We start from the raw sequence: 46,808 nt of genomic DNA on the forward strand, positions 1-46,808 counted from the left end.
CCGGCCCCAAGGTGCTGGACTTCGGCATCGCCCGCGCCGTGGAGGGAACCGCCCTCACCCGCACGGGCGGTCTGATGGGTACCCCGGGATGGATCGCGCCCGAGCAGTACGCTGGCCAGGAGGCCACCGGCCGGTCCGACATGTTCGCCTGGGCGGGTCTGGTCGCCTTCGCCGCCACCGGCCGGGACCCCTTCGGCAGGGGATCCGTCGACGCGGTGTCGTACCGGACCCGCAACGAGGAACCGGACCTGGACGGGGTGCCACCCGAACTCCTGGACACGGTGCGGCGGGCCTTCGACAAGGACCCGGGGCGTAGGCCCGGAGCGATCGAGGTGCTCACCGAGCTCACCTCCGGCTGGAACGCCACGCAGGTGCAGCCGGTGCGGGACGTCCCGGCCACCGAGCTCGTTCCCGGCCTGCTCGCCACCGAGTGGCGCGGAGTGAGCGCGCCCGCGCCCCGGCGGGTGCGCCGTCGCGGCCGGACGCCGCTGTTCGCGGCGCTCGCCGTCGTCCTGGTCGCGGCGCTGGTCGGAACCTGGTTGGTCGTGCGCACCGGTGAGGAGCGGGAGGCCGCGAGCGGGGGCGGCGTCACGGAGAACGGCACCACCACAGGGGAGGGCACGGGGACCGGGGAGGAGGACGGCGGGCGGCCCACCGTCCAGACCGACCCCGAGAACGTGGAGGCGGTGGTGGCCGAGGCCATCGATCTGGCACTCGGCGCGTCGAGCCACCTCGGCTACTCCATGGACGGTTCCAGCGAGCGCGGGCCGGAGAACCCGGTTCTCTACTCCTACACGGAGGACCCCGAGCCACGGTACCGGCAGGTCAGCCACGCCGGACCGGCCATCTACACGCTCCTGGAGATCGGGGAGGGGCCGGACGACGTCCTGGCGCGCACGGACTCGAACCTGGGCACCGAGCCTGTCGAAGGAGACTTCTACCGGCCCGAAGACCGAGAGGAGGAGCCGAGAGCGGATTGGGTGACCCAGGTGGAATCCCTCGAACAGATCTTCGGTGAGGAGAGCCAGATCTCTTACCAGGGAGAGTCAGCACCTCCCGCCAACGACTACGCCGACTACGTCATCGGGGACTTTGACCTGAGCGGGCGCACGGGCCACCACTACACCGGTACCTACGTCGGTGACTCCGACCGGAGTGCGAACCCGGAGGAGGGGGCCGAGATCACCTTCGACCTGTGGATCGGCGACGACGGTTACCCGCAGCACTTCCAGACCTACCAGGGTTGGGAGGGAGAAGGTGTCAGCGGTACCTACCTGGACGGCCACTCCACGGTCGTCGGCTTTCTCCAGTTCAACGGGCCGGTGGAGATCCCGGTCCCGGACGAGTCGGAGATCGCCGCGTCCGAGGAGGCGGCGCGCCCGGACATGGGAACCTCCTGAGTCGAGCCCGCCGCTCCCCGGTGCCGCGCGCACTCGCGCACGGCACCGGGGGCACGGCTTCCCTGGCTTCACCCGAACGGGGAGACCGCCGCCCGCTCGCCGGCCCCGCTATCCCTCGCCGCGCAGGTTGTCCTTCAGGAACTCCACCTGGAGCAGCATCAGGTTCTCCGCGACCGTCGGGTCCGAGGGCGAGTGCGTCACCCCCGACAGCGGCAGCACCGTGTGCGGGCGCCCCGCCGCCATCAGCGCCGACGACATCCGCTGCGTGTGCGCGAACGCCACGTTGTCGTCCGCCAGGCCGTGGACCATCATCAGCGGGCGCTCCAGCTTCGCCGCCTCGTCCAGCAGCGAACTGCGCTCGTAGGCGCCGGGCTCGCCCTCCGGGGTGCCCAGGTAGCGCTCGGTGTAGTGGGTGTCGTACAGCTCCCAGTCGATGACCGGCGCGCCCGCCACCGCCGCGTGGAACACGTCGGGACGGCGCAGTACCGCCAGCGCCGCCAGGTACCCGCCGAACGACCAGCCGTGGATGCCCACGCGGGACACGTCCAGGAACCCGAACCGCTCCGCCGCGTCCGCCAGTGCCGCCACCTGGTCCTCCAGCACCGGCGCGGCCAGGTCCAGGTGGACGCTCTGCTCCCACTCCACACCGATCCCCGGCGTGCCCCGGCCGTCCGCGATGAGCACCGCGAACCCCTGTTCGGCGTACCACTGCGCGGTCAGGTACGCGCCGCGCGCGTTCAGCACCCTTTGGGCGTGCGGACCGCCGTAGGGCGCCATCAGCACCGGCAGCGGGCGCTGTTCCTCCCGGTACCAGGACGGCAGCACCAGGGCGGTCGGGATCCTCCGCTCACCCGCGCGCCAGGTCCGCACGCGCGGCTCCGGCAGGTCCGGGGCCTCCGCGAGGCTCTCGATCTCCGAGCAGGACCGGCGCGTCTCGGTGCTGGCACCGCGCAGCACCATCGTGCGCACGCCCGGGAAGTCCATCGACCGGTGCTGCACCACCAGGGTGTCGCCGCGCAGCCGCCCCGAACGCACACCGCTGTGCGCTCCCGAGTCGGGTGACCTGCTGCACCCGTGCCCGGGTACCTCCACCGGCGCGGACAGGCCCGTGTCCAGCTCGACCAGCCACAGCGACACGTCGCCGGGGCTCCCCGCGGGCGAACCCGAGTACAGGATCCGGTTGCCGTCCACGTCCACCACGCCGCGCACGTACACGTCGGCGGGGCTGACCGCGTTCCCGCCGACGTACACCCGGCGCTCGCCCCCGGCCTCGCGGCCGATCCACACCAGATCGCCCGCGCCCGTGTGGGCGGGCACGCCCGGCATCAGTTCGACCCACACGCCGTCGGTCTCCTCGCGCACCTCCGCGACCAGGCCGGTCGCGGGGTCGCCGCTGAACAGGGTCAGCGTGCGCTGGTCGCGGCTCTGCGCGGTGAACACCACGGTCGGCGTGCCGTCGGGCCCGGTCGTCCACCCGACCGTGGCCAGGTAGGGCAGGGCCGCGCGGTCCCACTCCACCCAGACGGGAGCGGGCCGCTCGGCCCCGCGCGCGCCGACCGGGAACACGGCCAGGCGCACGTCCGCGTTCACGCCGCCCGCGGGCGGGTAGCGCAGGCCGGTGGGCTCCTGGCCGGGGTTGCCGGGGTCGGACACGTACCAGGTGTTCACCTCGGACTCGTCCACGCGCGTGACGGCGAGCGAGGAACCGTCCGGGGCCCACCAGAAGCCCCGGTAGCGCCCCATCTCCTCGGCGGCCACCAGTTCGGCCAGACCCCAGGTGACGTTCGGGCCGTCCGGTTCGGCCACCAGCCGGTCGCCGTGGTCGGGTTCGGCTGCGGCGATGTCGATGACGCGCACGGCTCCGCCGCTGACGTAGGCGATCCGGTCGCCCGCCGGGCTGATGCGCGGGTCCACGACCGGGGTGACGGCGGGCAGTTCGCGGGGCGTGGTGTCGTCGCCGACCAGGTCGACGTAGAACAGCCGGCCGGACAGGGTGAACACGGCGCGGGTGAACGCGTCGTCCACCGAGTACGACACGATCCCGCCGCCGCTCTCACGCAGCCGTTCGCGGCGGGCCCGCTCCTCCGGGGGGAGGTTCTCGTCGTCGGCGCCCAGGGACCGGGGGTCGGCGAACACCTCGGACGTTCCCGATCCCTCCGCGTCGTGCACCCACAGACACGTGGCCGTGTCCACTCCGTCGCGTCCCCGGAGGAAGGCGACGCGCCGTCCGTCCGGCGAGATCTGGAACGCGCGTGGAACACCGATCGTGAAGCGCTGGGTACGGGCCTGTTGGCGAGGAAAACTCATGGGGACGATTGTGTCCCATGCCGCACGTGTCCGGGTGGCCCCTCCCCGGTGGCCGGCCGTCCCCGACACGGGGGGAGGCCGCCGGCCGCGGGACGAAACGGCCCGAGGGCGAAGTACGCGATGCGCGGGTGGGACGCGGACGCGACCGGTATCGTTCGCTACGTGATGGACAGGCGACTGATGATGGTGCACGCGCACCCGGACGACGAGAGCATCGTCACCGGTGCCACGCTGGCGAAGTACGCGGCGGAGGGGGCCGAGGTCACCCTCGTGACCTGCACGCTGGGGGAGGAGGGTGAGGTCATCCCGGAGGACCTCGCGCACCTGGCCTCCGACCGCGAGGGAACCCTCGGCGAGTACCGGATCGGCGAACTCGACAAGGCCTGCCTCGCCCTCGGCGTGCGCGACCACCGCTTCCTGGGTGGTCCGGGCCACTACCGGGACTCGGGGATGATGGGCGCGTCCACCAACGACCACCCGAAGGCGTTCTGGGGCGCGGACGTGGAGGAGGCCGCCGCGCTCCTGGCGGAGACCATCCGCGAGGTCCGCCCGCAGGTGCTGGTCAGCTACGACGAGCACGGCGGCTACGGGCACCCCGACCACATCCAGGCCCACCGGGTCGCCCGCAGGGCCGTCATGCGGGCCGCCGAGCGGGCGGTGCCCGGCACGCCCTGGCAGGTCCGCAAGCTCTACGCGATCGCCCAGCCGGTCTCACGCATCGAGGAGTCCATCGCCCGGCTCAACGAGGAGGCGGGCCCCTTCACGCCGCCCTCACAGGTGTCCGACATCGCCCGGGGGACCCCCGACACGGCGGTGACCACCCGCGTGGACGCCACCGACCACTGGGCGGCCAAGGCACTGGCGATGCGCTCCCACGCCACCCAGATCACGGTGGAGGGCGAGCGGTTCGCGCTGTCCAACGGGATCGCGCAGGAGATCGACGCCGTCGAGTACTTCACCCTGCTGATGGGTCCGACGCCGCGCACCCACCACGGCGAGTACGAGACCGACCTGTTCGCGGGGCTGCCTGCGTTCCCGTCCGGTCGGAAGTGACTTCCGGGGGCGGCCCCGGCGGCGGTGCCGGCCCCGGACGGTCGCGGCCGGGCCGCCGGGGGCCTGCCGCGTTCGGCGCCAACGGGTGGGGACGAGCGTCTACCCTCGACTCCTGTGAGCACCACACCTGAGACCGCCCCGCCCGCGAAGGGCGAGGGCACCCCGGAGTTCCTGTCCCCGGTACTGACGGGCGCCACCTTCGTGGTCCTGCTGCTGTTCGGTGCCCTGGTGGGGGTGGTCTCCACCACCGGTGCGGGCTGGCTGACCCTGTACTGGGAGGCGGGTGCGGCGTCCAAGGGCGTGACCGTGCTCGTACTGCTGGTCTTCCTGACGCTGCTCTACGCCGCCTGTCGCCTGTGCGCGTGGGGCAGTCGCCGCGCCTCCGGGGCGGTGGCCTTCACGGTCGGCTACCTGGTCATGGTCATCGCGATGGTCGGCTACATGCCCGGCGGGGACCTCGTGCTCACCAACCACATCATGCACAACGCGTACCTCTTCGGGGCGATGTTGGTGCTGGTGTTCGCGGTGATCCGCAGCGGCGTGTTCTCCTTCGTGGGGCCCGGACCGGTCGGCGCCGGGCCGGGGAACGCCCAGGGAGTCGGCACCGAGCCCGGCGGCGGGCGTTACCAGCGGGTGCGCCCCTCCCCGCAGGCGCGCCCCTGGCGGCAGGGCTGATCCCACCCGTCGCCCGCTGCCGCTCGCCGTGGGCGCCTCCCGTGGTCGCGGTCCGGGGTCAGGCCGCCCAGAACTGGAGGAGCAGCTCGCCGTAGAAGACGATCCCGCGGAACACCGGGTTGGGCAGCAGGACGTCGAACAGGGAGTAGACCGACCTCACGAGTACGTCGTTGAGTCCGGGGAACCACAGGATCGCGAACACGGCGACCGAGCCGAACAGCGCGTTGATCCGGGCCACGGACACCCACCTGCGGCGCGTCCATGCGGCCAGCACCTCGAAGCCGTCCAGCCCCGGGACCGGCAGCAGGTTGATCAGGGCGGCCGTGAGGTTCGCGAAGCAGAGGAAGGCCATCGCGGCGATCGCCCAGTTGGTGGTGTCCTTGCCCGGAGGCACCAGGATCGACACCGCGGCGGCGAGCGCGGCGGCCAGCAGGAGGCTGGCCAGCGGCCCGGCGAGCGCCACCATGGCGCGGCGGCCCCGGGACGGGATGCGGTCCCAGTCCACGTAGGTGGGCGGGCCGGTCATGCCGAAGGGGCCGAGGCACAGGTAGATCGAGGGCAGGACCAGACCGGCGAAGGCCTGCCGGTAGGCGAACGGGTTGAACCGCAGATAGGCGCTGCCGCGCAGGGACCGGTCACCGGCCAGGTAGGCGGTGAGCGCGTGCGCGAACTCGTGGACGGCCAGGGAGGCGATCCACCCGAGCAGGATGAGCAGCGGCGGGATCAGCGGGGTGACGCTGGTGCCCGCGGCGACCCAGTCCAGTTCGACGGCGGTCCACGACAGCCAGCCCGCGAACCCCGTCAGGCCCAGCAGCAGGACGAACACCGGGCTGGGCAGGAAGTCCGCCCAGCTCTCGGTGCGCGTGGAGGCCGGGTCCTGCTCGGAAGTCCCCTCCGCGTCCGTTTCCTCCGTCGCGGCCTCGCTGACGTCCCCGGAGCCCTCGTCGGCCTCGGCGGTCCCGGTGCCCTCGCCCTCCTCCGGAGCCTTCTCGGGGCCCGCGCCAGTCGCGGTCGCCTCGGGGCCCTCGCCGGCCTCGGCGGTCCCGGTGGTTTCCGTGTCCTCGGAACCCCCACCCAGGTTCGGGCGGTTGAGGGCGTCCTCCGGCATCTGCTCCCACGGGTCGGCGACTGCCCCGCCGGATTCGGGCACGTCGGTCGTCTCCGCCTTGCGCGGCGGCTGGGGCGCGGGCATGGTGCTCCTGCTGGTCTCGGGTGGTTCGCGCTCCAGGTTAGGCCCTGGTCGGCACCTTCTCGCAGCGGGTGGCCGATGAGGGGAAACGCTCCGGGAAGGCGCCAGAGCACCTGTGCGGAGCCCAGGTGACAGGATCTGACCAGGCACGCACCCAGGAACCTCAGACCACGGCCCGGGGCGCCACCGCCGACTGGTGCAGGCTGGCGATCGCGAACGCCCGGCCCGGGGCGGTCAGCTCCCGGCGTCCGGCACCGTCCTCGCCGGTGAGCAGCCCCAACGTCTCCAGCAACCAGCTCACCGCCATCACCAGCGCACGCACCTGGTCCGACGCGGCCTCGGCCGTGCGCCGGTGCGAGGCCGCGTGCCGTCCCGAGGCCACGGGCGGTTCCACCGGCACCCACCCCGACTCGGTCAGCGCCCTCTCGGCCGCCTCCACGTCCGTCTCGCCGCGCCGCGCGTGCGAACCGGTGCCCTGCGGGGTGCGCGTCAGCAACATGCCCAGCAGCGTCTCCGCCGCCGCCTGCTCCAGGCCGCCGGTGCGGCACAGGGTCTCGGTGGCCGCCTGCCACAGCGCCCCGGGGTCCTCCCGCAGCTGCCGGCCGCGCCGGGTCAGGACCAGACGGCGGCCCGACCGGCGCACCGCCCGCATTCCCCGCAGCGCCTGGTGCAGGGCGATCAGCTGGGTGGCGTCGGTCTCACTGCGCGGCGGCTCGGGTGTGGTCCGCCATCCGAAGTCCACGCACATCTGCCGCACCACGCTCGGTGAGATGTAACCGATCTGGGTGAGCGCGATCCCCTCCGCCGCCAGGTCCAGGAGCCGTTGCAGCGGGGCCATCGCCGCCTCCGCTCCGCGCGGCACGTCGGCGCCCGCGATGATCTGTCCCACCAGCGGCCACAGGCGTTGGCGGTGCGGCTGCGCCGACGAGCTCAACCAGGCCCGCACGCGCTCCTCGCGTATCCGGTCCAGATGGCTCAGCCCGCGGTTGTCCGGCTGGGTGAGGAACGACCGGGCGAAACGCTCCTGCGCGGGCCGCCACCCGCGCTTGCCCGGCCGCACGTCGCCCAGGGTGATCGCCAGCTCCAGCGCCGACGCTGTCTCGTGCCGGGCCCGGATCTCGGCGTTGCCGACCGCCGTCCCCCAGGTCAGCTCGGGCAGGTCCGGCGGTTCCGTACCCGACTCCCACATGAGCCGCTCGTACATCGCCAGTCCCGCGGAGTGGTCCTCGCCGTAGACGGTGAGCAGGGTCGCGGTCTCCGGAGCCGAGCAGATCTGCGAATACCGGTGCAGCTGGAGGAGGGCGAAGAGGGAGCTGAGGGAGCGGACCGCGAACAGCCGGTCCTCGGCGGAGTCGTAGCGGGCCGGTAGTTCGAACCAACAGAACCGCTGGACGGCGTGCTGGTTGAGTCTCTCGATCTCCTGCTCCGGCGCCAGCGTGTCCAACGCGGCACGGGCCATCTCGGCCGCCCGCTCGTCCCGGCGGGCCAACTCGGCGAGGGCGGACGCTACTGCTTCGCGCATGACGGGCGCTCACCACCTCCCCGCGTACCAAGCGCCCGTTCCGCGTGGATGTGACGCCGGGGGGCGCGATGCTTCGTTCTCGGTCCCTCGGCGGGCTGGTCTGGACCCACTCCGGGATGTGCGTCTTCTACCCCGCACAGGGCGAAGAATGCCTCTGTTCAGGCGCGACATGCGCGCCGGGCGCCGACCGCCGGACGGACGGCGCCTCGCTCTCGTGGACCCCGGGGTTCAGGGCGTCCGCGGCGGCTGCCCGCCGCGGCGTCGGGGGGGTACGGGGGGAACGACACGGCTCGCGGCGATGGTCGACTCCACGACCTCCACCGCGGAGCCGTCACGTCGGCGCATGGTGAGGACACCGCCGTCCCAGGACTCCACGACACCGACGATATCGGTGAAGCCGCCCTCAGGGAGGCGGATTCGTACAGAGACTCTCCGACCGACGTCCTCAGGGGAGATCCTGTGGACGAGACGCCCTCCCATGTGCAAGGAAATGCCCCCCGATTGTGCGCTCGATGTTCTCCGCCGTCATACTAGGACCACGACATCTGTGCCAATCGCTTGCAGAGCCCGGGAACAGGGGCAGGGCGCCCGCACGCCGTGCCGGCCCGGGAGCCTGCGAAGATCCCCGCCTCCCCCGTGGGACAGCGGGGGTGAGACAAGGAGTACGACGTGACCTACGTCATCGCGCAGCCCTGTGTTGATGTGCTGGACAAGGCGTGCATTGACGAGTGCCCCGTGGACTGCATCTACGAGGGCGACCGCATGCTCTATATCCACCCGGATGAGTGCGTTGACTGCGGCGCGTGCGAGCCGGTCTGCCCGGTGGAGGCCATCTACTACGAGGACGACCTGCCCGAGCAGTGGTCCGACTTCTACAAGGCCAACGTCGATTTCTTCGACGACCTGGGCTCCCCGGGCGGCGCCTCCAAGGTCGGCAAGATCGACCGGGACCACCCGCTCGTGGCCAAGCTGCCGCCGCAGGCCGAGTAGCCCGCGGTGCGCCGGGCGGGGTCCCGGCGCACCGACCGTGTGAACGCCCGCCGCACCCCCATGGCGCAGAGGGTGCGCGGGCGCGGTCAGCGGCGTGTGCCCTCGCGCCGACCCCCGTGGCGGGGTCGGCGCGATTCCTGTGAAGACCCGACCTGGACGGAGTGTGCACCGATGGCCGAGCGGCGACCCGTGGCGGACCGGCTCCCGACCTTCCCGTGGGACCGGCTGGCGCCGTACAAGCGGAGGGCCTCCGAGCACTCCGGCGGCATCGTCGACCTGTCCGTCGGTACCCCGGTCGACCCGGTGCCCGCCATCCTGCGCAAGGCCCTCGCCGACGCCGCCGACGCGCCCGGGTACCCGCAGACCTGGGGCACCCCGAAGCTGCGCTCGTCCATCGTGGGGTGGCTGGAACGCCGCCACGGCGTGCGCGTCGCCGAGGGCGCGGTCCTGCCCACGGTGGGTTCCAAGGAACTCGTGGCCTGGCTGCCCACCCTCCTCGGCCTGGGCGAGGGCGACACGGTCGTCCACCCCGAGCTGGCCTACCCCACCTACGACATCGGTGCACGCGTCGCCGGGGCCACCCCGGTGGCCTCCGACGGCCTGACCGCGCTCGGCCCCGCGCCCGTGGGACTGGTGTGGGTGAACTCACCGAGCAACCCGACCGGCCGGGTCCTGGGCACCGCGCACCTGCGCAAGGTCGTGGAGTGGGCGCGTCAGCGCGGAGCGATCGTGGCCTCCGACGAGTGCTACCTCGACCTGGGATGGGACGGCACCGAGCCGGTGTCCATCCTGCACCCGGACGTGTGCGGCGGCTCCCACGAGAACCTGCTGGCCGTGCACTCCCTGTCCAAGCGCTCCAACCTCGCCGGGTACCGCGCCGCCTTCCTCGCCGGTGATCCCGCCCTCGTCGAGGAGCTGCTGGCCGTGCGCAAGCACGCCGGGATGATCGTCCCGGCCCCCGTCCAGGCGGCCATGGGGGCGGCCCTGGACGACGACGCGCACGCCGTCGAGCAGAAGGAGCGCTACCGGTCCCGCCGCGCCAGGCTCCGCGAGGCCCTGGAGGGCGCGGGGTGGCGGGTCGAGCACTCCGACGCCGGGCTGTACCTGTGGGCCGGCCACCCCGACCACGACGCCTGGGGCGCGGTCGCCCACCTCGCCGAACGCGGCGTCCTGGTCGCTCCCGGGGACTTCTACGGCCCCGCGGGGGCGGGCCACGTACGCGTGGCGTTCACCGCCACCGACGAGCGTGTGGAGGCCGCCGCCAGGCGCCTGGCCCGAGGGGCGTGACCGCGCCGCCGGGAAGTGGGCGGCCGGTGGGGTGCCAGAGGTCGCTGCCGGGTTTCCCGGTGAAAGGCGGGGCTGTTGGAGCGCCCGAGGCCCTTGTCGTGCGCTGAGCGGGGGCGGGTGACCAGTGGGGCACCTGGCCTGAGTGGGAGGTGGACGTCCGGTGGGGCCCGGGGCTGGGCGAGGAGAGGGTGCCTGGTGAGGTTCCTGGGTGCGCCGCCGCGTCTCCGAGTGGGTGTCGGCGGCGGTGTGTCCGACAGCCGGACGGGGCCCGTGCCCGGGCCCGTCGCCTCATGACTGGGGATCCGGCTCCAGGACGACGCGGCCCCCGGTGCCGGTGCCTTCGGTGGTGGTCCAGGCCTCGGCGTCCTCGACACCGTCCGACGCGCTCCACCGCTGGTCGCCGTAGGCCACCGACGTCAGCCCGTACTCGTCGGCGTGCGCGACCGCCCACAGGGCCATCGCCCATCCCAGGTCACCGGTGCGCGGGTCCTCGTCACCGGGCAGCGGCAGATCCGCCGGGTCCGTGCCGAACACCCGTGCCATCTCCTCCCGGGCGGCGGCCGGGTCCGCCTCGGCGGCGCGCAGCTCCTCCAGCCCCGCGGCGTCGTACCAGCACGTCAACGCCGCTCCCCGTGTTCCGGTGAGGACCTCGGTCATCCGCTCGGACAGCATCTCGTGCTGGTCGTAGGCGTAGCCGTCGGCGCTGCGCTGCACCGCCTGGGCCGCCTCGTACACCGGGAGGTCCCCCCAGCCCTCCACCTCCGTCAGCGCGTCGTAGAACGCCGCGCTGGCGTAGACCTGGTCGAGGATCTCCTCCGGGTCGCCCCACTCCTGGGACGGCCGCTGCTGGAACAGCCCGAGGGAGTCCCGGTCGCCGTACTCCACGTTGTGGAACGACGACTCCTGCCACACCGTCGCGTAGGCGACCGTCACGGCCTCCGGGGGAAGGTCCCGGCTGAACGCCACACCGCCCACCGTGGCCGCGTTCGCGGCCTGTGGGACCTCCATCACGTACTCGCCGTCCGACAGTGTCAGGCGGCAGCCCGGCTCGGGCGGGGGAGTGGCGTCGATCGGCTCGAACGTGGTCAGCACGTAGTACGACCCGGCGACGAGGGTGCCGCAGACGAGGGTCAGGGCGAGCAGGATCTTGACGAAGGCGGAGAACCTCCGGCGCTTACTGGGCACAGGCGAACCAAGGGTCGGCGACAGATGGGCGCGCTGTCCGGAAGGGAGCGTCGCGCGGGGGCGCGCGCGGCGCCACGGCCGAATTGTAGCCGTCGCCACGCGGAGTACCAGGGGCCGCCGGAGGAGGCGACCGGCACATCCGGACCGGGATTCCCCCCTGCCCCCGGCGAGCGGCTAACGTGGGTGCACATGACCAGCTCGTACTCCAGTCCGCTGCCCGTCCAGATCGACGAACTCTGGGAGACCCGCTCCGAGCTCACCCCCGGCCACACCGAGGCCCGTGAGACCATCATCGGCGCGATCGACCAGATCGACGAGGGCAAGGCCCGTGTGGCCTTCGTCGACCCCTCGACCGACGAGGTCGTGGTCGACGAGCGCGCCAAGCGTTCCATCCTCCTCGGTTTCAAGGTCCTGGAGATGAAGGAGTCGCACGTCGGCGACTTCTACCACCACGACCGCGTACCGCTCAAGACCCGTTTCGACGGCGTCCGCGTCGTCCCCGGCGCGATCGCCCGCTGGGGCGCCCACATCGCGCCCGGCGTCGTCCTGATGCCGTCCTTCACCAACATCGGCGCCCACGTCGGCTCCGGCACGATGGTCGACACCTGGGCCACGGTCGGCTCCTGTGCCCAGGTCGGCGAGAACGTCCACCTGTCCGGCGGCGTCGGCGTCGGCGGCGTGCTCGAACCGCCGCAGGCCTCCCCGGTGATCATCGAGGACGACGCGTTCCTCGGGTCCCGCAGCATGGTCGTCGAGGGCGCCCGTGTGCGCAGGGGCGCCAAGCTCGGCGCGGGCACCATCCTGACCTCCTCCACCCGCGTGTTCGACGCCGAGACCGGCGAGGAGCTCGCGCGGGGCGAGGCCCCGGCCTGGTCGGTGTGCGTCACCGCCAACCGGACCAAGAGCTTCCCCGGCGGCGACTTCGGCATGCCGGTGCTGCTCGTGCTCAAGCGCCTCCAGGAGGGGCAGGAGCACGACAAGCTCGCCCTGAACGACCTGCTCCGCGAGCACGGCGTCAACGCCTGAAGCACCCGGACGTCCGAGTGTCCGAGCGTCTGGCGGGCTGCCCGGGACCGTCACCGGTGCGGCGCACGGGGTTCCGTCCGCGTTGATCCTGTCCCTGTAGCCCGCCTCGACCGCCGAACCTCGTGGTAAGTACACGATCGTCCACGAAGCGCCGGGGCCGGAACCCCCGTGGTCGGCCGCTGGCGGCTTCCGTCGGCTGTCACCGGGGCGTCCTTCGTACGCGGAGGGCGCCCCGGCCGTTTCGGCGCGGTTTCCGTCCGTCCCCACGATTGCCCCAGACTGTAGGGACAGCGCGCTCCGGGGAGACGTCTCCCAGGAGCCTCCCAACCTCACCGAAACGGGGCGACACATGCTGGACCTGACCTCGGACGCGGCGGTGCTGACCGCCTCCCTCGTGGACATCCGTTCGGAGAGCGGCGACGAGAAGGTGCTCGCGGACGCGGTCGAGGACGCCCTGTCGGCCCTGCCCCACCTCACCGTCAGCCGCGACGGCGACGCCGTGGTCGCGCGCACGGACCTCGGGCGTCCCCGCAGGGTCGTCGTCGCCGGGCACATCGACACGGTCCCCATCGTGGACAACGTGCCCTCCCACACGGATGACGGGCGTCTCTACGGGTGCGGGACCTCCGACATGAAGGCCGGTGTCGCCGTCCAGCTCAGGATGGCAGCCCTGGTCACGGAACCCGTGCACGACGTCACCTACGTCTTCTACGACAACGAGGAGGTCGACGCCTCCCGCAACGGCCTGCTCCGCATGGCGCGGAACCACCCCGACTGGCTGGCCGGGGACTTCGCGATCCTCATGGAGCCCACCGACGGCGTCATCGAGGGCGGGTGCCAGGGCACCATGCGCGTGGAGGTCACCGCCAGGGGCAGGCGTTCCCACAGCGCGCGCTCGTGGATGGGGGAGAACGCCATCCACGGGGCCGGGGCGATCCTGGACGTTCTGCGCGCCTACACGCCGCGTGAGCCGGAGGTGGAGGGGTTGCGCTTCCACGAGGGGCTCAACGCCGTGTTCATCGAGGGCGGGGTCGCGGGCAACGTCATCCCCGACGAGTGCGTGGTCAAGGTCAACTACCGGTTCGCCCCGGACCTGTCCGTCGCCGACGCCGAGGCCCACCTGCGGGAGGTCTTCGACGGGTTCGGGGTCGAGGTCGTCGACGCCGCCGCTCCGGCCCGGCCGGGGCTGGACGATCCCTCCGCGGCGGCGTTCGTCGACGCCGTGGGGGAGGGGAACGCCCGCGCGAAGCTCGGCTGGACCGACGTGTCCCGCTTCTCCGAACTGGGCGTGCCCGCCGTCAACTACGGCCCCGGGGACCCGATGCTCGCCCACACCAGGGACGAGTACGCCGAGATCGCCAAGATCCACGAGGCCGAGGAGCGCATGGTCTCCTGGTTGAGGGGCGACCGCTAGGCGGTGTTTTTGGACCTTCGCTCCGCTTCGGTCCGTGTTCGGGCGCCCGGAGCACGGGAACCCTCGGCGCCTACGACGGGTTCGCCCGTTCCTCACGAATCCGTCTCCGGCCCTCCAGAACCCCGTGGGCGCCCGAACCAACCCCCACAAGCCGAGACCGGTCCAGAAAACAGACCCCAGGGCCGCCAGGCCTTCGGGCCGCGGACGCCGACGTCCGGTCATGGCCGCGAACGCGGTGAGGGCCGGACGTGTCGTCGAACACGCGTGGCCCGGCCTTCGCGGCACATCGGATGTGAAGGCGCTCTGACCGGTCCCGACACGGGTGATGACGGCGAACCGTCCGTTCGCGGCCACGCGCGTGACACGTGTGGTTGAGGTGTGAGCCGGTTTCACGCGGATAGCTTTACGGCATGACGGAAGAACCACAGGAGAACGTACGACGCGCGGGGCCCCTCACCTACCGGGGCCGCTCCATCCCCAACACCACCACCGACCAGCGCCTCCTCGACCAGCGCGGTCCCACGGACTGGGTACACACCGACCCGTGGCGGGTGCTGCGCATCCAGTCGGAGTTCGTGGAGGGCTTCGGCCTGCTCTCGGAGCTTCCCTCGGCGGTGAGCGTGTTCGGTTCGGCCCGACTCCGTCCGGGGAGCCACTACTACGACCTCGGCGTCCAGATGGGCGCCAAGCTCGCGGAGGCGGGATACGCCACCATCACCGGCGGCGGACCGGGGATGATGGAGGCCGCCAACAGGGGCGCCCAGGAGGCGGGCGGGCTGTCCGTGGGGCTCGGTATCGAGCTGCCGTTCGAGCAGACCCTCAACGACTACGTCGACGTCGGCGTGACCTTCCGGTACTTCTTCGTCCGCAAGACGATGTTCGTGAAGTACTCGCAGGCGTTCGTGGTCCTGCCCGGCGGCTTCGGCACCCTGGACGAGCTGTTCGAGGCGGCCACCCTCGTGCAGACCAACAAGGTCACCCGCTTTCCCATCGTGCTCATCGGTACCGAGTTCTGGGGCGGGTTGCGGGACTGGATCGAGAACAGCCTGTTGGAGAACGGGCTGATCAAGTCGCACGACATGGAACTGGTCCAGGTGACCGACGACCTCGACGAGGTGGTCGACATCATCCGCAAGTCGCACCTGGACATCGCCCGCCAGCACGAGCAGTCGGAGGAACGGCCCGGACCCGAGCAGTAGGGGGACGGTGACGGGTGTGGCACGATCGGTTTCGTGCCTGTTCTCATCATGGTCCTCGTCGCCGCCGCCGCACTGGCCGTCCTCGTCGGTGTCGTCTTCATCGTGCTCGGCAAGGGCGGCCAGCTCGCCCGCTTCGAGGCCGACTACCCCCCTCTGAACCTGCCCGACGACCGTCCCGTGAAGGCGCACGACCTCGGCCGCATGATGCTGCCCCTCGCCCTGTGGGGTTACCACGTGCGCGCCGTGGACGAGATGCTGCTGCGCCTCACCGGCACGCTGCGCGAGCGCGAGGAGCGCATCCAGGACCTGGAGTGGCGCCTGTCCCGCCTCGACCCCTCCTACCTTCCGGAGGGGACCGGCCCGCGGCCAGGATCCGGTCTGCCCGGTGACGCCTACGCCCCCGAGGCGTGGGGTCCGGGGAACGGTTCGGGGAGGACGGGCGACGCCGCCACCGGGTCCACGTCCACCGGGGCCACGGCCGTCCGGACCACGGCCCCGAGGGGCGGAACCAGTGCGGCGACGCCTGGGGGGACGACCTCCGAGGGGACCGCGTCCGCCGGGGCACCGGCCGGCGAAGCCGCCACCGACGGAGCCACCGCCGAGGGGACCTCCGACTCCGGCGACACGTCGGCCGGTGACGATCGTCGGTGACCGGCTGCCTCCGGCGCCNGGCGCCCGGCCGGGCGCCGGAGGGGTTTCGGAGTTCCCGCGGTGGCGCGTTCCTGACCTGGTGTTCGGTTGCCCGTATGCCGTGCGTCACAGTGCCCGTGCCCTTCTTGGGCGAATCCGCTGGGTTCGCGTGCTCTATCCTCAGTCGCTGTATCCGCGTATCCCCGCTCCGTCGGAGTGGGTGCAGCACCGTTGAGGATGGCGAGCATGGACACAGCAGCCGAACTGGAGTCGGGAGCCGACGACGGGCACGAGGGGCCCGCATCCTCCGCGACAGCCGCCTCCCCGGTGCAGCTGTCCCTGTGGCCGCCGCCCCGGTCGTCCCGGCACAACAACAGGCGCCGTCGCCAGATCGGAGTTCTGGTCTCGGTCGTGCTGGCCGTCCTCCTGGTCGGCGGAGGGGCCACCGCGTGGGCTCTGCTGGCGAACGGCGAGCCCGCGCAGGAGGCCGTCGCGCCGGCCGAGGACTTCGTCGGTGCCTGGTCCGGTGAGATGGTCCAGGTGGACACCGAGGGCGAGCACGTCGCCGACTGGCACGCCGAGGTGCGGATCGAGGAGGGCGCCGAGCGCGGCAGCACCGCATGGACGACCTTCGCCTGCTCGGGGACGCTCGTGCTGTCCGCGGGCGACAACGCCCGCCGGGTCTACGTCTACACCGAGACCGCGGATCCCCAGAAGCGGTGTGTGGACGACGCCGAGTTGACCGTGTGGCCCTCCGCGGACGGCGGTCTGAGGGCGGAGTGGTCCTCGGTCACCGACGAGGGCACCAGGATGACCTCGACGGGCGACATGGCCGCGACGGGCGACCTGGGCTGATCCGGTCAGTCGGATTCCCTCCGCCTGGCCAACCGCTTCGATGGTCGAAAATCTGCTTTGTCCAGAATTCGCCTGCTTCGGGAAGCCAGAACGGCGACTCCCGGGGAAAGGACCCGTGGTCTGGGACGAAAGCGCAGGTCACGGTTGTTGTGAGAGTGCCACCGGGCTCCGGGGTCAGGGCCGTCGTCCCGCGGTGGCGGGCTGGGCGTGACCTCGTGCTCTCACCGAGTTTCGGTCAGTACCGATATAACCTTACTGACCGACGTTTCCTCGTTGGCTGCTGGCGACGGCCCGGCTGGCCTCCGGCGCACACACGGGGGCGAACCTCCGAGATAATGGTCGAAGAGTGATTCCCGTCCCTCAAGCCACGCGGACGCGAGTCACGCGGAACCGGCCTACGGCTCCGGAGCCGAGACGGGCCAAGCGGATCGGCGCCGGTGCTGTGGGTCGGCCCCGGTCACCCGCGAGGAACACCTAGAAAGGGGAGATGGCATGGCGGCGATGAAGCCGAGGACCAGCGACGGGCCGATGGAGGTCACCAAGGAGGGTCGCGGCATCATCATGCGGGTCCCGCTGGAGGGAGGCGGACGCCTGGTCGTCGAGTTGACGCCGGACGAGGCGACCGAACTCCGGGACGCGCTCAAGGGTGTCGTCGGCTAGGTCGTGTTCCGGGGCCGTTTGGGGCTCACCGCTCCGAGGGCACCCGCCGAACACCGCCTAACGGCATCACGTTCTTCCCCCACCCCGGGCCGGAACGCCCGACGACCCCCGAGGTCGTAGACCCCCAAGACAGCGAACGATTGTGAGCGACCTGTGCCATTCGCCACGGAGATCCACCCCCAGACGGGGGACCTCGCCGAATCCACCGCGGACCTGCTGGCCATCCCCGTCCTCTCGGGAGACGGCGGGCCCACGGTGGACGAAGGGGTCGCCGAGAGTGGTCTGACACGGGTGCTTCCGGCTCCGCTCACCGACCTGTTCGCGCACTACTCACTCACCGGCAAACCCGGTGAGACGGCGCAGTTCCCGGTGTCCCGGGAACAGGGACTGGTACGACTGGCGCTTCTGGGGGTCGGATCGGGTTCCCCCGACGACCTCCGGAAGGCCGGTGCCGCCCTGTCCCGGGCCGCCCGGGGCAACGAGCGTGTGGCCCTGGCCTGGCCGGGTGTCGGCGGCGACGCCGCCACCGCCTTCGCCGAGGGCGCCCTGCTGGCCTCCTACACCTTCCACCTCAAGAGCACCGAACCCCCGGCGGACAAGCGCCCCGCCCCGGTGATCGAGGTGGTGGGCGCGGGCACCGGCGACCTCGCCGACGCCCTGGAGCGCGGGACCCGGCTGGCCGCGGCCACCGCCCTGGCCCGTGACCTCATCAACACCCCGTCCCTGACCAAGGACCCCGTGTGGATGGCCGCGCGCGCCAGCGAGGTCGCCGCGGACTCCGGTCTCCAGGTGCGTGTCTGGGACGAGGCGGAGCTGGAGAGCGACGGTTTCGGCGCGATCCTCGCCGTCGGCCGGGGGTCCTCACGCCCCTCCCGGCTGGTCCAGCTCTCCTACACCCCCGAGAACCCCACCGCGCACGTGGTGCTGGTCGGTAAGGGCATCACGTTCGACACCGGTGGTCTCTCTCTCAAGCCCAACGACAACATGTCGCTGATGAAGACCGACATGAGCGGTTCGGCGATCGTGCTCGCGGTGCTGTCCGCGCTGTCGGCCGTCGGCGCCTCGGTCCGGGTGACCGGCCTGCTGGCGCTGGCGGAGAACGCCTTCGGCGGCGACTCCACCCGGATCGGCGACGTGCTCACCACCTACGGGGGCACGACCGTGGAGGTGCTCAACTCCGACGCCGAGGGGCGCCTGGTCCTGGCCGACGCCATGGGCTACGCGGTCGCCGAGCTGGCGCCGGACGTGCTCGTGGACGTGGCCACGCTGACGGGCGCGGCCAAGGTCGCGCTCGGTACGGGCATGGGCGCCCTGTACAGCACCGACGACGCGCTGGCCGCCGAGATCGAGACCGCCGGTCAGGCCTCCGGCGAGCCGCTGTGGCGGGTGNAGGAGTACGCCGAGACGACGAGGTCGCGGGTGGCGGACCTGGCCAACATCGGGACCCGCCGCGAGTTCGGTCCGGCCGGCGCCACCGACGCGGCCCTGTTCCTGCGCGAGTTCACCGGCGACGTGCCGTGGGCCCACCTGGACATCGCCGGCCCGGGCCGGTCGATGAAGGAGAGCGGCCTGCTCAGCAAGGGCGGCACCGCCTTCGCCACGCGTACGCTGCTGCGCTGGCTCGCCGAGCGCTAGACCACCCGAGGAGACCCCGGCCGCACGGACGCGGCCGGGGGAGGGTGTTCATACGTGCGCTCTCCCGAAGCCGGTCCCCCGGCTCGGCTGAGCGCGCTCGCGACGACCAGGGCCGCGGCCCCCGCACCGGCGGCGAGCGCGAAGACGGCCGGGTACCCCGCCAGCAGGCCCGCGGAGAGCACGGCCCCGGCGACGCCGAGCAGGGCGGACGTGCTCAGCGAGTCGAAGACCTGGAGCGCCGAGCTGTTGCCGCCCTGCTCGTCGGGGGCGGACAGGGACAGCACCGTCGACGAGATCCGCGGGTACGCGATTCCCATGCCCGTCCCCATCAGGACGCACCCGAGGGCGACGCCCGCGAGGGGGAGCACCTCCCCGATGAGTCCCAGTCGCGCCGCCGACCGGTCGCTCCGGATCCATCGGCAGCCCAGGTCCCGGACGAGGCCCATGTCGACGATCGTGCCGATCCTGTCGGGGTCGGAGACCAGGCGCACGGCGGTCCGGAGGTTCTCGTGACCGGCGGTGTCGAAGGCCGCGTCGACGCCCTCGGGGGCGGCCTTCCGGACGCGGTCGAGTTGGCCGTCGCCGTACCCGACGGCGACGGCGCCCAGGGAACGCACGTACTCCAGGTTGGCCGCGCTCGCGGTGCCGACCACCCGTGCGCCGCGCTCGACCGCCAGCTGGACGGCCATCGAACCCACCCCGCCCGCCGCACCGTGGACCAGCAGCGTCTCCCCGCGCGTCACGCACAGGAGTTCGAGCGCGGTGTGCGCGGTCTGCCCCGAGGCGGACAGGGCGCCGGCGACCGGCCAGGGGATCCCCGCGGGTTTGTGCGCGATCTGGTCCGCGGGAACGGCGACGTACTCGGCGTAGCAGCCGAGACCCCGGAATCCCGCCACCTCGTCGCCGGGGGAGAAGCCGTCGGCCTCGGGGCCGACCTCCTCGACCACGCCCGCGAACTCGTTGCCGAGGATCTGGGGGAACCCGATCACGGCGCCCGGGGGAACCCATCCACTCCGGATCGCGGCGTCGGTGGGCTGCACTCCCGCCGCCCGGACACGCACCAGCACCTCGTCGGGCCCGTTGCCGGTCGGGGAAGGTTTCGCTCGGTGAGCAGGTCGGCGGGTCCGAAGCGGTCGATCGCGGCGGCTCTCATCGTGGTCATCGGACGGCCCTCCCAGCGCCCAGGAGCGCGACCAGTCCGTCCTCGGAGCGGTGGCCGCTGAGGGCGCGGTCCCCGCTGACGAAGGTGGGGACGGACCCGATACCGCGCGCGACGGCGGCGCGGTGGTCGGCCTCGACCTCCGCCAGGAGGTCGTCGCCCGCGAGGAGGTCGTCGACCTCCTCGCCCCCGATCCCCCAGCTCGCGGCCAGCCGCCGCAGCGCGACGGGGTCGGTCAGGTCGTCGTTGGCGGCCAGGTGGGCGGTGAAGGCGTCGTCCCACGCGCGGTGGGCGTCCACACCGCGGGCGGTCGCGTACTTCAGCAGGCGGTGCACGGGGCGCGAGTCCACGCTCCGGACCTCGTCCATGTCGATGGTCAGTCCCTGGGCTCCGGCGGCGTTCGTGACCCTGGACCGAAGCGCCTCCCACCCCCTCTCGTCCATGCCCCACGAGGTCAGGGCCGTCTCACGAACGGTCGGGAACGCTCCCTCCGGACCCGCGGGCTCCAGCAGGAAACTCCGGTGCTCCACCACGGCCTCCCGGTCGAGGCGGTCCAGCACGGACCGGAGCCGCCGGTGTCCCATCCAGCACCACGGGCACCGGACATCGGCCCACACGGTGATCGTCGTCGCCATGTTCGCCCACTCTCCCTTGCGCGGTCAGTACGGTGTCCAGCAGACTTCATCAAGTGGACTTGACGTTAAGTCGTTGACGGGGAGGTGAGGCGTGTGCCGCAACTGGATCCCGATCTGCTGTGGCTCAAACCGGGCCAGGTCGCCGAGCGGGCGGGGGTCGCCGTGTCGGCGCTGCACTACTACGAGAGCCTCGGCCTGATCCGCAGCCGGCGTACGGCCGGGAACCGCCGCGAGTACCGGCGGGGGCCGCTACGGACCATCGCGTTCATCCGCACGGCCCAACGCCTCGGCGTCTCGCTGAGCAGGATCAGGGAGGCCCTGGAACAGCTTCCCGAGGAGGGGCTGCCGACCAAGCGGGACTGGGCCCGGATATCGCGGCAGTGGTACGACGAACTGACCGAGCGCATCGAGGAGCTCACCGCCCTGCGGGACCGGTTCTCCAACTGCATCGGCTGCGGATGCCTGTCGTTGACCGCGTGCCCCTACTCGAACCCGGACGACGTCCTGGGCCGGGAGGGGGTGGGCGCACGCCGCTTCCCGTGACGGTCGAGGGCATCGCCGGGTGCTGGGCGAGCGCTGGTCGACTGGCCCCGCACACCCGGCCCTCGTCGGCGATGACGCGTTCGGCGTGTTCCAGGATACGGGTCCCGTGGCCGCGGCGCCGCGCTCCGACGGTCACGTTGACGTCCGCCCCGGCCAGGTGCAGGTCGTCCCGGTCGCTGAACTCCAGCAGGAGCGGGCCCACGATCGCGCCCTCCTCTCCGTGGGCCGCGTACGCCTGAGCGCGCTGCTGGCCGCGTCGGTCCCGGTCCCCGTGTCCGGAGAGCACACCGCGCAGGGTGTCCGGGGACAGGACCGAGGCCGTCCGGGGGTCGCGGTCGACGAGCACGGCCGCGCGCATGGCCGTGTACCAGGCGTCGAAGGCCGTGGGATCGGTGCTGTCGATGCGGCCGATCACCGTGGTTGGTCCTTCCGCCCGAGGGCGTGGTCCCACGCGTCGGGGACGAGGAGGACCCCGGGCACGGCGTGCGAGTGGACCTCGGCCAGGCCTTCGGGGCACGGGCCGCGGGCGTCTCTGAAGATCACCATCCCACCGGTGAGGCGGGCTCCGCGGAAGGACACCACCCCGTCGGCGAAGCGGGCCCTGACGAAGTTCACCACTCCGCCGCCGAAGCCGGCCAGGCCGAAGACCACGTCTCCGCCGGTGAAGCGGGCCTCGACGAAGTTGACCGCGCCGCCGGTGAAGCGGGCTCCGAGGAAGTCCACCCTCCCTCCGGTGAAGTGGGTTCCCACGAAGTCCACCGTGCCGCCGGTGAAGTGCGCACCGGAGAAATCCGCCATCCCGTCGGTGAAGCGGGCTCCGTCGAAACGCACCCTTCCACCGGTGAAGTGGGCCTTGGACAGGTCGCCGTAACCGTCGAAGACGACGTGGGTGAAGTCGTAGTCCCTGCCCCGCCAGCGGGTCTCCTCGCGCAGGTGGTCGCCGATGAGGCGGATGACGGTGCGGTGTACCTCCCGGAAGGCGACGAACTCCTGTTCGCGAACGCGGTACTCGGCGACCTGGTCGTCGGTGGCGCCCCCGGGCGGCGGGGCGGGCCTGGGGTGGTGGGGCATGCGCAGGTAGGCGCACAGCACGTCGATGACCATCTGCACCAGGTCCTCCCGGCCCTCGGGCGCGTCGTCGGCCAGCCGCGCCAGGGTGTGGACCCCCGCCAGGCGCACGGCGGCGTGCTCACTGTCCAGTTTCGCGCTGGCGGTGTCGAAGCCCGCGGTGAACAGCCTGGCCGCCTCGCGCCGTTCGCCCTGGTCGGAAGTGCGGTGTCCGGGGGTGCGGCGGCGACGCGTTCCGGAGAGGATCAGCGTGAGCGCCACCGCCAGGGCGGCGAGCAGACCCGCTCCCAGGAGCACGCGCCAGAGGGGGAGGTCCTCGGGCAGCAGGTCCCGGAGGAGGGTGAGCAGGGGCCAGGCGGTGGCGGTGAGCGCGGGGAGCACCACGGCCGTGAGGGCGATGCCGGTCCACTGGCGGGGGGTGGGGGAGCGCATGGCCGTCACGGTAGACCGTCCGGGACGGGGCGGCGGAGTCGGTGGTGGGTGGAAGGCCGTCCGGGCGGGGAGGGGGGTCGTCGCCGGGACCGGTGGGTGACCGGTCGCCGTGGCTGGGCGCGGGACGGAGGCAGCGCGAAGTGGGCGGGCCCCGGGGACCCCCCGTCTTCCAGCTTCCCCCGAACGGAGGGCGCGCCGGTAGTCCCCGTCGACAGCTGTGGACAACGCCCACCGGGCCAGGGGACGGCCGTCGCCGGGCGGCCGTCAGCGGATGGCGGCCAGCAGCCCCGAGCCGACGGGCATCAGCATGGGGACGAACCCCTCCTCCTCGCGCACGCGCCGCATCACCTCGCGTACGGCGGTCTCGCGCGGGTCGGGCGCGCGCAGCGGCCCGTCCGGCTCGCTGGAGGTCACCATGGCGCCGTGGAACACCGCCATCCCGCCCGGGCGCAGCAGGCGCAGCGCCTCGTCCAGGTACACGGGGTAGGACTCCGCGTCGGCGTCCACGAACACCAGGTCGTACCCGCCGTCGGTCAGCCTCGGCAGCACCTCCAGGGCCGTCCCCCGGATCAGCCGGGCGCGTCCGGGCCCGAAACCCGCCCGGGAGAACGTCGAGCGCGCGTAGTCCTGGTAGGCGGCGTTGGTGTCCACCGTGGTCAGGATCCCGTCCGGCGTCATCCCCCGCAGCAGCCAGATCCCCGACGTGCCGCACCCCGTGCCGATCTCCACCACGGACCGGGCGCCGATGGACGCGGCCAGGAAGCGCAGGGCCGTACCCGTCGCCGCGTCCACCGGCGGCGCCGACGATCGGCTCCCCGCCTCGTAGGCGTCCGCCAGGGGCTCGTCCTCCATGGCGTCCCGCTCGAACCGGGCCTGCTCGGCGCGGACCCAGGTGATCCGGGCCGCTGTCTCCTCCGGACTGGCGATGACGGCCTCCCGCTGCGTGGTCACATGTCTGGTGGGGTTCTGACCAGGAGATGGTCACCCACCGTAGAATGACGGTCGCGGCCAGGTCATGTCCCTGGCAGAAGACTAGCGTCTCCGGTCGGTCCGGTGCCCACGTACCGGACACCGTGTCCGGCACCGGGTTCCTTCCGCCGCGCCGCCCCGGAACCCCGGGGCCGTCCCAACGATCTCAGGGGTACCAGGAGCACCCCGGGAAACAGAGAAGTCGGAACCGGACCGAACTCCGAGCGCCGCGGCGGGAACTTAATCCGCGTATCCAGGCGTTGAAACGGGATGAACGTACGTTGATCGCCACGAAGCAAACTCCCCCCGACCAGCCTGGCGGCGAATCGACGGGATGAAGGGAGCAGCGGTGCCAGAGACCGGCCCTGCCGTGGAATTCGAGGCATGGGAACCCCCGAGCTGGGACGAGGTCGTTCGGACCCACTCCCCGCGCGTGTACCGCCTCGCCTACCGGCTGAGCGGCAACAAGCACGACGCCGAGGACCTCACCCAGGAGGTCTTCATCCGGGTCTTTCGCTCCCTGGCCAACTACACCCCCGGCACCTTCGAGGGGTGGCTGCACCGCATCACCACCAACCTCTTCCTCGACATGGCCCGCCGCCGGGCCCGCATCCGCTTCGAGGGCCTGGCCGACAACGCCGACGAACGCCTGGAGGGCCGCGAGCCCTCTCCCGCCCAGCGCTACGACGACCGGCACTTCGACGCCGACATCCAGTCCGCGCTGGACGCGCTGCCCGCCGACTTCCGCGCGCCCGTCGTCCTCTGTGACATCGAGGGCCTCTCCTACGAGGAGATCGCGGCGACGCTCGGGGTCAAGCTCGGAACCGTCCGCAGCCGTATCCACCGGGGGCGGGCACAGTTGCGCAGGGCCCTGGAGCACCGGCGGTCCCTGGCCGCCGAGAACGAGGCGCGCAGCGGTGGAAACGTGATCAACGGGGAGGCGGAGTGAGTATGGACCACCTCGGAGAGCGGCTCTCCGCGCTCATCGACGGCGAGCTCGGCCCGGTCGAACACGAGAGCGCCCTCATCCACCTGGCCAAGTGCGAGTCGTGCCGCTTCGAGGCCGACATGATGCGCCGCCTCAAGCGGCGCCTGCACGGCCTGTGTGAGCCCGAGCCCGACATGGACTTCATGGGACGCCTCACCAGCCTGTCCCGGGACCCGGGAGGCCATTCGGGCCACGGCCCCTCCGACCCGCCCCCGGGAGGAGCGGGGTTCGGCGCCCGCCCGCCCCTGGGCTCCTCACGCCCCCTCGGCGGCTTTCCCGGGGATGGCGGCGCGCTGTCCGCGGAGACCGTCCCGGCCCCGGACACGGCTCCGACCGAACCCGCCGCACGGCCGGACCGCCGACGCATCGGCTCCGACCGCATCGCGCACCTGTTCCCGGCCTTCCCGGCCTTCCCTGGCGGCCGTTACGCCGTCGCGGGCTTCGCCGTGGCCACGGCCCTGCTCGGCAGCGCGTTCGTCGCGGGCGGTGACTCCGAGGAGGCTCCCGTGGTCGAGCCTCCCCTGGCCGACTACGCGGTCGAGCACGCGGTGACCAGCCGCTACATCCCCGTGGTCGACGCGCCACCCCCCACCACGGCCGAGGCCCCTCCCACCACGGCCGAGGCCCCGCACGGCTCCGTCGAAACCACCCGGTGAGCGCGGAGGGACACTCCTCCGCGCACTCCGTTCCGGTCACACTCCTCGTCGTGGCGCTCCTGTGCGCGCTCCTGCTCACGGCCGCGCACCCCCACGCCACCGCGGTCCCCGCCGAGGGGCGGGATGACGGGATGTCGGTGCTGCGCCGCGCCGCCGCCGCGGAGGACGAGGTCGCCTACTCGGGCGTGCGCGAGGTGACCGGACCGGAGGGAACGGAGGGCCGCAGACTCAACGTGCGCGTGGTGAACAGGCCCGGTGAGGGCCTCGCCATGGCCCCGGTCGGTGACGAGGACTCCACGCTCGTGATCTCCCCCTCCTCGGCCCTGGAGTCGTTGGACGACCGCCTGCTGCGCATGCTCCGGGACACCTACGACGTCTCGGGCGCGGGCACCGCCGTTCTGGAGGGCCGCGAGACGCTCCTGGTGGAGGCCGAACGCGCCGACGGCACCGTCGCCGGACGGTTCTGGGTGGACACCGCCACCGGCCTGCTCCTGGGCAGGACCGTCTACGAGGCCGACGGGGAGCCCGCGCTCAGCGTCCGCCTCACCGGACTCGAACTGGAGGTGGGCGACTGGCCCGAGGGCGAATCCGGCGACTCGCCCTGGGGGGACACCCTGACCGTGGGCGAGCGCGACGGTCTGCGCGACGAGGGGTGGCCCCTCCCGGAGTACCTGGACTGGAACCTGCGGCTGGTCGACGCCCGGTCCACCGAGTACGCCGGACACCGCGTCGTGCACGCCGTCTACTCGGACGGGCTGTCCCAGGTGTCGGTTTTCACCCAACGTGGGAAGCTGGACACCGAACATTCCCCCACACTCCGGAACGGATACGTCGGAACCGGGGCAGGGGGAGGCAGCGTCACAACACAACACGGCACGATCTTCGGCGGTGACGCGGGCCAGTACCAGAGCATGTGGCAGGCGAACGGCTTCGTCTACACGGTGCTCGCCGACGCCCCCGCGGGGCTGGCCTCGTCAGCCGTGACCGCGCTTCCCGGGCCGGGTTCGGGTTTCTGGGCCCGGGTGCACCGCGGTCTGTCCCGGCTGGGGCTCCTCTAGGGCTCCGTCGGGGCTTCGTGCCGACCGGAAGCCAGAAGCGACATACGGAGCAGGTCTTGAGCGAGGAAAACGACCGTCCGGAACACGGGGAGGGGCCCGGACGGGCGACCCCGCCGGGCGGTGGAACACCCCCCGAGCGCGCTGCGCCCGACTCGGCGCACACGCCGGGTCAGGCGCCTGCGGAACACCTCGGGCGGTCCGACCGCACCGCCGAACCACCACCTTCACCCTCCCCGAACGTCCCCGTGGACCAGGGAGGCGACCCCGTGCCCCCGCGCCACCCGGGAGCGGCCCCGCCTCCCGGGCGGGGAGTCCCCGGCACACAGGCCGCTCCCGCCCAGCCTCCCGGCAGTGGAGACCCCATGAACCCCACCCCCACCCCCAGCCCCGGACCGGGCGAGCAGCCCGGAACCCCACGAGCCGACCAGGCCCTCTTCGCGAGCGGAGGCGCCCCGGGGCACGCCCAGCACACCGGTTCCACAGGGACCCCCGGACACGCGGGAAACCCCGCCCCCACCTCGGGCTCCAGTAATCCTGTGCATCCCCCCGCCCCCTCGGGACCCACCCAGTACACCGGCCCCACCGGGCAGTCGGCCGCGCACGGTGACTACGCGGCGGCCTTCCAAGCGGGGTACTCCGCGTCCACGAACCAGGCGGGCCACCCCGCTCCCGGTACTCCCACGGGGCAGCAGGGCCACCACAGCGCACAGCAGCCCGTTTCGCAGCCCTTCCCGCAGGTCTCCCCGCGGCCCGAGGCACCCAAGCGGCCCCGGCGCGGCGTCCCGGCGTGGATGGCACTGTCGGGCATGCTCGTCGTCGCGCTCATCGCCGGAGGCGCGGGCGGTGTCGCGGGCACCTTCCTCGGCGACTCCGGCACCCCGGAGGCGGCACCGGAGGAGGACCCGGTCATGAACGAACCGCCGCCCGAGGCGCCCCAGCGCGCCCCCGACACCGTCGCGGGCGTGTCGCAGCGGGTCAGCCCGAGCGTGGTGTTCATCAGGAGCGACGACCCACGCGTCCCGAACAGCGGTTCCGGGTTCATCATCGAGGGGAACTACGTGGTGACCAACGACCACGTCTCCTCCGGCCTGGTGGAGGAGGGCATCGTCGTGGAGTACAGCGACGGCAGCCTCTCCGACGCCACCGTGGTCGGCTCCGACCCCAGTTCCGACCTCGCGGTCCTGTCCCTCGCGGACCCGATCGACGTCGAGCCGCTCCAGTTCGGCGACTCCGAGGAGGTCGTCGTCGGCGACGAGGTGATCGCCATCGGCGCGCCCCTGGGGCTCTCGGGGACCGTCACGCAGGGCATCATCAGCGCCGTCAACCGTCCGGTCAGCTCCGGCGAGGGCTCCAGCCGCTTCTACGCGCTCCAGACCGACGCCGCCATCAACCCGGGCAACTCCGGCGGCCCGCTGGTGGACATGCGGGGCCGCGTCATCGGGGTCAACTCCATGATCGTCACCATGGGCGGCCAGATGGGCCAGCCCTCGGGCAACATCGGTCTGGGTTTCGCGATCCCGTCGGCCGAGGTGGAGCGCGTCGTGAACCGCCTCGTCGAGTACGGCGAGACCGAGTACGCCGACCTCGGGATCGAGATCGACCTGGACAGCCCTCTCGCGGGCGCGGTCATCGCCGACGGTGAGAACGCGGTGGAGAGCGGTGGCCCGGCCGACGAGGCGGGGCTGCGGCCCGGCGACGTCATCGTCTCCCTGGGCGGACGACCGGTGAACTCGGGACAGGAGCTGCTCGCCATGCTGCGCAGCCGCACCCCGGGTGACGAGATCGAGGTCGGGTACGAGCGCGACGGCCAGCGCGAGACCACCACGGTCACGCTGGGGTCGTCCGACGACTGACCGGTCCGCGCGGACGGCCGACCGGACACACGTGGGGTTCCGAGCACCGCGCTCGGGACCCCACGCCGTTGGTCGGACCCCTGTGCGAGAGTGCTCCGCGCCAGCCGTTCCCGCCGAACGCCACGGCCGGACGCGCGGAGCGGACGAACCCGCCGAAGCGATCCACCGGAGTACCCCATGCACGACCAGACCGGCTCCCCACCGACCGGCCCCGTCGAAGGTTCCCCCGGCGCCCCGGTCGTCGTCTACGACACCGAGGTGCGCGCCGAGGACCAGTGGCACGAGGCCCCGCAGCTGATGGTCCACCTGGACCGGGGAGGGCCGTCCGAGGTGGCGGAGCTGTCCTGGCGCTCCTCCGACGGAGCGGAGACCGTGCTCGCGTTCGACGACGGGATGAGGGCCTTCCGCGGACACCGCCGCTCCGCCGACGGCTCCTCGCAGGACTACCGCGGTGCCGAGCGTGAGCGCTGGCCGGGCTCCGAGGAGAAGGGACACGTCCAGCCGCAGGTCTTCGCCACCGAGGAGGACGGGGACGGCGACCAGCCGGTCGAGGGCCGCTTGCGTCTGGCGCTGGACGACGGTCGGGGACCCGTCGAGCGGGTCACGTGGCGCGACCGGCGGGGCACCTTCGCGTCCGTGGCCCTACGGGACAGGGCCGCCGTCCGCGGCACCGTGCCGGTGGCCGTGAGGGAGGTCGTGGCCAGCGACGAGTACGAGTCGGCCGGTGAGGTCGCCCAGAACCTTCTCACCGCGGGCCCGCACAAGTGGCTGGCGTTCGAGAGCACGGCGACCCTGGACTTCGTCCTGTCGGAACCCGCCGTCGTCACCGCCTACCAGCTCACCGCGGCGAACGACTACCGGGACCGCGATCCCCGGGACTGGCGGCTCCGGGGATCGATGGACGGCGACACCTGGTACACCATCGACTCGCGCGTGGACCAGGCCTTCCCCCGGCGCTTCCAGGAGCGCGAGTACGCCGTGGCCAACTCCACGGCGTACTCCCGGTACCGCCTCGACATCAGCCGCAACTGGGGGCGGCAGCCCGAGACGCAGCTCAACCGGGTGCGGTTGCTCACCACGGACGAGGCCGAGCTCGCCGGTGCCCCCGTGCTCGTCTCCCAGATCGTGGCCAGCGGCGAGAACCGGCGCGCCGGTGAGGTCGCGACCAACCTGCTCGACGCCGGTGCGGGCAAGTGGCTCGTCTTCACGAGGAAGGCCTCGCTGGAGTTCCTCCTGCCCGCGCCGACGGCCGTCACGGCCTACGCGCTGACCTCCGCCAACGACCACTGCTCGCGGGACCCGAAGGACTGGGTGCTGGAGGGGTCCCGGGACGGGAACACCTGGGTGGCCCTCGACCGGCGGGCCGAGGAGGGCTTCTCCGAGCGCTTCCTGGTGCGTGAGTTCACCACGGGAAACACGACGCCGTACTCCCGGTACCGGCTGCGCATCACCGCCAACGCGGAGGGTGTCGGCGAGGTCCAACTGCACCGGGTACAGCTGCTGGCGAAGGAGGACGACGGGTCCTTCGCCCGCAGGGAGTTCTCCGGCATCGTCCGGACCGGTCACGGCCCCACCGTCGGTTACCGGGGACGAGCCGTCGCCGGCATCGGTCCGAGGGAGTCGGACGAGCCAGCCCGGAAGGGCTCGGAGCTCGGCACGACCCCGGTGGAGGAGCCCGCGGTACCGGACCCGGAGGTCACCGAGGCGCGGGGACGATGACGCGCCCCTCTCCGAACCCCCGTGCCGAGGAGCCACGCGAGCCGCGGACGGGCATGGCGGGGGCCGACGCCTTCCGGAGGACCCGTCCGGGGTTTGGCGGACACGCACCCCGACGGTGAGGAACGAGAGGACCCCGACGCGGAAGGCGTCGGGGTCCTCTCGTGGTTCCTCCACGGCATGCCGGGCTCACGCGCCCGCGTGCCGCTAGCGACCCGCCGGGGAGATGCCCAGCTGCATACCGGCCAGCCCGCGCGGCTTGCCGACCAGACCCTCGGCGACCGACGAGATCACCTTGCTGGCCTCGGCCTCGGGGTCGGTCAGCACCAGGGGCTTGCCCTCGTCGCCGCCCTCGCGGACACGGGGGTCCAGGGGCACCTGGCCCAGCAGCGGGATCTTCGTGCCCAGCGTCTTGCCGAGGGCGTCGGCGACCGTCTGGCCACCGCCCTCGCCGAACAGGTGCAGCGGCTCCCCGCCGCCCGGCGGCAGGTAGTACGACATGTTCTCGATCACGCCCGCGATCCGCTGGTGGGTCTGGGCGGTGATGGCGCCCGCGCGCTCGGCCACCTCGGCGGCGGCCTGCTGCGGGGTGGTCACCAGGAGCAGCTCGGCGCTGGGCAGCAGCTGCGCCGTGGAGATGGCGATGTCACCGGTGCCGGGGGGCAGGTCCATCAGCAGGACGTCCAGGTCGCCCCAGAACACGTCCGACAGGAACTGCTGGAGGGCGCGGTGCAGCATCGGGCCCCGCCACACCACCGGCTGGTTGCCCTGGGTGAACATACCGACCGAGATGACCTTGATGTCGTGCGCGGTCGGCGGCAGGATCATGTCCTCGACCTTGGTCGGGAAGTCCGACGCGCCGAGCATGCGCGGCACCGAGTGACCGTAGATGTCGGCGTCGACGACACCGACCTTGTGGCCCTGGGCGGCCATGGCCGCGGCCAGGTTCACGGTGACGGACGACTTGCCGACGCCGCCCTTGCCGGAGGCGACGGCGTAGACCTTGGTGAGCGAGTTCGGCTTGGCGAAGGGGATCTCCTTCTCCGCCTGGCCGCCGCGCAGCTTGGTCTGGAGCTCCTTGCGCTGCTCGTCGCTCATCACGTCGAGTTCGACGCGCACGGAGGTGACCCCGGCGACCTTGGTCACCGCTTCGGTCACGTCCTTCTCGATACGGCCCTTCATCGGGCATCCGGCCACCGTGAGGTAGATGCCCACGCTCACGACACCGTCGTCGGCGATGTCGACGCTCTTGACCATACCGAGGTCGGTGATGGGTCGGTGGATCTCCGGGTCTTGCACCGTGGCCAGGGCTGCGTGCACCTGATCGGTGGATGGTGTGGAGGACATGTACTCAATCGTAGGTCAGCGGGACGGGACGGTCGGCCTGCGGTGTCGCTCTCACGGGCCATCCTGTTCAACGGGGGCGCCGCGCCCCGCATTCCGCGGCCCGGAACCGGTGCCGTGTGGCCGTCGCCATGGCGGCGCGCCGTGGGGCGGGGAAGGGGGAAACGGGGAGGGGAGTGTGAGGGATGTCGCCGTGTCGCGGGACCCGCGGGCCGTCCGACGGCGTGCCTCCCGGAGGTGCCCAGGGGTCGGTGCGTACCGTGACCAGGCGATAACGGCGTGGCCTTAACGCTGGCGATACATGCCCGGATAGTAGTCTCGGCGCACCATGGGAAATGTGCCGCCACCGCCTGGTTCGTCCTGGCCCGCCGCGCCCGAGGGGCCGGAGGGGCGGACGTCCGGGACCCACACACAGGAACAGACCTGGGCGGATCCTCCCGGAGGAGGGAGACTGACGCCGCCCGGGGGACAGCCCATGGCCAGCGCCGCCCCGGACGTGTGGGCCTGGCCTCCGCCGCGGCCGGTGCGTACGAACACGTTCGCCCGCGCGGAACTCCCCGAGGACGAGTCCTACCACAGACTCGGCCGGACGACGCGCTTCCGCTGGTGGTTCACGCCGCTGACCCTGGCCGTCCTCGCGGTCCTGCTGTTCTTCCTGTCCATGGCCATCGTCCTGTCGGTGACGATCGTGGGCATCATCGGCGGCAGCGGCCTGGCACCGGAGTCGGTCACCCTCAGCGTGATCGCCGAGATGGCCTTCGGGCTCCTGTCCCTGGCGCTGTTCATCCCCATCGTCCTCTTCCTGGTACGCGTGGTGCAGTGGCGCCGGACCGGTTCGCTGTTCTCGGTCGAGGGCCGGATGCGCTGGGGCTGGCTGGCCCGCTGCACGGCGGTGGCGATCGTTCCCGTCGCCCTGTGCGTGATGGCGTTCCTGCCGCTGGCGGAGCTTCTCCAGCCGGAGATGATGCCCCGCGAGGACTCCGGCGGAACCGAGGTGTTCGCCGCGGCGATGACCGCCATCGTGCTGCTGGTGCCGTTCCAGTCGGCCGCCGAGGAACTCACCCTGCGCGGCCTGCTCATGCAGCTGGTGGGGGCGATCGGCGCCCGTCCCGGTGAGCGGGGCGGCGGTTCGGCGGTGTCGCGGGTGCTGCGCTCCCCCGGTCCGGCCATCCTGGCCAGCGGAACCCTGTTCGCGGTGCTGTACCTGTTCACGCACCCGGGGGACCCGTGGACGACGGCGGCGCTCGCGGTGATGGGCCTGGGGATGTCCTGGCTCACCTGGCGCACCGGCGGTCTGGAGGCGGCGATCAGCCTGCACGTGGTCAACAGCCTCGTGCAGTTCACGCTGTGCGTGTTCGAGGGCCGCATGGAGCAGATCGGCACGGGGCTGGTGGTCGGCTCCGGACTGCCCCTGGGGGCGGGTTCGCCGCTGGTCCTGGTGCTCACGCTGATTCAGGTGGGGCTGTACGTGCTGGTGGTGGTCTGGCTGGCGGGCCGCCGAGGGGTGCGGCGCAGGAGCGCCGTCACCTAGGGAGTGTCTTTCTGGATGCTCTCGTGCCTGTCGGCGGAGCCGACACCCCGCGCGCGGCCCATGCCCCCGCTGTGCAGTGCCTCGCGGGCTCGGCGGCACCGCGCAGCGGGGGCCCGACCGTCCCTCGCGGGACGTGGCGCGCGGCGCGGCCCGGTTTGGCCGTGCGGGCGTCACCGGCGCGGCGGGAGGCGACCCGTGGGCCGCGGGCACGGAACGAGCCAAAGAACACGACCCGGTGGCTGACCGGTGACGTTGTCGATGTGGCCGGAGCGTTCCGACCCCGGATGACGATGAGGCGGGTCGGTGAACCCCCGCGGTCACCGCGCTGGGTACGTCTACGCGACGTGCGCGCGGGACGGGGCCTCACGTGACGCGGGCTGTTCGGGGAACACCCAGGTCCGGTAGGAGAAGAACCGGAAGAGCGTGCCGAGGCCCACCCCCACCACGTTGCCCGCGATGTTGCTCGCGAGCGGGCCCTCCAGGCCCAGCACGTACACCGAGAAGCCCAGGCAGCCCAGCTGGATCAGCATCCCGACGCCGTTCATCACCAGGAACAGCAGGGTCTCGCGGCCGTAGCCGGTCCGGACCCGGTCGCTGAAGGTCCAGAACCGGTTGCCGACGAACGCCACCGCGATGGAGCACAGCGTTCCGATGACCTGGCCGGTGAGCGGGGCGGCACCGGCCACGCTCCACAGCAGGTTGGTCGTCCCCAGCTGCACGACGTAGGCCACGGCGCCCACGGAGCCGAACTTTCCCACCTCCCGGGCGAGCTTGGCGATCCTGGGGTGGCGGGAGAGGAAGTTCCGCACGGCCTGCGCCTCCAGTCATGTGGTCGGTTTGGTCGGGTCCGGGACCCGTCTCGGACGGACCGCCGACCGGGGGCAATGGGGGCTTGGGGCCGTCACGCGCACACGCCCTAGACTCTAGCGGGGGCTCCGAGGAAGGACCCCGGCCGCGGGTTCCGAGCCGATCCGGCCAGGTCCCGCCATGCGCGGGGCCGTCCCGTCACCGCGGTTGACGAGCAGCATGTGAGTTGAGGAACTGTGAGCGAGCGTAACCGCACCGTCCCCCGCGTGGGAATGGTGGGAGGGGGCCAACTCTCCAGGATGACCCACCAGGCGGGCATCGGCCTGGGCGTCGACTTCTCGGTCCTGGCGGCCAGCCCCACCGACAGCGCGGCCCTGGTCTGCGGCGACGTCACCCTGGGGGACGACCGCGGTCTCGACGACGTCCTGGCCTTCGCCAAGGCTCGCGACGTGGTCACCTTCGACCACGAGCACGTGCCCGAGCCCGTCCTGCGCGCGGTGGAGGAGGCGGGCGGTCTTCTGCGCCCCAGCCGTGACGCCCTGCGCTTCGCCCAGGACAAGCTGCGCATGCGCACCCGCATGGCCGAGCTGGACGCCCCCTCACCGCGCTGGCGGGCCGTCACCACCCTGGAGCACGTCACCGCCTTCGCCGGGGACACCGGCTGGCCGGTCGTCCTCAAGGCCGCCCGGGGCGGCTACGACGGCAAGGGCGTGTGGGTCGTCGGCGACCCCGACGAGGCGCGCGGGGTCGTGGACCGCGCCGCCGCCGAGGAGGTGCCGCTCCTGGTGGAGGAGAAGGTGGACTTCTCGCGGGAGCTGGCCGTGCAGGTGGCCCGGTCCCCGCACGGGCAGGTCGCGGTGTACCCGGTCGTGGAGACCGTGCAGCGCGGCGGGATCTGCCACGAGGTGATCGCCCCCGCCCCGCACCTGTCCGAGGAGAAGGCCACCCTCGCCCAGCAGCTGGCCATCGAGATCGCCCAGGCCCTGGACGTGACCGGGGTGCTGGCCGTGGAGCTGTTCGAGACCGCCGGCGGCGTGGTCGTCAACGAGCTGGCCATGCGCCCGCACAATTCGGGCCACTGGAGCATCGAGGGTGCGCGCACCTCCCAGTTCGAGCAGCACCTGAGGGCCGTGCTGAACCTGCCGCTGGGGTCGCCGCGCACCAACGCCCCCTACACCGTCATGGCCAACCTGCTGGGCGGCGCGGACCCCGAGGTCTACCGTCGCTACCTGCACGTGATGGCGAAGGACCCCGAGGTGAAGGTGCACTTCTACGGCAAGGAAGTGCGTCCGGGCCGCAAGATCGGGCACGTCACCGTGATGGGCGAGGACTACCAGGACCTGCTGGAGCGCGCCAGAGACGCCGCCGCCTACCTGCGAGGAGACGAACAGTGACTGACAGCGCCAACGGGCGGGACGCGAGGGGCCCCGTGGTGGGCATCGTGATGGGCTCGGACTCCGACTGGCCGGTGATGCGCGAGGCCGCCGAGGCCCTGCGCGAGTTCGACGTCCCGTTCGAGGCCGACGTGGTCTCCGCGCACCGCATGCCGCACGAGATGATCTCCTACGGCGCCGAGGCCGCCGACCGCGGCCTGAAGGCGATCATCGCCGGTGCCGGTGGGGCCGCCCACCTGCCGGGCATGCTCGCCTCGGTGACCACCCTGCCGGTGGTGGGTGTTCCGGTGCCGCTGAAGTACCTCGACGGTATGGACTCGCTGCTGTCCATCGTGCAGATGCCCGCCGGTGTGCCGGTGGCGACGGTGGCCGTGGGCGCCGCCCGCAACGCCGGTCTGCTGGCGGTGCGGATGCTGGCCGCGAACGACCCCGAGCTGGCCGGGCGCATGGCCCGCTTCCAGGAGGAGCTGAAGGAGCAGGCCCACGCCAAGGGCGAGCGGCTGCGCCGCGAGGTCGCGAGCGACGGCAGGCCCGCGGGCTTCAGCTTCTGACACGTCCGGGAACGCGACGCCGACGGGGGCGGGGAGGGGCACGGGGACGTTCCCTCCCCGCCTCCGCGCGGCGCTACCGGTCAGCGCCGCCGTCCCCTCCGGGGAGCAGGGCCTCCAGGCCGGCGACGGCCTGGTCGGCGGTGGGCAGGCTGTCGGGGGCGACCAGGTACTGGAGCACGTAGCCGGTGACGAGGTTGTAGACCACGGACCCCAGCCCCGCCACGACGTCGGGGGAGACCTCCTCGGGGGCGACCCCGAGGATCAGGGCGCTGAGCTCCCGGCGCGCCTCGACGATCCCCTCGGACAGGGCGGCGCGCAGCCCCTCGTCGAACTGGGAGTGCGCGAAGGCCTGAACGCTCGCCACCATGAGTTCCCGGTGGGCGGGGAGGGTCTCGAACAGTGAGGCGAACAGCAGACGGGTCCGGTCCCGCGGGTTCGTGGGCTCGGCTCTCCTGATGATCTCCTCGAAGGCGTCCCCCCACTCGCCGCTGGCCTCGATCAGGGCGGTGTTCATCAGGTTGTCCTTGGACCCGAAGTGGTAGCCGATGGACGCCAGGTGGGCGCCTGAGGCGGCGGCGACGTCGCGTGCCGTGGTCTTGCTGTAACCCTTCTCCGCCAGGCACTTCTTGGCGCCCGCCAGCAGGTCCTCACGTTGGCTCATGCTTGCGATCCTAACATTTGAACGTACGTACATATTGACGGCTGATTTTGACGTACGTACGATCAAAACCATGCGAGACACAACCCCACGCGCCACCGCCCGTACCTGGGCCGGTCTGGTCGTCCTGCTCATCCCGGCTCTGCTGGTCTCCATGGACCTGTCGGTGCTCTTCGTCGCCGCACCGGCCATCGCCCACGACCTCGAACCCACCGCCACCCAGTGGCTATGGATGATGGACGTCTACGGTTTCGTCCTGGCCGGGCTCCTGGTCACCATGGGCTCCCTCGGCGACCGCTTCGGCCGCAGAAGGCTCCTGCTCGGCGGCGCCCTGCTCTTCGGGGCCGCCTCGGCGCTGCTCGCCCTCGCGCCCACCAGCGAACTCTTCATCGCCGGCCGCGCCCTGCTCGGGCTGGCCGGGGCCACCCTCGCCCCCTCCACGCTCTCCCTGATCCGCGGCCTGTTCACCGAGCCCCGGCAGGGGGGCGCNCGCCTTCACCGGGGGCGCCGTCGCCGGACCCATCATCGGAGGGCTGCTCCTGGAGTTCTTCGCCTGGGGGTCGGTCTTCCTGATCAACCTGCCCTTCATGGCCCTGCTGCTCCTGACCGGGCCCTTCCTGGTGCCCGAGTTCCGCGACCCGCGGAACGCCCGTTTCGACCTGCCCGGGGCGGCGCTGTCCCTGCTGGCGGTCCTGGGCCTGGTCCACGCGGCCAAGCGCGCCGTCGAGCACGGCGTCGAACCCCACGGCATGGCCGCCCTGGTGCTCGGGGCGGCCTTCCTCGTCCTGTTCGTGGTCCGCCAGCGCCGCGTCGCGTACCCGCTCATCGACGTCTCGTTGTTCGCCCGCCCGGCGTTCGGCTCGGCGGTCGGCGGCAACGCCGCGGTGTCCTTCGCCGCCGCGGGGATGGGCCTGCTGACCTTCACCTTCCTCCAGAGCGTGCACGGGCTCAGCCCTCTGACCGCCGCACTGTGGGCGCTGCCCACCTTCGCCACCACCGCCCTGGGCGCCACCGCGGGCGGCCTGCTCGCACCCAGGATCAGGCCAGCCCCGCTCATGGCGACGGGACTGGCCGTGGGGGCCGCCGGATTCGTCCTGGTCGGCCTGGTGGACCCGGACACACCCCTGCCGCTGTTCATCGGTGCCTACGGGCTGATCAGCATGGGCGCCGGGGTGGTGGGCACCCTCGCCAACAGCCTGGTGCTGGCCACCGCGCCCCCCGAACGCGCCGGAGCCGCCGCCGGGGTGTCCGAGACCAGCGCCGAGTTCGGCGCCGCCCTGAGTATCGCCGCCCTCGGCACGGTCGCGACCGGTGTCTACCGCTCCGCGATGGCGGACGTCGGCGGACCCGCCGGTGAGACCGTCAGCGGAGCGGTGGCGACCGCGCCGCACCTGCCCGAGGCCGAGGCCGCCGTGCTGTTGGAGACCGCCTTCGCCGCCTACACCCAGGGCCTCAACACGGCCGCGCTGACCGGGGCCACCGTGCTCGGGATCCTGGCCGTCACGGTCCTGGTCGCCCTGCGGCGGCTGCCCGCCGGAACCGGTGAGGCCTCCGAGGGTTCGGAGACCGAGGGGGCGGTGGACCGGACGTGACCGCACGGGTGCGCCGGGAACCGCTCAGTCGAGGACGAGGTGGAGGTAGTTGGCGAAGCCGCGCGGCATGACGCACTCCTCGGCGGGCCGCTGCTCCACGTAACCGCCCCCCAGGAGCTGGTCGACCGAGGCGTACTCCGCCTCGGGGGACTCCACGACCCCCTCGGCCGGGACGAGCACCTGCTGACCGCCGCCGGGCTGCTCGAAGTGCGGCGCGATCGGCCCGACCAGGGCGGTGAACTCCTCGGTCACCTCGTAGCAGTTGTAGTTGTGCTCGGCCCCGTTCGGCCAGGTGTTCAGCGAGTCCGGTGGCAGGGCCCGCCGCTCGTAGGGCGCTCCCGCCGGGGCCAGGAAGGTCCCCCGGGAGGATCCGAACCGGTCCAGCATCGCCCCGTCGGACAGGGTCCGCAGCCTGGTGACCGGCTCACCGTCCTCCACCACGAAGCCCATGTGGTCGGGGTAGTCCCAGCCCTCCGGGGTGGCCCAGCGGTCCAGGAACTCGACGGGGGTGAGGTCGCCGAGCCGGTCGTACCCCTCCACCAGTGCGCCGACCGGACCGTCCTCCGGAAGTTCAGCGGGCCCCAGGCGGGGGTCGCCGCACAGATACCGCTCCAGGTCCTCCTCACCGGGGGGAGGATCGAGTACGGGGCAGTGCGCCGTGCCCGGCTCGTGCGGCACGGGTGCCGCGTGCACGGGTGCGGCCACCAGGAGCAGGGCCAGCGCGGTGCCGACCGTCACGGGAAGCTTCACGGGTGGGACTCCGTTCGTCCTCGAACACCCGGTGGCGCCGGGTGTAGGCGGGTAACTACGGAGAGAAGTCAACCACGGTCAGGAAGCCACGGCCGGAAACTCGCTGGAACACACGGACGGCCGGACCCCGGGGGATCCGGCCGTCACGTACGTGCGGGGAACGGGGGGCTACTGGCGGCCCAGCGCCCGGTAGGTCCAGCCCGAGGCGCGCCAGTACGTGGGGTCGAGCGCGTTGCGGCCGTCCACGATGCGCTTGCGGGCCACCACCCCGGCCAGGTCCTCCGGGTTGGCCTCGCGGAACTCCGCCCACTCGGTGAGCAGCAGCACCACGTCGGCGCCGCGCGCCGCCTCCAGCATGGAGTCCGCGTAGTTCAGCTCCGGGTGCGCCTCGCGCGCACGCTCCAGGGCCTGCGGGTCGTACACCGTCACCTGGGCGCCCAGCGAGGCGATCGTGGCGGCCACGTCCAGCGCGGGCGAGTCGCGGATGTCGTCGGAGTTGGGTTTGAAGGCCGCGCCCAACACGGTCACCGTGCGTCCGGCGAAACTGCCGCCGATCAGCTGACGGGCGATGTCGATGGTGCGCGCGCGGCGGCGCTGGTTGATCGCGTCCACCTCGCGCAGGAACGACAGCGCGGGCTCCACGCCCAGCTCGTCGGCGCGCGCCATGAACGCCCGGATGTCCTTGGGCAGGCAGCCGCCGCCGAAGCCCAGCCCCGGGCCGAGGAACTTGCCGCCGATGCGGTCGTCGTAGGACAGGGCCTCGGCCAGCTGGATGACGTCGGCACCGGCCACCTCCGACACCTCCGCCATGGCGTTGATGAAGGAGATCTTCGTGGCCAGGAAGGCGTTGGCCGACACCTTGACCAGCTCGGCGGTCTGGAGGTCGGTCACCAGGAAGGGGACGCCGCCGTCGATCTGCTGCTGCCACAGGGCGCGCACGGCCTTCTCCACGCGGGGGGAGTCGGTGCCGATCACGATCCGGTTCGGGTTCAGCGTGTCCTCCACGCCGAAGCCCTCGCGCAGGAACTCCGGGCTCCACCCCAGCTCGGCCTCCTCGCCGACGGGGGCGAGCGCGGCCAGCCGGGCGGCCAGGGTCGCCGCGGTGCCCACCGGGACGGTGGAGCGGCCCACGACCACGGCGGGCCGGGTCAGGTGCGGGGCCAGCTGGTCCACTGCGGCGTTGACGTAGCGCAGGTCGGCGGCGCCGGAGTCGTCGCGCTGCGGGGTGCCCACGCAGATCAGGTGCAGGTCGGCGAACCCGGCTGCCTCGGCGAAGGAGGTCGTGAAGCGCAGACGGCCGGTGTCGAGGTTGGCGGTGAGCAGCTCGTCCAGACCGGGCTCGTAGAAGGGCACACTGCCGGAGCGGAGCATGTCGATCTTGGCCTCGTCGACGTCGAGCCCCAGGACCTCGTACCCCATCTCGGCCAGACAGGCCGCGGTGGTGGCACCCAGGTACCCGGTACCGATCACGGAGACGCGCATACGGTCCGCTTCGACCACTGGTTGTGTCCTTCCTCGCTTTCGTCCGCTCCCATGCTGCTGGTTGTGCCCGCTGAAGGCGGTCAACACCCTGCTTCGGGGAAGAAAACGGACATCATTCGGCCTGCGGGTAGGTGCCCCGGGGCGGGCATCACCCTACGCCTCGGGGTGTGGCGCATGACCGAACACCGCGTGAACAGTCAGGCGCTCAGGTTACCGGTGGGTGTGGCGTACGCGGTACGGGGGCGCGCTCAGCGCCGACGGCCGAACCTCGTCCGGCCCTCGCCAGCGTCCAGGGGAGTCCACACGGCGCCGTTCCCTCCTCTGCGGAAGGGCGTGGTCGTCTTCTCGGGATCGTCGTCGAAGCCGGAGCCCCCGTCCCGGGGCGCGGGAGGGACGTCGGGGACGGCGTCCGGCACGGTGTCCCCGGCCGGACCGTTCCACGGGTCGTCGACGGCTCCGCCGCCGCGTGCCGCGCGCTGGTACTCCTCACGGTTGGCGCTGGCCACGATCCGGTGGCCGGAGCGAGCGTCGGCGTCGAGGGAGGCGGCCCGCCACCGGACGGGCATGGCGGCGGAGAACAGCAGCAGCGTTCCCAGCGGCAGCGCCACGGCCAGACCCGCGCCGGAGGGGTAGAGGGAACTGTCCTGGTTCAGCCAGGACAGCGCCGCCTCCATGGACGCGGGGTGCGCGACCGGCCACAGGCTCAGCGCCGCGAGCAGGGCGCCGCTGGCCCCGGCCACCAGCGGTGACACCCGGGACGCCACCAGGTAGGCGCACACGACCCCCGCCAGGCTCAGCACCACCACCGACGACACCGTCGCCACGGTCACGTCACCCTCGGCGATCCGCGGAAGCAGGTCGGCCGACCAGGCGGCGGCGACCCACAGCACGGGGGCCAGGGCGACACCGACGAGCAGGCCGACCAGGTGGTGCAGCACGTTGAACCCTCCCTCGGTTCACCCGCAGAGGTTCTCCCGGGCGGTCGAGACGTTCGTGGAGTCCTCGCCGGACGAGGGTTCCCCCTCCGACGTCGCGCTCGCCGCCTCCGGGGCGTTGAGCGACGTGTAGTCGAATCCGATCACGAGCTGGAGTCGGCCTTCCAGGGTGCCGTCCTCGACCGTCTCGGCGCCCGGGACCATCCCCGCGAGGTACTCGGCCTCCTCCGCGTCGTCCGGTCCGTGGCGCACCTGGGTCGTGGCGACGTCGAGGCTGCTCCAGTTCTGCGCCGGGGAGCTCACCTGGAACCCGGCGGCGGCCAGCTCGCCGTCCACCTGCGCGCCCAGGCCCGGGGTACCGACCCCGTTGAACACCTGCACGTGCACGTCGGCGGGCTGGAGCCCGGGGTCCGCGGCGGTGCCCTCCTCCTGGGGTTGGGCGATCGGGCGGTCGGCCTCGATCGTGTCGAACAGCTCCCGCGCGGCGGCCTCGTCCCACAGCACGGCGACGTCGCCGCGCGGCGTCCAGTAGGCCGGGTCGGAGACGGGCACCGTCGTGAAGGTGACCTGTCTCATGTCCAGGTCGCGCATCTGGTACGCGATCTCGTTGATCGTGCTGGTGTCCAACCCCTGGTCGACGGTCATCGACGACAGGGCGCTGTCCACGAAGTCGGTCAGCTTCGCCGGGTTGGAGAGCGTCTCGGTGCTCATCGCCCTGTCGAGCATCGCGGACAGCACCTGCTGCTGGCGCTCGATGCGGTCCAGGTCGCCGCCCTCGGTGGCGCGGGTGCGGGCGAAGGCCAGGGCCTCGGTCCCGTTCACCCGGTGCGTGCCCGCCGCCATGTCCAGGTGGGCCTTGGGGTCGTGGATCGGCTGGGGCAGGCACACCTCGATACCGCCCAGGGAGTCCACCACGTCCACGAAGCCGTTGAAGTCCACCTCGACGTAGTGGTCGACGCGGACGTCGGTGACCGACTCCACGGTCCGCACGGCCAGCTGCGGACCGCCGTGGGCGTAGGCGGCGTTGATCTTGTCGGGGCCGTGTCCGGGGATGTCGACCCACAGGTCGCGGGGGATGCCGACGACGGTGACGCGGTCGCGGTCGTGGTTGAGCCGCACCAGCATCATGGTGTCGGAGCGCTGGCCCGGAACGGACCCCACGCTCAGCTCCTCCTGGGCCTCGTCGCTCATCTCGTCGCGGCTGTCGGACCCGATCACGAGGAAGGTCAGTCCACCGGTCGGTTCCGGGCGGTCCTCCTCGGAGAGGGCGCCGAACACGTCGAACCGGTTCAGGGCCCCCGACATCCAGCCGGTGAGCGCCCACGAGGTTCCCGAGGCCAGCAGGACCAGCACCGACAGCGCGCTCATCACCAGCAGGCCCGTGCGGCGGCGACGGACGGCGGCACTCGGCACGGTCACCCGTCCCGACCTGGCGGAGCGCTCGGGGGGCACGGGAGGCACGGGCTGGGAACGCTTGCGGCGGAACTCTCCCCCCGGTCCCTGCCGTCCCGCGTTGTCGTCGCTCATCGGCGTCCCCGTCCCACCCGGTCAGCGGTGTCCTTCATCTCTAGGTTGTCACCCGAATCGCCGAAGCGAGCGGGATGTCAACCCACGGCGTGTTGTCCTCCCCTTTGCGTGGGCTCACGGGCCCCTCACGATCCCCTCGTACGTGTGACGCTCCGTACCTCGGTGAGGTTCCGCCCGGAACGGCGCGGCCGGTGGTGCGACGGGCGCACGGCGGCGGTGACGCGGCGGGAGCGCGTTCGGTGCGTGCCCGCTCCGGAAGGGACGCGGGCGGTGGTGGAACGGGGTTCACGCGGGCCGACGCGGCCGCACGGGTGCAGTACCGTTGACGCGCGTACGACGCAGTCCTACGCGCGTACGACGCGCGTACGACGAGGTCCTACGCAGTACCCGACACGTCTTGATCCTGGGAAGTGCCCGTGTCCTGGCCGCCTGTCTCCGTCGTCATGCCCGTACTCAACGAAGAGCGCCACCTCGCCGCGGCGGTGGCGCACGTCCTCGCCCAGGAGTACCCGGGCGAACTGGAGGTCGTGCTCGGGGTCGGCCCCTCCTCGGACCGCACCCGCGAGGTCGCCGACGGGATCGCGGCCGCCGATCCGCGCGTCAAGGTCGTGGACAACCCCACGGGCAGGACCCCCTCCGGGCTCAACGCCGCCATCGGGAAGTCCTCGCACGACATCGTCGCCCGTATCGACGGACACGCCATGATGCCCTCGGACTACCTGCGGGTGGCCGTCGAGACGCTCCAGGAGACCGGTGCCGACAACGTCGGCGGGATCATGGCCGCCGAGGGCACCACCCCCTGGGAGAAGGCCGTCGCCGCCGCCATGACCTCCAAGGTGGGCGTGGGCAACGCGCGCTTCCACACGGGAGGGGAGGGTGGCCCCGCCGACACCGTCTACCTGGGTGTCTTCCGGCGTTCGGCGCTGGAGCGGGTCGGTGGCTACGACGAGGCGTTCCTGCGCGCCCAGGACTGGGAGATGAACCACCGCATCCGCACCACCGGCGGCACGGTGTGGTTCCAGCCGCGCATGCGGGTCTCCTACCGCCCCCGCCGCAACGTGCGCCTGCTCGCCAAGCAGTACTTCCACTACGGCCGCTGGCGCAGGGTGGTCTCCCGCCAGCACAGGGGCACCATCAACCTGCGCTACCTGGCGCCGCCCGTCGCCCTGACGGGCGTGGCCCTCGGGCTGGTCGGCGGCTTCTTCCTCTGGCCGCTGTTCCTGGTCCCGGCCGCCTACCTGGCGCTGGTCACCGTCGCGTCGGTACCGCTCGGCCGCGGCCTGCCCGCCGCCAGCCTGCCGATGATCCCGCTCGCGCTGGCCACCATGCACATGTCGTGGGGCGCCGGGTTCATCACCAGCCCGCCCGGGCTCGGCTCGGACTCGCGTACGGCGCAGGCCGCCAGGGCCTGACGCTCCGCCACAGGCCGTCTTCGGCCGCGTTTGGCCGCCTTCGGACACCGGTTCCCCTCCGTACGGGGGAGGGCCTTCTGCTAAGCAGGTGCGGAGAAGGAGCGTGTGCCCCATGGATGACTTGCGCGGCGACCAGGCCGTGTGGCGGTTCGACGGCGAGACCGTCGCGATCAGGTACGAGACGCAGGGCTGGTTCAAGGATCCGCTGCTCAAACGGATAGGCCAGCTCGAAGTTCCGATCGGCGCGATCGCCGAGGTCGACTTCCGGCCCGGCGCGGGCCGCAGGAAGGGGTGGATCCTCCAACTGCGCCTGCGGAACCGGACGGACCCCTACGCGGCGGTCGGCGCGATGCTCAGGGAGAAGTCCCAACCCTTCCGCCTCACCGGCCAGGCCAGCGGCGAACTGGTCGCCGAGTACATGGCCGACCAGATCCGGTTCGCCGCCGAGCAGCGCACCGAGCCGCCCGCCCCCGACACGGCCACCCGTCTGGTGCCCCGGCCGCCCCTCCACATCCAGACCTCCGAGGGCACCGCGACCATGGACGACGACGGCGTGCGCCTGGTCTGGTCCGGTGCCGAGGCCAGCGGCCGCAAGCGCAGGGCGCAGCGCCGGGAGTACGGCATCACCGAGATCACCGGTGCGGAATGGGTGCCCTCCGACGGTTGGGAATGGGGCTACCTGCGCCTGGTCACCACCGGAGGCGGGGAGAGCTCGGCCAAACCCAGACAGGACCTCAACGTCCTCGTCGCCGACGAGGGGAACGAGAACTACGACACCCTGCTCATGGCCGCGACCGTCACCGCCCACGTGTGGGCCCGCGCGGAGCGGGGTTCCGGCGGTGGGGAGGGACGGAACGCGGTCGCCAGACTCAGGGACCCGCGGTGGTGGCTGGACACGGCGGCGAGGTCGGTGNACCTGCCGATCGGCTCCGGCGCGCAGGGCACCGGACCGGGGGAGACCCCGGAGGCCGGGGCCCCTCCCGGGGAGGCGGCCGGGAGCGGCGACACCGAGTGGATCTTCCGGCAGATCGAGCGACTGGGCGACCTGCACGCCAGGGGACTGCTCACCGACGAGGAGTTCTCCGCCAAGAAGGCCGAACTCCTCAACCGGATCTGAGGGGCCGGGTGGGGTTCAGGAGTCCCCGGAGCCGTCGGAACCCTCGGTGCCGCCGCCGACCTCCTTGAGGGCGGACACCGTCCCGGGCACGTCGTCCACCACGACCGCGTCCATCCCCGCGTCGGCGAAGCGGGCCGCGTCCACCGGGTCCGGGCACCAGGAGACCACCTCGATCCCCGCCCGGTGGGCCAGGTCCACGGTGTACTCCACCGACCTGCGACCCGGTCGGGGCGCGTCCCCGGTCAGGCCGAACGAACGCGCGTCGATCGCCACGACCGGGCACCCCATCCCCGCGGCCCCCGCCACGGCCTGGTCCAGCGGGTTGCGCACGAACGGCATCCACGCCGTCGGCACGCCGGGTGCCTCCTCGCGGACGGCGAGCAGGACGGCGGGGTCGAAGGAGCAGACGAACACCCGGCGACGCTCCGCCTCCTCGCGCAGGTACGGCAGGAGAAGGGACACCGTCCGCCGTGACGGGGCGTCGACCGCGTCCTCCATCACCGACTTGACGTCCACGTCCAGCCCCACACCGGGCGGGATCGCGGCCAGGCCCTCCTCCAGACCGAGCAACCCGGCCGCGGCGCACTCGTGCGCGGGCAGGTCCACGATCCAGCGGCCGTCGTCCAGGGCGTCGTTGTGGTACAGCACCAGCGCGTCGTCGGCGGTGCGGCGCACGTCGATCTCGACCCAGTCGGCCCCGGCCCGCGCCGCGGCGGCGTAGGACTCGGCCGTGTTCTCCCGGGCGCCGTCCACCACGCCGCGCCCCGCGCCCCGGTGTCCGATCACCTCCGTCGCCTCGAACACCCCGCTCACGCGTCCACCCCCGACAGGGCGGCGCGCTCCCGCATCCGGCGCAGCAGGGTCCCGGCGACCTCCACGTCGCCCGGGTTGGTCACCTTGATGTTGGTCTCCTCGCCCGGCACGATCCGTACCTCCTCCTCGGGCAGGTACCGCAGCACCACGCCGCAGTCGTCGGTGGCCACCAGGTCGGGGTCCGCGGTCGCCAGTTCGTAGGCGCGGCGGACCACGCCGAGCCGGAAACCCTGCGGTGTCTGCATCCGGCGAAGCCCCGCGCGCGGCGGGACCTGCGCGATCACCTCGCCGCCGGACCGGCCGGGCTCCACCCGCACCACGGTGTCGGCGCTGGGGACCGCGACCCCGACCGCGCCGACCCGTCCCAGTGCCTTCACGCACGCGCTGATCGTGTCCGGGAGGACGAGCGGGCGCGCGGCGTCGTGCAGCAGCGCCAGGTCGGTGTCGGACGCGTGCTCCATCGCGGCCAGGGCGGCGAGGGAGGTGTCGGTGCGGGTCGCGCCACCCGGGAGGACCGCGCTGACCTTGGTGAACCCGGCCGCGGAGACGATCTCCCCGACCCTGTCCAGGTACTCCTCCACCATGAGCACGACGATCTCGTCCACGTCCGGGCACGCCTCGAACGCGGCGATGGAGCGCTCGATGATGGGCCGCCCCTCCAGGGGCAGCAGCTGCTTGGGGGTGGACGCGCCCATCCGCGCGCCGACCCCTCCGGCCAGAACCGCCGCGATCACGCGCGGACGCATGGCTCCACCACTTTCCGTCGTCCACGGCCGCCGTCCACGGCGGGC

41 protein-coding genes and 1 pseudogene are annotated in these 46,808 nt (G+C 72.4%); 24 read left to right on the forward strand and 18 right to left on the reverse strand.

Annotation, left to right across the window (positions count from 1 at the left end):
* On the forward strand, window positions 1–1,400 hold a 1,400-nt coding region (locus D455_RS30055), incomplete at its 5' end, for a serine/threonine protein kinase (RefSeq protein WP_040684792.1).
* A 108-nt stretch (window positions 1,401–1,508) separates the two neighbouring features.
* Here the strand turns inward: D455_RS30055 and D455_RS0111125 are convergent.
* On the reverse strand, window positions 1,509–3,707 hold the full coding sequence (locus tag D455_RS0111125; protein WP_017570803.1) for a S9 family peptidase: 2,199 nt from the start codon (window positions 3,705–3,707) through the stop codon (window positions 1,509–1,511).
* A 162-nt stretch (window positions 3,708–3,869) separates the two neighbouring features.
* On the opposite strand from D455_RS0111125, the gene mshB reads away from it, so the two are divergent.
* Complete coding sequence (gene mshB, locus D455_RS0111130) at window positions 3,870–4,760, forward strand: N-acetyl-1-D-myo-inositol-2-amino-2-deoxy-alpha-D-glucopyranoside deacetylase (protein WP_193789427.1); 891 nt, start codon at window positions 3,870–3,872, stop codon at window positions 4,758–4,760.
* Between the two features lie 114 nt (window positions 4,761–4,874).
* On the forward strand, window positions 4,875–5,435 hold the full coding sequence (locus D455_RS0111135) for a hypothetical protein (protein ID WP_017570805.1): 561 nt from the start codon (window positions 4,875–4,877) through the stop codon (window positions 5,433–5,435).
* 58 nt (window positions 5,436–5,493) lie between these two features.
* Here the strand turns inward: D455_RS0111135 and D455_RS0111140 are convergent, their stop codons facing one another.
* The 3 genes from D455_RS0111140 to D455_RS35315 form a co-directional block, all read right to left on the reverse strand.
* Window positions 5,494–6,627, reverse strand: a complete 1,134-nt coding sequence (locus D455_RS0111140; protein ID WP_017570806.1) for a peptidase M50 — start codon at window positions 6,625–6,627, stop codon at window positions 5,494–5,496.
* A 160-nt stretch (window positions 6,628–6,787) separates the two neighbouring features.
* Window positions 6,788–8,146, reverse strand: coding sequence for a hypothetical protein (locus tag D455_RS0111145; protein WP_026122524.1), 1,359 nt, complete (start codon window positions 8,144–8,146; stop codon window positions 6,788–6,790).
* Window positions 8,147–8,374: 228 nt separating this feature from the next.
* Complete coding sequence (locus tag D455_RS35315; protein WP_083922203.1) at window positions 8,375–8,632, reverse strand: putative acetyltransferase; 258 nt, start codon at window positions 8,630–8,632, stop codon at window positions 8,375–8,377.
* Window positions 8,633–8,815: 183 nt separating this feature from the next.
* Here D455_RS35315 and fdxA point away from each other — a divergent pair, with 183 nt between their 5' ends.
* A complete protein-coding gene (fdxA, locus tag D455_RS0111150) occupies window positions 8,816–9,136 on the forward strand; it encodes a ferredoxin (protein ID WP_013154907.1) in 321 nt (106 codons plus the stop codon).
* A gap of 171 nt (window positions 9,137–9,307) precedes the next feature.
* Complete coding sequence (gene dapC / locus D455_RS0111155) at window positions 9,308–10,423, forward strand: succinyldiaminopimelate transaminase (RefSeq protein ID WP_017570809.1); 1,116 nt, start codon at window positions 9,308–9,310, stop codon at window positions 10,421–10,423.
* A gap of 288 nt (window positions 10,424–10,711) precedes the next feature.
* On the opposite strand, the gene D455_RS0111160 is transcribed toward dapC, so the two are convergent.
* Window positions 10,712–11,608, reverse strand: coding sequence for a hypothetical protein (locus D455_RS0111160; RefSeq protein ID WP_017570810.1), 897 nt, complete (start codon window positions 11,606–11,608; stop codon window positions 10,712–10,714).
* 189 nt (window positions 11,609–11,797) lie between these two features.
* Between D455_RS0111160 and D455_RS0111165 the strand changes: the two genes are divergently transcribed.
* From D455_RS0111165 to D455_RS0111195, 7 genes are all read left to right on the forward strand, one after another.
* Window positions 11,798–12,634, forward strand: coding sequence for a 2,3,4,5-tetrahydropyridine-2,6-dicarboxylate N-succinyltransferase (locus D455_RS0111165; RefSeq protein WP_017570811.1), 837 nt, complete (start codon window positions 11,798–11,800; stop codon window positions 12,632–12,634).
* A 349-nt stretch (window positions 12,635–12,983) separates the two neighbouring features.
* Window positions 12,984–14,048, forward strand: coding sequence for a succinyl-diaminopimelate desuccinylase (dapE, locus tag D455_RS0111170; protein ID WP_017570812.1), 1,065 nt, complete (start codon window positions 12,984–12,986; stop codon window positions 14,046–14,048).
* A gap of 410 nt (window positions 14,049–14,458) precedes the next feature.
* Complete coding sequence (locus D455_RS0111175) at window positions 14,459–15,247, forward strand: LOG family protein (protein WP_017570813.1); 789 nt, start codon at window positions 14,459–14,461, stop codon at window positions 15,245–15,247.
* A 33-nt stretch (window positions 15,248–15,280) separates the two neighbouring features.
* Entirely contained in the window at window positions 15,281–15,898 is a 618-nt protein-coding gene (locus D455_RS35320) for a hypothetical protein (protein WP_241480230.1), read from the forward strand.
* Between the two features lie 225 nt (window positions 15,899–16,123).
* Window positions 16,124–16,732, forward strand: a complete 609-nt coding sequence (locus D455_RS0111185; protein WP_017570815.1) for a hypothetical protein — start codon at window positions 16,124–16,126, stop codon at window positions 16,730–16,732.
* A gap of 492 nt (window positions 16,733–17,224) precedes the next feature.
* Window positions 17,225–17,392, forward strand: coding sequence for a DUF3117 domain-containing protein (locus D455_RS32830; protein ID WP_017570816.1), 168 nt, complete (start codon window positions 17,225–17,227; stop codon window positions 17,390–17,392).
* 153 nt (window positions 17,393–17,545) lie between these two features.
* Window positions 17,546–19,027, forward strand: coding sequence for a leucyl aminopeptidase (locus tag D455_RS0111195; RefSeq protein ID WP_017570817.1), 1,482 nt, complete (start codon window positions 17,546–17,548; stop codon window positions 19,025–19,027).
* On the opposite strand, the gene D455_RS30065 is transcribed toward D455_RS0111195, so the two are convergent.
* Together D455_RS30065 and D455_RS0111205 are read right to left on the reverse strand one after the other, a co-directional pair.
* Window positions 19,024–20,094: an alcohol dehydrogenase catalytic domain-containing protein gene (locus D455_RS30065; RefSeq protein WP_017570818.1), complete on the reverse strand. Its 1,071-nt coding sequence runs from the start codon at window positions 20,092–20,094 to the stop codon at window positions 19,024–19,026. The two genes, D455_RS0111195 and D455_RS30065, sit on opposite strands and share 4 nt — an antisense overlap.
* A 91-nt stretch (window positions 20,095–20,185) precedes the next feature.
* Complete coding sequence (locus tag D455_RS0111205; RefSeq protein WP_017570819.1) at window positions 20,186–20,821, reverse strand: DsbA family oxidoreductase; 636 nt, start codon at window positions 20,819–20,821, stop codon at window positions 20,186–20,188.
* A 93-nt stretch (window positions 20,822–20,914) separates the two neighbouring features.
* Between D455_RS0111205 and soxR the strand changes: the two genes are divergently transcribed.
* Window positions 20,915–21,364 carry a redox-sensitive transcriptional activator SoxR gene (gene soxR, locus D455_RS0111210; protein WP_017570820.1) on the forward strand — a complete coding sequence of 150 codons (450 nt, stop codon included), beginning with the start codon at window positions 20,915–20,917 and terminating at the stop codon, window positions 21,362–21,364.
* 411 nt (window positions 21,365–21,775) lie between these two features.
* Here the strand turns inward: soxR and D455_RS30070 are convergent, their stop codons facing one another.
* Together D455_RS30070 and D455_RS0111220 are read right to left on the reverse strand one after the other, a co-directional pair.
* Window positions 21,776–22,864, reverse strand: a complete 1,089-nt coding sequence (locus tag D455_RS30070) for a pentapeptide repeat-containing protein (protein WP_083922206.1) — start codon at window positions 22,862–22,864, stop codon at window positions 21,776–21,778.
* A gap of 264 nt (window positions 22,865–23,128) precedes the next feature.
* Window positions 23,129–23,716: an O-methyltransferase gene (locus tag D455_RS0111220; RefSeq protein WP_026122525.1), complete on the reverse strand. Its 588-nt coding sequence runs from the start codon at window positions 23,714–23,716 to the stop codon at window positions 23,129–23,131.
* 451 nt (window positions 23,717–24,167) lie between these two features.
* Here D455_RS0111220 and sigE point away from each other — a divergent pair, with 451 nt between their 5' ends.
* The 5 genes from sigE (at window position 24,168) to D455_RS0111245 (ending at window position 30,107) form a co-directional block, all read left to right on the forward strand.
* Entirely contained in the window at window positions 24,168–24,782 is a 615-nt protein-coding gene (gene sigE / locus D455_RS0111225) for an RNA polymerase sigma factor SigE (RefSeq protein ID WP_083922204.1), read from the forward strand.
* 2 nt (window positions 24,783–24,784) lie between these two features.
* Window positions 24,785–25,477 carry an anti-sigma factor family protein gene (locus D455_RS0111230; protein WP_026122526.1) on the forward strand — a complete coding sequence of 231 codons (693 nt, stop codon included), beginning with the start codon at window positions 24,785–24,787 and terminating at the stop codon, window positions 25,475–25,477.
* Window positions 25,474–26,535: a hypothetical protein gene (locus tag D455_RS0111235; RefSeq protein WP_017570824.1), complete on the forward strand. Its 1,062-nt coding sequence runs from the start codon at window positions 25,474–25,476 to the stop codon at window positions 26,533–26,535. Before D455_RS0111230 ends, D455_RS0111235 begins: the two co-directional genes overlap by 4 nt.
* A gap of 362 nt (window positions 26,536–26,897) precedes the next feature.
* Window positions 26,898–28,388, forward strand: coding sequence for a S1C family serine protease (locus D455_RS0111240; protein WP_241480231.1), 1,491 nt, complete (start codon window positions 26,898–26,900; stop codon window positions 28,386–28,388).
* A gap of 177 nt (window positions 28,389–28,565) precedes the next feature.
* Entirely contained in the window at window positions 28,566–30,107 is a 1,542-nt protein-coding gene (locus D455_RS0111245; RefSeq protein WP_017570826.1) for a hypothetical protein, read from the forward strand.
* A gap of 204 nt (window positions 30,108–30,311) precedes the next feature.
* Here D455_RS0111245 and D455_RS0111250 read toward each other — a convergent pair whose 3' ends face one another.
* On the reverse strand, window positions 30,312–31,451 hold the full coding sequence (locus tag D455_RS0111250; protein ID WP_017570827.1) for an Mrp/NBP35 family ATP-binding protein: 1,140 nt from the start codon (window positions 31,449–31,451) through the stop codon (window positions 30,312–30,314).
* A gap of 472 nt (window positions 31,452–31,923) precedes the next feature.
* Here D455_RS0111250 and D455_RS0111255 point away from each other — a divergent pair, with 472 nt between their 5' ends.
* A complete protein-coding gene (locus tag D455_RS0111255) occupies window positions 31,924–32,979 on the forward strand; it encodes a CPBP family intramembrane glutamic endopeptidase (protein ID WP_017570828.1) in 1,056 nt (351 codons plus the stop codon).
* A 335-nt stretch (window positions 32,980–33,314) separates the two neighbouring features.
* Here D455_RS0111255 and D455_RS0111260 read toward each other — a convergent pair whose 3' ends face one another.
* Window positions 33,315–33,788: a GtrA family protein gene (locus D455_RS0111260; protein ID WP_017570829.1), complete on the reverse strand. Its 474-nt coding sequence runs from the start codon at window positions 33,786–33,788 to the stop codon at window positions 33,315–33,317.
* A 234-nt stretch (window positions 33,789–34,022) separates the two neighbouring features.
* Here D455_RS0111260 and D455_RS0111265 point away from each other — a divergent pair, with 234 nt between their 5' ends.
* Together D455_RS0111265 and purE are read left to right on the forward strand one after the other, a co-directional pair.
* Entirely contained in the window at window positions 34,023–35,180 is a 1,158-nt protein-coding gene (locus D455_RS0111265) for a 5-(carboxyamino)imidazole ribonucleotide synthase (protein ID WP_040684794.1), read from the forward strand.
* Entirely contained in the window at window positions 35,177–35,731 is a 555-nt protein-coding gene (gene purE, locus D455_RS0111270; protein WP_017570831.1) for a 5-(carboxyamino)imidazole ribonucleotide mutase, read from the forward strand. Before D455_RS0111265 ends, purE begins: the two co-directional genes overlap by 4 nt.
* 73 nt (window positions 35,732–35,804) lie before the next feature.
* Here purE and D455_RS0111275 read toward each other — a convergent pair whose 3' ends face one another.
* On the reverse strand, window positions 35,805–36,392 hold the full coding sequence (locus D455_RS0111275) for a TetR/AcrR family transcriptional regulator (protein WP_017570832.1): 588 nt from the start codon (window positions 36,390–36,392) through the stop codon (window positions 35,805–35,807).
* A 70-nt stretch (window positions 36,393–36,462) separates the two neighbouring features.
* Here D455_RS0111275 and D455_RS30075 point away from each other — a divergent pair.
* A pseudogene (locus tag D455_RS30075) lies at window positions 36,463–37,981 on the forward strand (MFS transporter).
* A gap of 24 nt (window positions 37,982–38,005) precedes the next feature.
* Here D455_RS30075 and D455_RS0111285 read toward each other — a convergent pair.
* The 4 genes from D455_RS0111285 to D455_RS0111300 form a co-directional block, all read right to left on the reverse strand.
* On the reverse strand, window positions 38,006–38,731 hold the full coding sequence (locus D455_RS0111285; protein WP_017570835.1) for a TNT domain-containing protein: 726 nt from the start codon (window positions 38,729–38,731) through the stop codon (window positions 38,006–38,008).
* 168 nt (window positions 38,732–38,899) lie between these two features.
* Window positions 38,900–40,231, reverse strand: a complete 1,332-nt coding sequence (locus D455_RS0111290) for a UDP-glucose dehydrogenase family protein (RefSeq protein WP_017570836.1) — start codon at window positions 40,229–40,231, stop codon at window positions 38,900–38,902.
* 230 nt (window positions 40,232–40,461) lie between these two features.
* Window positions 40,462–41,151 (reverse strand): hypothetical protein, encoded by a 690-nt coding sequence (locus D455_RS0111295; protein ID WP_017570837.1) that lies wholly within the window; start codon window positions 41,149–41,151, stop codon window positions 40,462–40,464.
* An 18-nt stretch (window positions 41,152–41,169) separates the two neighbouring features.
* Entirely contained in the window at window positions 41,170–42,675 is a 1,506-nt protein-coding gene (locus D455_RS0111300) for an LCP family protein (RefSeq protein ID WP_017570838.1), read from the reverse strand.
* A 416-nt stretch (window positions 42,676–43,091) separates the two neighbouring features.
* Between D455_RS0111300 and D455_RS0111305 the strand changes: the two genes are divergently transcribed.
* Window positions 43,092–44,087, forward strand: a complete 996-nt coding sequence (locus tag D455_RS0111305) for a glycosyltransferase family 2 protein (RefSeq protein ID WP_026122529.1) — start codon at window positions 43,092–43,094, stop codon at window positions 44,085–44,087.
* Between the two features lie 112 nt (window positions 44,088–44,199).
* Complete coding sequence (locus D455_RS0111310) at window positions 44,200–45,204, forward strand: DUF4429 domain-containing protein (protein ID WP_017570840.1); 1,005 nt, start codon at window positions 44,200–44,202, stop codon at window positions 45,202–45,204.
* Between the two features lie 15 nt (window positions 45,205–45,219).
* Here D455_RS0111310 and D455_RS0111315 read toward each other — a convergent pair whose 3' ends face one another.
* Together D455_RS0111315 and D455_RS0111320 are read right to left on the reverse strand one after the other, a co-directional pair.
* The gene (locus D455_RS0111315; protein WP_017570841.1) at window positions 45,220–46,017 is read right to left on the reverse strand and encodes a glycerophosphodiester phosphodiesterase; all 798 of its coding nucleotides are present in this window, start codon (window positions 46,015–46,017) and stop codon (window positions 45,220–45,222) included.
* Complete coding sequence (locus D455_RS0111320; RefSeq protein WP_017570842.1) at window positions 46,014–46,763, reverse strand: IspD/TarI family cytidylyltransferase; 750 nt, start codon at window positions 46,761–46,763, stop codon at window positions 46,014–46,016. The genes D455_RS0111315 and D455_RS0111320 overlap by 4 nt, the downstream gene beginning before the upstream one ends.
* Window positions 46,764–46,808: the final 45 nt, after the last annotated feature.

The sequence above is a fragment of the Nocardiopsis halotolerans DSM 44410 genome (assembly GCF_000341065.1).
Lineage (GTDB): Bacteria > Actinomycetota > Actinomycetes > Streptosporangiales > Streptosporangiaceae > Nocardiopsis > Nocardiopsis halotolerans.

Excerpts from the sequence above, each read along its gene's own strand:
- D455_RS0111125 (WP_017570803.1), bottom strand. The coding sequence starts at position 3,707 with ATGAGTTTTCCTCGCCAACAGGCCCGTACCCAGCGCTTCACGATCGGT.
- D455_RS0111140 (WP_017570806.1), bottom strand. The coding sequence starts at position 6,627 with ATGCCCGCGCCCCAGCCGCCGCGCAAGGCGGAGACGACCGACGTGCCC.
- D455_RS0111145 (WP_026122524.1), bottom strand. The coding sequence starts at position 8,146 with ATGCGCGAAGCAGTAGCGTCCGCCCTCGCCGAGTTGGCCCGCCGGGAC.
- dapC (WP_017570809.1), top strand. The coding sequence starts at position 9,308 with ATGGCCGAGCGGCGACCCGTGGCGGACCGGCTCCCGACCTTCCCGTGG.
- D455_RS0111165 (WP_017570811.1), top strand. The coding sequence starts at position 11,798 with ATGACCAGCTCGTACTCCAGTCCGCTGCCCGTCCAGATCGACGAACTC.
- dapE (WP_017570812.1), top strand. The coding sequence starts at position 12,984 with ATGCTGGACCTGACCTCGGACGCGGCGGTGCTGACCGCCTCCCTCGTG.
- D455_RS0111175 (WP_017570813.1), top strand. The coding sequence starts at position 14,459 with ATGACGGAAGAACCACAGGAGAACGTACGACGCGCGGGGCCCCTCACC.
- D455_RS0111185 (WP_017570815.1), top strand. The coding sequence starts at position 16,124 with ATGGACACAGCAGCCGAACTGGAGTCGGGAGCCGACGACGGGCACGAG.
- D455_RS32830 (WP_017570816.1), top strand. The coding sequence starts at position 17,225 with ATGGCGGCGATGAAGCCGAGGACCAGCGACGGGCCGATGGAGGTCACC.
- D455_RS0111205 (WP_017570819.1), bottom strand. The coding sequence starts at position 20,821 with ATGGCGACGACGATCACCGTGTGGGCCGATGTCCGGTGCCCGTGGTGC.
- D455_RS30070 (WP_083922206.1), bottom strand. The coding sequence starts at position 22,864 with ATGCGCTCCCCCACCCCCCGCCAGTGGACCGGCATCGCCCTCACGGCC.
- D455_RS0111220 (WP_026122525.1), bottom strand. The coding sequence starts at position 23,716 with ATGGAGGACGAGCCCCTGGCGGACGCCTACGAGGCGGGGAGCCGATCG.
- sigE (WP_083922204.1), top strand. The coding sequence starts at position 24,168 with ATGAAGGGAGCAGCGGTGCCAGAGACCGGCCCTGCCGTGGAATTCGAG.
- D455_RS0111230 (WP_026122526.1), top strand. The coding sequence starts at position 24,785 with ATGGACCACCTCGGAGAGCGGCTCTCCGCGCTCATCGACGGCGAGCTC.
- D455_RS0111240 (WP_241480231.1), top strand. The coding sequence starts at position 26,898 with ATGAACCCCACCCCCACCCCCAGCCCCGGACCGGGCGAGCAGCCCGGA.
- D455_RS0111245 (WP_017570826.1), top strand. The coding sequence starts at position 28,566 with ATGCACGACCAGACCGGCTCCCCACCGACCGGCCCCGTCGAAGGTTCC.
- D455_RS0111250 (WP_017570827.1), bottom strand. The coding sequence starts at position 31,451 with ATGTCCTCCACACCATCCACCGATCAGGTGCACGCAGCCCTGGCCACG.
- D455_RS0111255 (WP_017570828.1), top strand. The coding sequence starts at position 31,924 with ATGGCCAGCGCCGCCCCGGACGTGTGGGCCTGGCCTCCGCCGCGGCCG.
- D455_RS0111275 (WP_017570832.1), bottom strand. The coding sequence starts at position 36,392 with ATGAGCCAACGTGAGGACCTGCTGGCGGGCGCCAAGAAGTGCCTGGCG.
- D455_RS0111300 (WP_017570838.1), bottom strand. The coding sequence starts at position 42,675 with ATGAGCGACGACAACGCGGGACGGCAGGGACCGGGGGGAGAGTTCCGC.
- D455_RS0111320 (WP_017570842.1), bottom strand. The coding sequence starts at position 46,763 with ATGCGTCCGCGCGTGATCGCGGCGGTTCTGGCCGGAGGGGTCGGCGCG.